Consider the following 57,671-nt stretch of genomic DNA (forward strand, 5'->3'; position numbering starts at 1 on the left):
TGGACATCGCGATCCTCGACGTCTCCAGGTCCTGTTCGATGAGCGAGTGCGCGTACGTCAACGGCCCGTGCCGACGCACCTGCTGCCAGGCGACGCCGGCCGCGGCGGCCGCGCTCAGCAGGCCCGCCAGGTCCCAGCCGCCGATGACTCCCGCGGCCCGTAGCACGGCGGCCGTCAGGGCGAGCAGGGTCAGCACGGCGGTGAGCGCGGACCAGCGCACGGAGGCCCGATGGGCGCGCACAGCCCGGTTCCGGTACCAGCTCGACTGCTCCATGACCGCGCACATTCGGGTGCCGGTGCTGCTCTGCCACGGCGCGAAGGACGTGTTCTCGCCCGCCTCCCACTTCGCCTGGCTGGCCGAGCGCATTCCCCGGGCCACGGCCGTCCTCGACCCGCAGGCGGCGCATTTCGCGGCGCTGCGTCGGTGAGCACCGGGCTGAGCTCCTCCAGCAACCGGGCCGGGTTGTCGCGGATGGCGGCCGAACGGGGGAAGAGCCCCGCCGCGTACCCCTCGGGATCGGTATGGGCCGTTCGGAACTCCCGCACGTTGGACGGAGCCATCCCCGCGAACCAGTCGAGCCCCTGCGCGTCCCGTGGCGCGAGCCCCACCAGCGCTGCCGCCCGGGTCACCCGACGGGGCAGGAGCGCGGCGCAGGCGAGAGCGTGCGGGGCTCCGCCGGAGCGGCCCGCCACCGCGAACCGGTCCAGGTCGAGCGCGTCCGCCACGGCGGCCACGTCCTCCACGGCGTCCACGACCCGGCGACCGGGGCTGCGGTCCGAACCTCCGTAGCCGGGACGGTCGAAGCTGATGAGCCGGGTGCCGCGCTGGTGGAGGAACATCGGGCGGGGGCGCGGCCCGACGCGGCTGCCGGGCATGCCGTGCAGCAGGAACACCGGGTGGCCTTCGGGGTCCCCCGAGGTCTCCACGCTCAACCGGCGACCGCTCGTCGTCCGTACCTGATCAGGCACCGCCGCGTTCCCCTCCCGTGTCCAAGACCGGGACCACGTGCCCAAAATCTGCCCGCGGCTCCCGGGGACGAAACGGATACACGGGCAAGCCGGACAGCCGTAGGGCACCCGGGCGCGGGGTCGTCCGCGGCCACGGCCGCCCTTCGCCGGACCGCCCGCCGCCCGCCGCCCGGGGCAGGGCGGCCTCGAGGTCACCCCGGTGGACCCCGCCGACCACCTCCAGGGTCGGGAGCGGACGCAACCCCGGCCGTCCGGGTCGAAGCGGCCTTGGCAGCTTCGCTGATTCAGCCGTCGTACTGAAAGCGCGCCGGCTCGCCGAGCACCGAGCGGGCGCCGTCGAAGTCGGCCAAGCGGGCCGCCACCGTGGCCACGGCGATACGTTCGGGGAGGGCAGCGGAGAACTTCAGGCCGCGTACGGCCCGGCGGTCCACGTCAGGCAGGACGAGGTTCTCGCCGACATTCTCGCGGGCCACTCGCCAGGCCTCCGGGGTGAGATCCTCGCGCAGGCGCAGCCAGCTGTCGGTGGGCCGTTGCAGGGGGTCGGTGACCGACTGGAGGGTGGCCGCCAGGGTGGCGTTGGCACGGTAGCCGGCCCAGGTCCACCAACGGACGTCGGAGCCGGCGCGCGTGATCAACGTGCCGCCCGGGTGGACGGTGTCAGGTGCGTCGGTTTCGCGTTGTTCGGCCAGACAGGCCTCCGCACGTCGAGTGAGGGAGACGGGCGGCGCCGTGCCCAGCAGCACCTCGCGCATGGCGCGCGTCAGGGCGTACGACAGTCCGGCGACGCCGCCGTTCATCCATTTGGCGATTCCGCCGCCGTCGGCCGGCTCGACGAAGACGCGTTTACGCAGCCAGTCGATGTACGTGACCTGCCAACTGCGTCCACCGAGCAGCAGCCGCCTGGGGCCGGGGCGTTCCTCGGTGAGCACGCTCGGGTCGGTTCGGCCGATCTCCGTGCGTCCGGACAGGACGGTGAACTGCGGAGGTGCGGTAAAGGAGGCGGTGAGTTCGATGAAGTGCCTTTTGCCGAAGCGGCGTTCCGCCTCGGGGCCGACGAACAGCATCCCACCGTCGCTGTCGAGGAAACCCTCCTCGGTGAGGAACCGCAGGATGGGGGCAGCCGACTTGTCGAAGGGGGCGAGACCGTTCCACTGCCGGTCCCACAACTGGTCGCCGAGCTTGTGCTGTTGCAGGGTGACAGCAAGCAGTTGCTGGGCCACCAGATGACGGGGCTCCGGTGGAGGGACGACCGGTTCCACCCAGCCCCGCGACCACAGCAGCAACAGGCCCGCCGCCTGCAGCAGCGTGTCCTTGCGGGTGGTGAGGAACAGACAGTTCCGCACAGTCCCGGGACGGCGGCCGGTGCGGCCGATGCGCTGCAGGAACGAGGCGACCGAGGCCGGTGAGTCGATCTGGATGACGCGGTCCAGGTCACCGACGTCAATGCCGAGTTCGAGGGTCGACGTGGAGACGATGACGCAGTCGCGTGCCTCGGCGAACGCCTGCTCGGAACGGGTGCGTTCATCGACGGAGAGCGAGGCGTGGGACAGGAAGACAGTCACCTCGCGTGCGCGGAGTGCCGCGCCCAACTCCTCCACCTGGCGGCGCGAGTCGCAGAAGACGAGCCGCTTCTCCCCTCTGTGCAGCGCCGCGATGAGTTTGGCCGCATTGTCGAGGGAGCCGACGTAGTCGAGTTCCACTTCGCCCGCGGGCCTGCTGGACGGCTCGGGACTCGCCCTGCCGCCGTGTCCGCTGCCGTCTGTGTCCGGCAGGTGCACTCCAGGGGCGACCACCTGACCGGTGCGGCTGCGGACGCCGGCTCCTTGCAGCCATTGCAGCAACTCGGCCGGGTTGCCGACGGTCGCCGAGAGCCCGACGCGCTGGATGGGCCGTCCGGTGACCCGCTCCAACCGTTCGAGCACGGCGAGCAGGTGCCATCCCCGGTCATCCCCTGCGAACGCGTGCACTTCGTCGATGACGACAGCCCGCACACTCCCCAACAGGCGGGCGTGGTCGGTCTTGACGCCGATCAGCATCGCTTCGAGCGACTCGGGCGTGGTCAGCAGGATGTCCGGCGCCTCGGCTCGGATGCGCTGCCGTTGCGATTCCTTGGTGTCGCCGTGCCAGAGTGCGGCCCGCCGCCCCAGCCACTGGGCGTACCCGTCGACGCGGCCGACCAGGTTGTTGAGGAGTGCCTTGAGCGGGCACAGGTACAGCACGGACGTGCCGGTCCACTTCTGTTCGGTCATCGCCGACAGCAGGGGGAAGCAGGCCGCCTCGGTCTTGCCCCCCGCCGTCGGAGCCAGCAGCACGGCGTCCTGTCCCTCCATGAGCGGCGTGATCGCCGCACGCTGCAGGGGACGCAGATCGGGCCAGCCGAGGGTGTTGACGATGTGATGCAGGACGACGGCGTCGAGTCGGTCCAGAACGTCGGCATGCTCGTCACCCGTCCTCCCGGCCGGGAGTCCCGCGTCCGCCATCACAGCTCCAGGTCGATGTCATCGGCCGACGCAGGGTTTCCGGAGACCGTGGCGGCCAGGTTCCGCTCGACATCGGTGAGTTCGCTGCCGGAAACGGTGAGCCGGTAGTGCTGCCGGGGGTCGAAGTCGTCGAACTGGTCCACGCGGTCGAGGACGTCTCCGACGAGTTTCTTCAGGAACAGCCGGGGGGCCACGCCGACCTTCCCGCCCAACGCCCCGCCGACGGCCACCGCGAGGTCGGCGACGTACACGTCGTCGACCGCCTTCCGCACGCGCTCCGGCGCTTCTGCGGCATCGGCGTACAGGTCACGGATGGTGAGGCCGAGTCCGACCAGGGAATCCTGGTTGAAGCCGGGAAGCCTGATCTGCACGGCGCGAGGGTTGTCGAAGCGCGGGTCGGTGGTGAAGTCGGTGGCCAGCCGCTGGGCGAGCGGGGCCAGACGCTGCACGCCCTGCTGACCGTCGTAGAAGGCCGGGGTGCCCGTGATGACCAGGTAGAGGCCGGGGAAGCGGCCCGAGTGGACCTCGTCGATGAGCTGCCGCAGCGCGTTGAGTGCCTTGTCGCGGGCGTCCGACCGGACCCGCTGCAGCGTCTCCACCTCGTCGAGGACGACGAACAGCCCTGTGTGCCCGGAGTCGCGCAGCACGGTGAGGAGCCCCTGCAGGAACCCGAGGGCGCCGAAGTGGTCGAGGTCGCCGCGTACCCCGGCGGTCCGGCGGGCGGAGGCCGCGACGTGCGGCTGGCCGCCGAGCCACGCCAGGACGGCCGCGGCGGTCGCCTCGTCGCCGTCCGCGAGGGCGGCCCGGTAGCCGCGCAGAGCGGTGGCGAAGGACGGAGCGTGCCGGGAGACCTCGGCGAGCCGGGCGGCAAGCAATTTCTCCACCTCGGCCGGAAGCTCGTCCTCGGTCGCGCCGGCCGCGAGGGCGTCCTCCTCCAGTGCGTAGAACCAGGCATCGATCACGGGCCGCAGCGCGCTGGGCGGAAAACTGGAGGTGGTGAGCCGTTCGGTGAGCCGCCGGTAGACCGTCTCCAGCCGGTGCAGCGGGGTCTCGTTCTCCGAGACCTGGATCTCGGCCACGGCGAAGTTGCGGCGCTTGGCCCGCTCTCCCAGCCAGCGGGTGAAGAACGTCTTGCCGGACCCGTACTCACCCCGCACGGCCTTGAACACGGAGCTTCCGGACGCCACGGCGTCCAATTCCGCGTCCAGGGCCGCTTCGAACCGGTCGAGTCCGGTGGCCAGCAGGTCGAGTCCGCTGTCGGGTACGGCACCGCGCCGCAACGCGTCGATGACGGTGCGGCGGCGGGCGGCGCTCACCTGTGCGGGGCGCTGGGATCCGGTGGTGCTCACGGCAGCCAGTCTTCCATTTCCACCGGCACGCCCGTACGGGGACCGAAAGGCGGCCATCGATCGGTCCGCGCCGTACGCGGCGCCGTGGCAGGGCGCCTACTTCGTTGAATCGGTTGACGGTCACCCATAGACGCTGCTGGAATCACTCTCCGTACATACACCGGGGTGGGAGTGGGACGAACGTGGCGGCACTCGACAATGTGAAACTGAAGGACGTACTCGCGGATGTGGCGTCGGGCTCCTTACAGTTGCCCGACTTCCAGCGGAACTGGAAGTGGGACGACGACCGGATTCGCGCGATCATCGCGACGGTGACGCTGGACTATCCGCTCGGCGTGGTGATGACGTTGCAGACCGGCGGCGCCACCCGATTCCGCTCCCGGACGCTCACCGGAGCACGCCCGGACGGGGATCCGGCCGCGGACCTCCTGCTGCTGGACGGGCAGCAGCGCCTCACCTCCCTCTTCCAGGCCCTGTGGCTGGACGCCCCGGTGGAGACCGCGGACGCCCGCAACAAGCCCATCGAGCGGTGGTACTACGTCGACATCGCGAAGGCGGTCGGCCCGGCCGCGGACCGCGACGAGGCCATCCTGTCCGTCCCGGCGGACAAGGTGCTCCGCACCGACTTCAACCGCACGGTGGTGCTGGATCTGAGCACTACGGAGAACGAGTGCGCGGCCGGTGCCTTCCCTCTGCATCTCGTCTTCGACGCCCAGCGTGTGAACCAGTGGATGATGTCGTACGTCAAGGCGGACGAGGACCGGAACTGGAACTTGTGGGGGCAGTTCGACGAGTTGGTCCTCCAGCAGATCCGCGCTTTCCAGGTCCCGATGATCCGGCTTGCCGCCACCACCTCCATGGACGCCGTGTGCGCGGTGTTCGAGCGCGTCAATACGGGCGGCGTACCTCTGAACGTCTTCGAACTGCTCACCGCGACCTATGCCGGGGACCCCGAGTACGTGGACCGGACCGGGGACTACTACCAGCTCCCCGAGGTGTGGCGGGAGATCAAGCAGGCGCTGGCGGCCAAGTACCCGGTCTTCGGCCGTCTGGACGGCGGCATCGAGAACGGGCTGAGCAGCATCGACTTCCTGCAGGCCATCGCCCTGGTACGCACCTGGGAGCGGAAGCAGTCGGGCACGGGGGCGACGGTGTCGTGCAAGCGCCGGGATCTGCTGGACCTCCCGCTGGCCGACTTCGTCCGGCTGGCGCCGAAACTCGCGGAAGCCTTCGTCTGGGTGGGCGACTTCCTGGAACGGCAGTGCATCGTCCGCCCGAGCGACCTGCCGTACAAGACGCAGCTCGTCCCGCTCGCGGCCGTCCGTGCCATCCTCGACACGGCGCTGGACGGCCTGGGAGCGGAGGAGAAGACCGAGCAGTGGTACTGGTGCGGAGTCCTCGGCGAGATGTACGGCGGCTCCACCGAGACCCGCTTCACCCGTGACGTCGAGCAGCTGGTCCCCTGGATCGCGCAGGACGACCGAGCGCCCGACACCGTCACGGACGCGTTCTTCTTCGCCGACCGCCTCGACAGCCTCACCACCCGCAACAGCGCCGCGTACAAGGGCATCTACGCCCTGCTGGTCAAGCAGGGGGCGGTGGACTGGCACTACACGGACAGCCCGCTCAAGCCCGGCAGGCTGGACGAGTACAGCGTGGACGTCCGGCAGATCTTCCCCAAGACCTGGTTCCGGAGGGGCAACAGCCAGGACCTGCCGACGAACTCCATCGTGAACAAGACCCCTCTGTCCTACCGCGCGGCGTTGGACATGACCGGGGCGCCGGCGTCCTACCTGTCCACGATGGTCGCCGCCTCCGACATGCGCCCCGAGTGGTTCGACGATGTGCTCGCCACCCACCTCATCGATGCGGAAGCACTCCGCGACAACGACTACGAACGGTTCTACAACGACCGCTCCAAGCAGTTGCAGGACCTCGTACACGCCGCCATGGGCAAGAGGACCATGCTCCGTGACCTCGCGGAGGGCGACGCCCGATGACGACCGCACCGAACGGGCACGACCTCGCCGCGCTCAAGGGCAGCACCGTGCCCGTGCAGGACATCCTCGACCTGTTCCAGGTCAGAGTCCGCGATCACCGGACGGTGCACCGCATCTCTCAGGCGCTCACGGACGCCGGGCTGACGACACTGCCGGACTTCGCTGTCTGCGGCCTGCGCAGCAACGTCGACGTGGTGCCGCTCGCGTCCATTCCGGCGCAGGCCGCCCCCGCCGACGCGGAGGAGGACGAGACGGAGGAGGCCCTGCCCTCGGCCGCCCTTCCACAGCGTCTGCTGCTCGGGGACATCCCGTCGGCACGGCGCGGCCTGGTGTCCGTCGGTCCCGGAACGCCCCTGGCGCAGACCACATTCCTGATGCGCACGAAGGGCCTCGCGCAGGTCCCGGTGACCACCGGCATGGCGCAGATCCACGGGGTGGTCACCTGGGGGTCTGTCGCCAAGATGTACGAGGCGGGCAAGCAGCCGACGCTGGACAACGCGATGGAGAAGGACTCCCTCCCGGTCGCCGACACCCGCCAGGAGTTCTTCTCAGCCCTGCCGGTCATCCGCGAACACGGTTACGTCCTGGTCCGCGGCGACGACGGCTGCCTCTCGGGCGTCGTCACCGCCGCCGACGTCACGGATCGTTTCGAGGGCGCGGCACGGCCCTTCTTCATCGTGGGGGAGATCGAGTCCCTGCTGCGCCGTTGCCTGGGCGCGGCACTGGACGAGGAGACCATCAAAGCCGTTCAGACGAACAAGAAGGCCGAGCACCGCACCGGCCAGGTCTCCGACCTCATGTTCGGCGACTATCTGAGACTCCTTGACGGCGACCAGACGAAGACATCGCTGGCCCAGCGCGCCGATGCCAACTGGGAAGCCCTGAAGTGGCCCAACATGCCCAGGGAACGGTTCATCGGCCGCCTGGAACGAGTGAAGGACATCCGCAACCGGATCGCCCACTTCGACGAGAAGCCGCTTCCGCAGGAGCTGCTCGACGAGCTGACCACCTTCGCGAAGCTGCTGCGCGCGTTCGTAGCCTGAGGCGGTGGGTGGAAGTACCAGGAGAGGGGTGCCGCGTGGTGGGGCCGCAGACGTCTGGCACCTCGCAGCCCACCGCTCGGCCCAGGACGCCACCGGATACAGCTCCGGGGTGCCTCGCCGCGAACGCCGGAGGCACCCCGAACACTGTCAACCTGCTCTCAGGGCGAACTGCTCACGCAGCAGCGCGTCGTGGAGCCGTAGTGTGCGCCCGTCCGGCAAGGTCTCCAGCACCTGTAGGCCGTCGTAGTTGAGGAGCTGCCTCAGGACGGCGGCGAAGCCGTCGCCCCGGGCGGTGGGCATGCCCGCCCGCTGGGCGAGCGCGGTCACGGGCAATGTGCCACCCGCGTCGAGCAGGGCGGCGAGGGCCTTGTGGACCTGCTCCTGCTGCGGCTTGCGGGCCAGACCCTCGAGCTGGACCTGATACGTCTCCGAGTCGAGCAGCGCCGTGACGAGCGCCTCGGTCCGGGAGACGACGACCGGTGTGAGCAGGGCGTCGTCTCCTCCGGTGGTCAGCGCCACGTCGAAGAGCGCGTCGGGCAGTGTCCCGGGCTCGGGTTGCTTCTTCCGGGGTTTCGCCGCGCCCTTCTTCGGAGCCGCGCCGGCCGGCTGAGCCGAACGCTCGCCCGACACCGGCCTGCCCGTCTCCTTCGAAGCCCACCAGGGTGGCCGCTGGTCTCCCAACTCCCGCCACCCCTTGGGCGGTTCCGCCCCGAACGGCAGGAAGGCGAGCACCGGGATGGTGAACTCGGCGAGGGAGGCCCCGCCGTGGTAGCCGGCCTTGAGGGCGGTGTAGCGGGAGTCCGCGTCCCAGAGCGCGACGATGGACGCGCCGGGCTCGGGCCAGACCACACGCGGCCCGGACAGGGCGATCTCTCGTTCGCCGAGCGGGCCGCCGGGCAGGCGGTGGCGCGCGGACGCGGGCTCGGTGGCCGCGTCGGCCTTCGTTCCGTGCCGGTCGACGACGTGGCCGTGGTCGCTGGTGACGATGACGGCCATGCCCTGGGCCGCCGCGACCCGGAGCAGATCGCGCAGGCCTGGCACGTCGCCGACCCGCCAGGCCCCGTCACCGAGCTTCTGTTCCTTGGCGAGGCGGTCGTCGATGGCGTTGAGGACGACGGCGACGTGGGTCCTGCCGTCGGTGAGTGCTTCCGTGAGGGCGGGGCCGAAGGTGTCGCCCGCTGTCTCGGTGCGCAGGTCGTCCTTGTGGAAGACGGCGGCCGGTGACCCGCTCCACAGCTTCAGCGCGGGGAAGATCCTCTTCTCGTCGGCCTGGGCGCCCTTCATCAGGGTGCCCGTGAAGAGCGATGTCCGGGACACGGCCGTCACGGTGGGGAGGGCGGCGGCCATCGCCCGCCGACGCGGGGTGTCCTCGGCCAGCGGGTCGAACTCCGCCCAGGAGCGGCGCAGTTCCTCGCCGAGTTCGTTCGCTATGGCCGCGCTCATGCCGTCGAGCACGAGCAGCAGCACCCGCCGCTCCTCCCCGCGCCGGACGACGGGTCCGACCACCCGGTCGAGGAAGGTCTCGACGGTGAGCATGCCGCCGGGCCGGGTGCCGTCCCGTGTCCAGCCGGCCAGCGAGCGCGCGAAGGACGCGTCGATCTGCCGCCGCCGGTCCCTGACGCGCGTGCCGAGCGTGTCGTAGGCGACCTTGAGGACGGGGTCCGGGTCGCCACCGGCCTCGATGTGTTCCAGGGCGAGGTCGGCCCAGCCGGTCTCGGCGATGTGCCGCTGTATGGCGTCGGCGACGGTCGGTGCGTCGGCGGACGGGTCGGTGGCCAGCCAGAGAGCAAGACGCTGCCCCATGCGGGCGCGTTCGATGCGGGCGGACTCCTCCGGGTCGGCGGCGAGCCGGTGGTCCGCGAGCAGTCGGACGGCCTCCGTGAGCGCGGCCTCGTCGCCCGCCGCGAGTGCCTGGCCGACGGCGGTGAACCGGGCCTCCAGTCCGCCGCGCAGGACGGGGCTCGTCGCGACGGCCGCCTCCGCGCCGAACTGGCGGGCCAGGACGGCGGCCCGGTCGAGCACGATGCCGCTGGTGCGGCGCGCCTCGCGGGCCTGGTCGGCGTCGCCGCCGCCCCGGTGGCCGGCCGTCAGCAGCGTGCTCACGTACTCCTCGGCGGCCCGGCCGAAGACGCCCACCAGGGTGTCGAGTTGTTCGCCGACGGCCGGGGGCTGATCGCCGAGGTAGCGTTCGGCACGACCCCGTGCCTGGTACGTCTCGGGGGCGGGCTCCGCGTGCTGCCACAGGACCGCGCATACGAGGCCGAAGGCGGCGGCGTCCGCGCCGCGCTCGGCGTCGACGAGAGCGAGCAGGGCGCGTCCGGCGAGACCGGCCTGGTCCTCCTCGCCGAGGAAGTCGGTCAGCCCGGCGCGCTCGGGACCCCGCAGGCCCGGCAGCCGCTCGGGGGCTCCGGGCCGGGTCGACCAGTGCAGCAGGGTCTGCGCGTCGAGCCGGTCCTCGCCGGGGCGTCGGGTGCCGCCCTCGGTGTCGTAGCGGCCGAGGCGCAGGCGGCGCTGGGCGAGTGCGGTGAGGGCGTACTGCCGGGACAGCCAGCCGCCGGGCACCGGCGGCCAGCCGCCGGGCGGGGTGGCGTCGAGCAGGGCTTCGGCGGCCCAGTTGACGTCCTTCAGGCGCGGGTCGATCTGCCGGGCGCCGAACGCCTCCCGCACGACGTCCCAGCTGTCGACCATGTCGATGCGCTGCTTGTGGACGCGGGCGGTGATCGCCGGGTCGAGTTCGTTCTGCTCGCGGTCGGTGAGGACGACCAGGACGGCGGGGCCGGGGCGCCGGCCCGTCAGGTGGTCGAGGACGAGTTCGTGGACGGCGAGCGGTGAGGGAGCCACCGCGACGCCGGCCGTCCGGCCCTCGCCCCAGGCGGGTTCGGCGGGCCCGTCCCACTGGGGCGCGGACCGCAGCAGCACGACCCGGCGCCTGCCCCCGCCGTCTCCGGTGAGGGAGGTGGCGAGGGAGGACTGCGAGGACAGGTACTGGGTGACGGTCGCGGTGTTCAGCCGGACGGCGCCCGGGACGGCGGCGACGGTGTCCGTCATTCGACGACCTTCCAGGTGATCTCGATGGTCGCGTCGGGGTGGCGGGCGGCCAGTTCGGACAGTTCGGCCTGGAGGTCGGCGGCGGCGCGTGCCGCGGTCGTACGGCGGCCACCGGCCGTTCGCGCGGAGCCGCCGGAGGAAGCCGGTGTGGGGCTCTCCTGGGGGGCGTAGGGGATGCGCGGGTCGCTGGTCGGTGTGTTCAGGGACAGGTCGTCGGCCGTGCGCCGGGGCGCGACGGGCGCGGGCGGCGGGGTGGCGGCGGCCTGGCTGCGCTTCACCAGGGCGACGACCTCGCGCTGGGTGCGGGCCAGGGCGTCGCGCAGGTCCGCGGTGCGCTGGTCGTCGCGGGCCACGTTGCGCAGCGAGTCGAGCAGTGCCGCGCCCTCGGGGCCGAGTCCGGCCGCGAGTTCGAGGGTGCTCCAGGGCGCGGAGGCGACGGCCTCCGCGACGCCGCGGGCCTGCTTGACGGAGGTGCCGTACCGGTCGGCGCTGGTCTCGCCCAGGTCGAAGGAGGCGAGGGCCTCCACGGTCTTCTTCGCCCCGGCCGCGCCCTTGCCGGCCTCCGCCGTGAGCGCGTCCAGCAGTTGCAGGGAGCGGCGGGCGAGGGCGAGCCGTCCGGTGTCGGCGGTCTGGTCGAGGCCGAGGAAGGAGGCGTGGGCCTCCAGCTGGTGCACCAGGTCCGCCGCGTGGTCCCGGTGGGCGCGGGCGGCCTCGATGATCTGGCGGGCGAACTGGTTGACCATGCGGCCGCGCCGCAGGGCGGGAGCCTTCTGCCCGAAGATCGTCTCGAAGCGCTGCCGTGCCGTGTCCCAGTCGGACTCGGCGGGCAGCGGCTGGCTGCGCAGCGCGTCATGGTCCTTGATCGCGGACAGTTCGGGCGCGGGGTCGAGTACGGTGCCGCCGCGCACCCACACCCGGTCGTCCATCTCGGCGAAGGAGGCGACGACGAGCCGGGCGAGGAAGTCGGGCAGACCGCGCGGGTCGGGCTTGTCCGTCCAGTCGGTGAGGGTGATCAGGGACAGGTCCCCGGTGACCCCCTGGGCGCTGGCGAGCTGGCGGAAGTGGTCGGCCCAGTAGCGGGACAGCTCGAAGTACGCCTCCTTCTGCTGCCCGAGGCGCAGGGGTCCGGCGATCCGCTGCATGAGCTTGCGGTCGGCGGCCGGGACCTCCACCCGGCCGTCACGGGCTTCCGCGGCGGACCGGACGTGGGTGAACACCTTCTTGGTGTCGATCGACTTGACGGCGGTGCCGGTGCCGTCGGGGTCGAGGTCGGGGTGCGCCGGGTACTGGTGGGCGAGCAGCTTGCCCGCGACATGCCGGATGCCGTCGTGCAGGCTCTGCCCGAAGGACAGGGTGAGGCCGTCCACGTCGGGCAGTGGGACGAGGTGGTCGTCGAAGTCGGGTACGACGTCGGCGGCCTGCTTCTGGGCGAGCCCGTACGCCTGCTTGAAGGCGCCCTTGACCTGCTTGAGCAGAGCCTCGCGCTGGGTTTCGAGGAGGCCCTTGGCGCGGCTGCGGTTGTCGGCGTTGAGGTGGCCCGCGTACTGGGTGTCGAAGCGGTGCTCGTCGGCGAGGGCCTTGTCGATGACGACGAGACGCCGGAAGTCGGCGAAGCGCTGCGCGGACAGATGGGCGGGCAGCCAGGCGACGATACGGGACCGCTCGCCCTGCTGGCGCTCGCGCAGCCGCCGGATGCGGTTGACGTCCTCGACCGGGCCCCACTCACCCTCGTCGAAGGGGAGGTCTATGGCGATACGCCAGCGACCGTCCTCCTGGGGCATCAGGTCGTGGTCGGGCAGCTCGTCCTCGTCGGCGACGTTGCCGAACACGATCTCGGCGGTGCGGGAGGTACCGCGCCAGGTGAAGCCGAGCTGGTCGCTCAACTGCCCGTGCTCGACGCCCAGTTCCTCGGACAGCAGACGCCGGGCGAGGGCGACCCGGTTGCCGGGGTTGTCGTTGACCTGGGCGTTGGCGATGACGGAGTCCACGTCGACGCCGGACAGTTCCAGCCGTACGCCGGGGTTGGCGTCGGTGCCGGTCTCCTTGATCTCGGGGAACCGGGCCGCCCACTCGGCGACCTTGTTCTTGATGATGCCGACCTCGGCGCCCGGGATCGGCGCGAGGACCGACCCGTGGTTGAGCGCGCCGAGCCGCCGGATGGTCAGCTCGGCCAGGGAGGGCACGCTGGGCGCGAGCGCCGACAGCAGCAGGGTGCACACGAGCCGGTTGTCGCCGACGAACATGCGGCAGCGGTTGAGGCGCTGCGGGTCGGTGATGGCGTCGGGCCGGTTGACGTACTGCTCGACGTCGTCCTCGGTGATGTCGTACGAACTGAGCAGGTAGGGTCGCAGCTTGGTCTTGTAGAGCTTGTCGGCGGCCTCGAAGACGACCTTCAGGCTGTCGGTGAACGGCTTGTCGCCGCCCTTGGCGATCACCGGGTAGAGGTCGCCGACGGGGATGAGCTGCCCGAGCCGGATCTCGCCCCGGTGGTCGGCGAGGAGTTCGCCCATCAGCTTCAGACCGGTACGTGAGCGCTGCAGCGCGGACGAGATGTGGACGAGGGTGTCCATGAACGCCGGCGAGAACGGGTACGTCAGCCGGAACGACTCCGCGTCCGCGCCGGTCGTGCCCTTCTCCGAGCCGAGGAGGGTGTCCCAGACCTGGGTGCCGACCCGCTTGGTCTGCTCGAAGGCCGCGTCGATGAGCCGTTCCGACTCGGCGTCCTTCGGCTTGAGGATGCGCGCGTGGGCGATCTGTGGGAGGTTGCGGTCCTCCAGGGTGATCTTGTCGAACCGGCCGGAGGCCAGGTTCAGGGTGTCCTGGATGGAGGCCTCCGCCGCGCCGGACACCTCTTCACCGACGAGCTCACGCAGGTCGCGCTGGCGGGCGATGAACGACACGACGGGGATGGCGCGGCGGGCGTCGCCGCCCTCCACGAAGTTCGTGATCTTGCTCGCCTCGCGGGCCACGAACTTCTGCTCGTGGATGAGGGTCGCGAGCCAGAGGATCAGCTCGTCCAGGAACAGGATCAGGCCGTCGTAGCCGAGCGACTTGGCGTGCTCGGCGATGACGGACAGACCGGCGTCCAGGGAGATGAAGCCGTGCTCGTTCTCGACGGCGTTCTTGGCGAAGCCGGGGAAAAGGTTGGTGCCGGCGTCGTTGACCAGTTTCGCGCGCAACTCGGCCGGGGTGGAGGGATTGCGGAGGTTGAGCGGGGTGCCCCCCTCGTGGTTCTCCTCGGCGGCGAGGGCGGTGTCGAGGAGCCGCGGGGTCCAGGCGAAGCCCTCACCCCACTCGTCCGTTTCGCCGTCGCCCGCGTCGCCGCCGCCCAGGCCGCGGATGACAGCCTCGTCGCCGTAGGTGGCACGGTTGGCGCGGATGTCGGCGAAGAGGGAGTCGGTCCGGTACACCTGCGGGGTCGGGGCGTCCGGGTGCAGCTTCTTGACGTGCGTGACGTACCCGCCGAGCACCCGCTGTTCGAGGGCCTTCGCGCCGAGCATGTGGTACGGCACGAGCAGGAACCTCTTGCCGTCCGTGGTCAGCCACTCGTGCTTGGTCAGCACCGGGTCGAACTCGGTGCGGGCACGGGCTGCCGGGTCGGCGCTGAGCAGCGCGTACAGCACGGCCATGAAGTGCGACTTACCGGAACCGAACGAACCGTGCAGGTAGGCCGCCTTGGACCGGTGCCCGTCGAGCGAGGACTTGATGAGCGCCAGCGCCTCGTCGAAGTTCTCCAGCAGTCTCTCGGTGACGACGTAGTCCTTGAGCGCGTTCTGGGCGCCTTCGGGTGTCGTCGCCTCGGCGAGGGACAGCACGAAGTCCGAGGTGGAGATGTTCTCCTTGATGTCGATGACATCGCGGAGGAGGGGCGGCTGCTGGGCCATTACCGGTCACGCTCTCCATCTGGTGGTCTCCGCCACCGCTCGTCCTCGATCGTGCGGGATGTCCGCTGCCTGTTCGGCCGACCGACGGGGACAGCGAAGCCGACCGACCACAGCGAAGGCGGGCTGCTACCCACCCGCACCGGAAGCTTCCGGCCGCCGGGCAGGCGCTTACTCCCCCTTGCGCTGTATACCCGCCTTCATACCGATCGATCAACCGGCGGCCCTCGCGCCCCCGGCCACCGGAATCGGATCGGGGCTGCCGAAGACGTCTCGCTCCGCGACCCGTACCAAAAACTCGTACCATTGCAGTACCGTTTTCCAGTACCACCAGGAGAGGGTGCCGCAGATGACCATAAGCGCCAGCGAGGCCCGCAAGGATCTCTTTCCGCTCATCAAGCGCGTCAACGACGACCACACCCCCGTGCGTATCAGCTCCAAGAACGGCGACGCGGTGCTGATGTCCGCCCAGGACTACGACTCCTGGCAGGAGACCGTCTACCTGCTGCGCTCTCCCGCCAACGCCCGCAGCCTCATGGAAGCCATCGCACGGGACCGGTCCGGCGAGACCGTGATCACCAGGACCATGGCCGAGCTGGAAGAGCTGGCGGGTGACGGGTGAGAAGCGTCCACTTCGACCCGGCCGGATGGGAGGACTTCCTGTTCTGGCTCAGCTCGGACCGCGCCATGGCCCGCAGGATCACCCGGCTGATCGCCGAGATCCAGCGCACCCCCTTCACCGGCATCGGCAAGCCGGAGCCTCTGAAGGGCGACCTGTCCGGCTACTGGTCACGCCGGATCGACGACGAGCACCGGCTCGTCTACCGGGTGGACGAGAAGGAAGTCAAGATCCTCAAGGCCCGCTACCACTACTGAGGTCACCGCTCGCCCTTGCGGCACGCGCCGTCACGTCATCGGCCCGATCGGTACGTGTCCAGGAGCCGCCGGCCCGCGACCGTGAAGGGGTGATCGGGGCCCAGGCCGCGTTCCCGTCGTGCGACGACGTCGGTCATCAGCTCGATCGCCTCCTCCACATGGCCGAGCGCGGCCCGGGTCCGGGAGAGGAGCTGCCGGGCGGCGAGCACGATCGGGTACTCGGGCCCGAAGCGCCGCACATACGTCTCGGCGACCCGCCGGATCTCACGGTCGGACTCGTCGAAGCGGCCCAGGAGGTAGAGCGCCCACGCGTGGTTGTGCCGGGCGCCCAGTGTCACGGTGTGGTCGGGGCCGAGGGACCGCTCGCATTCCGACGGCAGCGTCAGCAGTGTGCCGCCTTCCTCGGTGACCACGTCGGCGGCGGGCAGCATCTCCAGCAGGCCGGCGCGGGCCCGCAGGGTCAGCGGATGCGTGGGGCCCAGCGCCGAGCGCCGCCCGGCGACGGTGTCGCGGAGCAGCGCGACGGATTCCTCGCGTCTGCCGAGGTTCGCCAGCACGAGCTGGAGGCCGTAGCCGCTGTCCGTGGTGTCGGGGTCCTCGGCGCCGAACAGGCGCTCCTGGGCCTCCCGGACCGCGCGGAGCGCCGCTTCGGCTTCGGCGTACCTGCCCAGCCGGAACAGTGCCCGCCCCGCCCTGGAGCGGGCGGCGAGGACCGTACGGTGGTCCGCGCCGAGGAGTCGCTGTGCGAGTTCCGCCGCGCTTCGGGCGGTCTCCCAGGCGGAGAGGTAGTCACCGGTCCGGTGCAGGGCGACCGACAGCCGGGTCGCGACGGCCAGGGCGTCGGCGGCGAACGGCCCGCCGATGTGCCCCAGCAGGGCCAGCGCGTGCGGTACCAGCAGGCGCAGTCGCGGATCGTGCGGCCCCGCGTCGGGTACGGCGGGCACGGCCGCGTCGAGCAGCCGGACGGCTGTCGTGTCGAGGGCGGGCACCAGGTCCGCGGGGGTCGCCGCCGAGACGCTGTCGAGAAGGATGCCGTGACTCTGTACGCAGCGCGCGCCGGCGGCGTCGACCAGTTCGGACAGCGACTGGTCGAGGAGGGCTCTGAGCGCTGTCTCGGTTCGGGCACGAGGCAGTACGGCGCCGATGTCGGCGTGGTTGAGCAGGGTCAGCGGCAGCGGCTCGGCGGCGAACCTGGCCAGCAGTCTGAGCAGGGCCGCCGCTTCGGGCAGCCCGCGCGCCTCGAACGCGTCGAGGGTCAGCTGCCAGGTCAGGCCGACCAGATGCCGGGGGTCCGCTTCGGACAGCGCGTCGGCACCCCGGTCGATCAGCTGGACCCGTTCGTCTCCGTCGAGCTGGTCCCCGTAGACGTCCAGCGTCCAGGGGTCGATGACCTGGTGGGAGAGGAATCCGCCCGCCAGGGTGAGGGCGAGGGGCAGCCGCCCGAGCCGGTCCGCGACCCGCGCCGCCTGCTCCGCCGTACCGCTGTGCGGGGCGAGATCGCGCAGCACGAGCGCGGCGTCCTCCCGTGGCAGTACGCCGATGTACTGCAGCTCGGCGCCCGGCCACCACCGGGCCGCCGCTCGCCGTGTGGTCACCAGCACGGTGCCGCGCGGGCTGGTGCGCAACCAGTTGCCGTCCCGCAGGATCTCCGGCTCGTCGGTGTTGTCCAGGACCAGTAACCAGGGTTCGGCGGAACGGTCGAGATACGTCCAGGCGAGATCGGCGGCAGGTCTGAGGCCGTTGCGTGCGGCGAGCAGTTCGCCGTCACCCGCCCCTCGGTCCGCGGCGACGGCGAGCATGCCGGCGCGCAGGCTCGCACGGTCGGAGGCGTTGACCCACAGGCCCACCCGACCCTGTTCTCCGGTGACCTCCTGGAACAGGGCGCAGGCGACGGCCGTCTTGCCCGAGCCGCCCATGCCGTACAGCACGTAGACCTGCCCGCCGCGCTCCGCCTCGACGCTCGCCCGCAGGCGCTCCATCACCTCGCTGCGGTCGCGCAGCGCGACGGGGAGCCGGCCGACCGCCGGGCGACGCACCGAGTCCGGCCCGCCGAGCTCCGGCCCGTCCCCGCCGTAGTAGTGGTGCTCGCTGATGTGCTGGTCGCCCCGCGACTGGTAGACACGTCCCTGGTCCTCGGCGTGGCCGTCCGTCCCGCCCGTCCCGCCCGTCATCGCTCTGCGATGTGCTGGTCACGTCCGGCTTGGTAGACCCTGGCCTGACCGGACGCGGTGGCGTGCTGGGTGATCTGCCGGGCGGCCGAGCCACCTGGATCGAGTTGGTCCAGCAGCGCGCGCATCTCCTCGACGGCGGCAGGCCGGGCCACGAGCAGCCGCCGCACCAACCCCTGCCACTGAAGGCGTAGTTCGTCCAGGGTCTCCTGGTCGTCGGCCGCCACGGCGGTCAGCACGTCCTCGCGGCCGGCCTCCAACTCGGCGGCGACGATCTCGGCGCGCTCGGGTTGTGTCCGGCGCCAGAGCTGTGTGATCCCGTCCCGCACACGGTGCCAGGCATCGGTCGCCATCAACGTGACCAAGGTGGCCCCCGCGCTCTGCGCGAGCAGGGTCACTTCTGAGTCCACAGCCGCCCCTCCGTTCACCCGATTTTCCGACAGCACAGATGGAAAGTGCCACCTGTCAGGCGTTGACATGATTTTCTTTCCGATCAATATCATTCCAGCCCTGAGCGACATGAGACGAGGAGGAGCCAATCCTCGCCATTACCCCAGTGGGCTGGTTCCAACACATCGTCAGACAGGCAAGTTGCACGCTACAGTGAGGCATCCCGACAGATCGAGGGGGCGATGGGAAATGGCCAGGCCATGGGAAGCGGATCCGGACACAGGTTTTAAACAGCGACTGGGAAAAACACCCCAGGAACTCGGAAACACCACCGGAACTCCTGACTGCCCGGACATCTGGGAACTCACCAACGGCGACATCGCCGTCATCGGCCGGGACCTCACCCGGTCACTCGGCAGGAACCTGCCCGACGGGGTCTCGATCGGGTCGGACGAACGCCTCGTGGTCATCCCCAGGAACATGCTCATCGCGGCGAAGCCGGACATCCCCAGTGTTTGACTCCTTCCCCGGCGGCACCTCCGAACGCCTTGACCGCCCCACGTACCACGCGGACTTGGGCCGGCTCTACACCAACGGGATCGGCTTCCTCAACAAGCTCGAGCGCGGCCAGCACTTCAAGGAGCGCGGCTTCCCGAGCTGGGAGGCCTTCGCCGACGGCGACTGGGAGAGGGCCCTGTCCCTGGCCGACGAGAGGCGTGAGGACTACGCCCGGGAAATCCGGCGGGCGTCGGAACTGGGCGTCACACACCGCCGCCTCCGGGTCGTGGAATTCCCGGTCACGCCGTATGTGCAATGGGAGTTGTTCGTCCTGCGTGTGCGTGTGGACGTGGGCGACGACATCAGGGTTCTCGACGCTCGCGATATTTCGGACATCGAGCGGAGTCGCCCGGTTCCAGAAGTAGTGATTCTCGGCGATGCGGTCATGTATGAGGTCGTTTACGACGAGGACGGAAATGCGGCCGGAGCCAACCGCTACACCGACCGCTCACTGATCCGGGAAACGAACGCCGGATTCGATGCGCTTTATGAGCGTGGTGAGGGATTCCACGATTTCTTCGACCGGGAGATCGTCACCCTGGCCCCGCCTCAGGTGTCCGGCGCTCAGACTTGTTTTCGCGGTTCGCGGTGATCAGGGAGGCGGGGTGCCGAGCGAGCCCTCATACCAACAGATCACCGCCCCCGGCGGCGATGACGAGAACGCACGCCGCCTCGGGCCACCCCTTCGGCATTCAGGAGAGCGCTCGCCCTGTCATGACTGAGGTTCCTCCAGCTTGATGGCAGTGGTGTCCGCGCCGTGCTGGTCAGCGTGTGCTGGGGCGAAAGGTCCGTGGTCTTCCACGACTTCGCCCTCCACGACTTCCCCATCCATCACTCGGCGCGACGGCTCCGCCAGCGGCAGGCCGGCGAGGTGCTTCTTGAGCCTCTTGGCCATCGGAAGGAAGGTCGCAAGAGTGAGCCCGCCGGAGACAACGGCCCCGACGAGAGGGATGGCCTTCGAGACGGCCTTCGCGAAGGACTGCTTCGTCATCTGGACGCCGAGGTAAGCCGCGACCTTTTTCACTATCGGGTAGATGACACCCTGGGTGAGTGCCTTCTGGGGCAGTTTCTTGGCTACTTGCTTCGACATCATCCCCGCGACCTTCCCCACGGCGGTGTTCGCCGACTGGGTGCCGAACATCACGCCGAAGAACAGCGTCAGCACCCCCATGGTCGCGTCATCGACGTCATCGCCGTCGTCGGAGAACAGGTCGGGCCAGCTGTAGAGGTAGGCGAGTTTCTGCGCGATACGCACCATGTGGCCGAAGTACTGGGCCAGGTCGGCGGGCACTGTGGCGGGAAGGGCGAGGACGCCGGGGATCCCGGCAGCGGCGGAGAGAGCGCTGACCTTGCCGGTCTCGAAGCGGATGGAGTCGTTGGCCACCTTGTCGAGAACCTCGACAGGGATGCCTGCCGCAGCGGGGGTCTCTTCTATCGCTCTCCGGATGTCGTCCTCGGAGCAGTGCCGAGCCAGCGCACTTCGGAGGTACGTCTCCCTGTTGATACGCACGCCGGGAAGCTTCGCTGCCGCCAGCAGCACCGCGGAGAAGCGCGACTCGGGGTTCTCGATGTCTTTGCCCTGTTTCATAGCAGGAACTTACAGTAGCTCCGTGCCCCAAGGGCCCTACTGTGTCAGCTCCGTTCGGGCCTCGTTATGTGAGTGGCAGTGGCGTGCGGGCTGGGTGCATCACGATGTCGATCGTCACTTGGGACAGCGACCGCCGTTGTGAATCGAGCGTCTCTGGGCGGACGTTGATCGCCGTGGCAGCCAGCGCCTGCGCGGCACCCGGCGAGCAAGGCGCGAGGGCTGCTAAAAGTGCTGCGGAGGCGGACATGCACTGGGCCCTCGGCACATGCCACAGCGTCCCGCACTCGAAAGGGAGTTCACCATGCCCTTCATCTCAACCCCACACGGGGCCCGCCTCGCCCGCCGACTCCTCGGACGAGCCGTCGCGGATCGAAGCACGAAGACGCGCTCGCCCGTTGTCCGTCACGGAGCGACCGCGCGGACGAGGAGCGTCCCGATGTGCCCGGGGTGAGGCGCGTCGAGGACCCGCGCGTCGGCCGTGGCGAACCCGGCCCGGGTGAGTAGGCGCTCCCAGACGGCCGGGCGGTAGCTGTAGCGGTAGGTGAACATCGCCTTCCCGGCGAAACCTCCCTTGTACATGCCCTGCGGCCCGTACGCGCCGGGGATGGCCGGCGGCTGCGAGAACACGAAGACGCCGCCGGGCCTGAGCCGTTGGCGGACAAGGGGGAAGAGACGGCACGGGTCTGTGAACCAGGCGGCTCCGAAGATCGAGTAGACCGCGTCGTACACCTCCTCGTGCTCGCTCAGGTACTCCAGCACCTCGGAGCACACGAACTCCGCGCCGGTGCCGTCCCACTTCGTGGTGGTCTTCTCGACCATGACGGGAGACAGATCGACACCCCGAGCGGCGATGCCGCGCTCAGCAAGGTGGGCGAGGGTGCGGCCTGTGCCACAGCCGATCTCCAGTACGGAGCGCGGGTCGCCCAGCAGCTCCGGGCCGGGTCCGTGACCGGCGTACTGGGTCCAGCAGAAGCCCGGCTCCGCGTCTTCCTTGAAGGCGGAAGCGGCGAAGGTGTCCCACAGCTCCGTCTCGGCGGCGATGTCGTGTTGTGCGGGCAAGTCGATTCCTCTTCGCAAGGGCTGGCCCCTGTCCTCCTGGGGACCGAGGACAGGGGCCAGCGTAGGACTGTTCAGTGGCTGTCGGGGACCTTGTTGTCACACGGCGAGCAGTCCGTGCCGTCGATCGCCCACAGCTCCTCGTCGATGTCGAAGCCGATGGACTTCAGGAAGTCCGCCGTGCGCAGGCACAGACCGTCGCGACGGCGCTCGATGAACGGGGCGTGGTGCTTGTAGCGGCCCGCGTTGTACGCCTCGCAGAGGGCCCACCACACGGGTGTGTCAAGGATGAGCTGGTGAACGCCGATGTCGACGAGCTTGCCGACCCCGAGATGGACCTCCGGGTGCTCCATGCAGCCGATGGTGTACATGACGGCGTTGCCGAGGACGCGTTCGGCCATGTCGCGGACCATCGTGTGGTCGCGCAGCAGCAGGGCCACTTCGCGGTCCCAGAGGGTCATGCCGCCGTCCAGCACGTTGATGGTCAGGTGCTTGATGCGGGGCTGGACGGCGTTGAGGAGTTCCTTCGGGTCCCGCGTGCGGGTGCTCACGGGCCGGTCGAGCGTGACGGTCATGGACTGCTCCTTCGGACAAAGGTCGTGCTTGTTCGGATGCGAGCCCGTGCCGCCTGTCGGCCTCTCCTGGGCTGGAAGCGCGACACGGGCGCCTTGCATCCCGCTCCGACGAGGGCTACTGGCTGTCCTGGCCGGAACGGGCGACTTGGTTGGAGCCCTGGCGGTTGCAGCTGGCACAGGCAGGCGCAACGGCACACGAGCCGACATCGATCGCGAGCGAGGGCAGTACGAGGCCTGCCTGAGAAAGTCCCGCCTCCAAAGCCTCTACGGCCGCGAAGGGATCGGCGTCCTGAACCTGTTGCGCTGTAGCCATGAACGAGACCGTAAGGAAAGGCAGGGACTGGGAGACAGAGAAGTTCCTCGAAGTTGCTTGACTTCGCGGGTGAGTTCCCCGAAGTTCCTCATATGGCCCGTCTGAACAGCTCGCATGAGGCACCGCCCTTGGGGAGGCTTGACCCATCGATCCCCCGCGAAAGGAACTACTCATGGTGCGACGGCTGCGCTTCAACGGGACGGGTAGCGGCGTCAATGGGTGTCCGTCTGTCCATGAGGACCTCGACACGGGCGAGGTCATCGTGCACGGCCCGCCGCTCACCGACCCCGAGGACATCGCCCGACTCCGGCACCTGGGCGAGGGCGAGGTGCCGGTCGTGGTGCCACGCGAACTCCTCGTGGATTGGGGGCCCAAGGACATGACCCGCAAAGCGAAGTTCATCGACCTGGACGAGTTCGACCGGCTCTTCACCCAGTTCGAGCACACAGCCTGGCGGCTGGAAACTCGGCGTCGCTACGCGTCGGACGAGGTCACCGAGACCTACGCCCAGTTCACCCGAGGTGAGCCGGTGAACTGGGACGACCAGGACTCGGAATGGTGTGCCAACCGGCGCGCACAAGCCGCGCTCGGCAAGCGGGTGGGACGGGTACGCATCGTCGACAACCCGCCCACGACAGGTCAGCTGTACTTGCTCGACAACGCACGCCGCAACAGCGCTGTCGGCGAGCGGATCATGAATCTCCGGCGCGTCGACGCCGACCGGCTGAACCTCCCCTTCGAAGACTTCTGGATCTTCGACTCGCGGATGGTCGCGTTGCTCAAGTTCGACGATGCCGACGACCTGGTAGGTGTCGAACTGATCACGGAGCCCGCCAAGGTGGTGCGGTACTCCATGGTGCGCGACGCGGCCATGCACCACGCCGTCCCGTACGAGGAGTTCGCGGCCGGCCCGGCCGTGAAGGAGTGACAGAAACAGGTGTGTACCGGTGAGCACGGACTACCAGAAGGCACGCGAAGCTCTCGGGATACGCCTCCGGGAGCTTCGGCTGTCAGCCCCCGGCGGTCGTCTCACCGGTACCGAGCTGGCCGACAGGTGCGGATGGCACAAGTCGAAGGTCAGCAAGCTGGAAAACGGCCGGACAACACCAACGCCCGACTGCCTGCGCAGGTGGGCGGAGGCAACCGGCCAACCGGGGGCGTACGACGAACTGCTCGGGCGGCTGCGGGGCTTCGAGTCCCACATCCGGTCGTGGCGGCGACAGCTGGCCTCTGGGCACAAGGCGGTCCAGGACACTCATCTACGCGCCCATGCCGACGCCTCTGTATTCCGTGGCTGGGAGTCGTCCATGATTTTCGGGATTCTCCAGACGCCGGACTACGCGCAGTCGATCTTCACGAGATACGCGGAGCTACAGAGATCACCGCGCGACACCGAGCAGGCAGTACGCTCCCGGATGCAACGGCAAGAAACGCTCTACGACTCGTCGAAGCGCTTTCACCTCATCCTGTGGGAAGCCGCTCTGTACGCCCAGATCTGCCCTCCGTCGGTGCTCGGCGCCCAGCTCGACCGCCTCGCCGGAGTCATCGGCCTCACCACGGTCGAACTGGGGATCATCCCGCTCTCCGCCGCCCTCAAGATCCCTCCGGCCACCACCTTCTGGATCTACGACGACCGCAAGGTGATCGTCGAGAACTGGCACGCGGAGTTGTGGATCGACGACGAGGCCAGTGTGGACACCTATCTGCGCACCTGGCGGACGCTCCGGGAGTCCGCGGTGTACGGCGGTGACGCGCACCGTCTCATCAGTGCGGCGCGACGTGCGTTGCACTGACCGATCCGGACGACAGGCCATGCTTCAGAGGAACGACGCTCATCAACTCGCACACCGGCGCCCCGACGGGGCAGCCGCTCATCCCCATGGCGACCATGGCGAGCAAGGGCCCGTAGCCCTGACGCCGAACGCGGAAGGATCCGACCCCTGCTGAGACAAGCGCAGGGCCCTTGGCACGTGCACACCCGCCGAGGGCCCTGCGCCTGTCAGAGTGCCGCGAACTCGATGAACGCGGTCCAGGCCGTGGGGGCCACGGCGAGTGCGGCACGGGTTGTGTCCTTCGAGTCGCGGACGTGGACCCTGGCGGGGCGGGTGGCGACCTCGACGCATTCGCCGCCATTGCCAGCGCTGTAACTGCTCTTGTACCAGGCCAGTCCGTCCAGGCCGAGCCTCGCGATATCCCCGCTCATCTCTCTCCCAACAGCTTCTCGATCAATGCACGTGATTCTGCCGGAGTGTGGGCCTGCGCGCGCAGGGTCCCGTAGGTACGTTCAAGTTCCCGGACCCTCTGGCGCTCCGTGTGTACACGGCTGTCGCCTTGCACCTCCGCGTAGGCGATCCTGCGCCCATCCTTCATCTCCATCAAGGTGAACGGACCGGCCAATCCAGCATGCTCCTGACGGGAATGCGGCAACACCTGGATCTCCACGTTCCGCTTCTCGGCGAGGAGCATGAGGTGCTCCAACTGGCTTCGCCAAATAGCCTCTCCGCCGAGCGGACGCAGAAGTACGGCCTCCTCAATCACGAAGCTCAGATGCGGTGCCGGGCGCCGGGAGAAGATCTCCTGCCGTGCCAGTCGAGCGGTCAACCTCTGCTCAACCACCTCTTCGTCCAACTCCGGTCGCCACATGGCGAAGACCGCCCGCGCATACTCCTTGGTCTGCAAGAGACCTGGCACCGCCTGGGTGGCATACACGTGCAGTACAAGGGCCTCGGCCTCCAACTTGGCCGCGTCCCGGAAGAACGCCGGATACTGAGCCCGAGCCACCTCCTCCTTGCTCGCGCACAACACCCCACCAGCCTGCAACACTTCATCGGCCTGGTCGATGAACTTCGGCGGCGGAATACGTCTTGCCTGCTCGAACGACGCGATCGTCGAGGCCGAGTACCCGGTCAGCGACCCGAGCCTCGCGCGGTCCATCCCCGCCCGCTCCCGGAACAGCTTCAACTGCCGCCCGAACACGAACAGCATGCCCGTCCCGACCTCGTACTCCGGCTGCTGAACCTCGTCGTCCACGCCGCAGCTCCTCTCGTACAACCGCCCCAGTCAGCCAACTCGGGGCCCGGGAACCGGTCACGCCCACCACCAGGTACAAGCGCACCGCCCGCGTGTACAGCCCGTACCCGTCAGCGCAGCGCTCCTGGTCAACGCTACGCAGAGTTCGTGATCGTTGACCCTATGAAGTCAGCAACTCCCCCGAACGGGCATATGCCACAGCACCCCGCACCCGAACGCGAGTTCACCATGCGCTTCACATCAACCCCGCGCGGTGCCCGCCTCGCCCGCCGACTCGTCTCGCACCGCCTGAACGACTGGGGCCACCCCTACACAACCCAAGTCAACGAGACGCTCACGCTGATCACGGCCGAGCTCACCGCCAACGCCGTACGCCACGGCCACATCCCCGGCCGGGACTTCCACCTACAACTCACCCTGACCGAGGACACCTTCCGCATCGAGGTGACCGACACCCGGGCGGAGAAACAGCCCCCGGCAAGTCCGCCGGCGACCGACTCGCTTTCCGAGTCAGGCCGGGGCCTGCTGCTCGTAGCCGCCCTCGCTGACGACTGGGGTGTCAGCCCTCGTTGGGCCCCTCCGGGCAAGACAGTGTGGGCGGAGCTGCACGTGCGGCCCCAGGGCCACCCGCTCACGCACCGGGTGGCCCATGAACCGACGGACCTCGATCTACTACTGGCTACTGCTTCACTGCTGCGCGACGACCTCGGGTCGCGGCCTGAGGACGCCAGCCCCGGAGGTCGTCGTCCGTGAGTCCGTGTTCTCCCTGCTTCTGCTGGCGGTAACCGGCGAAGAAGTCCGCCGGGGAGCCGCTGTAGAGCATGTCGAACTCGTTGTGCCACTGGGACAGCCAGGGCTGAAGTTCCAGCAGGCCGGCGAGGAACGGCGTGATCTCCTCGGTGGACAGCGCGGTGTTGGTGAAGTATGTGGCGAGGGCCTGCGCCTGCTCGCGCTGGTCCCAGCCGGCCCACCCGTACAGCTCGGGGGTGGCGGCGTTGGTCTGCCCGTAGGAGACGAACCGCTCCTTGGGCACGTCGAGCTTGCCGCGCGCCTTCCAGTAGGAGGCGCGGAGGAAATCGGCCGAGGTGTACTTCGGCGGCACGGGGATGGAGTCCCGGATCTTCCGCTTGGCTGGCTCATCGGGCGCGGCGTCCTCCTTGCGCTGGAGGTCCCACACCTCTTCCCAGTCGGCGCGCTTCTTGAGCCCGGAGGGCTTGTAACGCAGGGAAGAGAGGAACGGCACATGCTCGTCTGTGATCAGCTCGGCGACGACCTTCGCTAGCTCCTTACGGGGCGCGTAGAGCTTGGCGACGGAGACGAAGTCCTCATCACGGGAGAGCGCGTCCGTGAGGCGGGCCAGGGTGAGAATGGTGGGCTGGCCGTTCTCGTCGAACCAGTGGTCCCGGTTCTCCATCCGGTCGAGCAGCCAGGAGCGGAGGGCCTTCTCCTGAAGCGCGTCCCAGCCTTCGGTGGCCCAACGGCGCTTGTACTCGGGGCGCTCGACCATGCCAATGGCACGGTTCGACTCGATGGCGTCGATGCGCTTCTGGACGATCTCGCGGTAGGGGGCGGGCCAGTCGGCGGGAGTGTCGATCGTAGGAATGTAATTGTGATTATGATGGCGGAACCAAGAAGTGGCAATCTCGCCATCTTCCAACTTGCGGGCCAGCACGATCGCGAAGGCACGTTCAGCAGAATCGATCGCAGGGATTTCGCCCTCAGAGACAACGAGCTCCTGGTCGATGAGCCCGTAAAGGGAGTAAACCTTCCAATCCAGCTCTTCCTGAAGAGCGATCATTCGGCCACGCATATCTTCCCAAGACTCGCGCGCGTCTCGGAGCCTCTGCGCCGTTGGAACCCCCGATGCTGCCACTACGGAAGGGCCGCATCCCAAAAACTGTTGCACTAGATCCGCAATTTCTCTTCCCAGAACAACTGGATAGGAAATCGGGAGGGGAATTCGCTCGACATTTGCCCCGTTGAACTGATAGCGATTCTCCCATGGCTCATCGGCACCTGCCTGCTCAGCACCAGGCCGCCCTTTATTATGGCAAGCCATCTTAAGCCAGAGAGCAGCTGTTGAGCTATTCAGAATTCCGAGCAGTTGTACGTATTCCTCCTCTACCGCGTCGGGGCTGAGCTTGATGACAGGAGCAGTCTGCTTGAATACCCTACCCCCTCGGTCCAACACGAAGTGATTATGCGTAGCCACTTCAGCAAACGATAGAGACAGTTCCGTCCGGTAAGCGGAAGGCGTGAACTGCATATAGTCCCACCATTGAAGACCCGCATCCTCCATATCCCCTTGAAAGGTCCGACGCACCTGAAGAAGCCGTCGCAGCGGCCACAGTTCTCTCGCCATGTCGCCGGGCGTCAGTTCGTCAGCATAAGGGAACCAAATCGCCTCTTCTGGAATGGCGTTCCAATCCCGAACGATTTCCCCCGCCATCAGGGGGCGCAACCCAACTCGGCTGGCAACTGTGCGGTAAGTACTACGCAAGGGGCGAATGTACGCCTCGTCAGCACCAGCCCGGATCGCACGGCCGATAGGCGGTTCAATTACCGCCCTCAAAGAGTGCTTACTTTCCTTTGCGATCTGCTCAACCAACTCAAGGCCGCCGTCTGCGAGGATCCAAGGCTGCCTGCCAAAGTACTTCTTACGGTCTAGGTCATCCACAGACACCCACTGGCTCACCGAGCCCGGCTTGTCGATCTGCTCGACGATGGCCCGCCAGACGAGACCGTCCTCTGCCCTCTCTGGAGCGGCAGGCTCTGCCTGCACACTGCGTACGGTCCGGATGACTCGCAACCGCGCGTCCCCACCCCGCTGCTTGCCAACCAGGATGACCGTTGGCGTCCCGTGGCCCGGAATGTACGCACCCGAAGTGTCGATGACTTCAGTCAATTCCACCGCATGCGCGAAGTAGCCCTCGATGAGTTTTACCCCAAACTCACGCTTCATGAAGGAGTTAGCAGTGATTTGCCCAACCAACCCATAGCCTCGCCCCTCAGCATCCCCCCGTTTAGCCAGTTCGAAGAAGCGCTGGGCAAATGGAACCGAGAGCGCGTATGTACCCGCGCACGCCGGATACAACTCTCTATACAGCTCGTTGAGTTTCTTATCCTTTACGGTGATGTAAGGCGGGTTTCCCACCACCACGTGATATCGACCCGGTCGCAAGATGTCCTGGTACTCGTGCACGTCCTCCGTGGCGTACTTGAACTCAGCCAGCTCGTCCCCGAGGTCTTCGTCGGCCTCGCCGAACAAGTTGCCCTGTTGAGAGCGGGACTTGATCAGGGAGTCCCCTACGGCCATGTAAATGGGCCACTGGTATTTCGCCGCCTCCGCTAGCGTCCGCACCCCACCCGCCGCCATAGCCGCAACCAGCAACCGGAATCGAGCAATAGCCACCGCGAACGGGTTGATGTCCACCCCGTGTACAGAGTGCAGCGCAGCCCGCACCCGCTCATGCACGTTCTTCCCCGGCTGCCCCTCCCCCCAAAGCCGCACCAACCGCCGAAACGCCCCCAACACAAAGTGCCCCGACCCACACGTAGGGTCGATCATCTTCAGTTCCTCGTACCCGAACTCCCGCACAGCCGGATTCATCGTCCGGTCGAGGATGAACTCCTCCACGAACTCTGGCGTCTGGAGCAGCGCGTACGTCTTCCGTGCGAGCTCGCTCAGGTCCTGGTACAGGTCCCCCAGGAACCGTGTGTCCCATCCCTCCGTGCCGTCCTCGTTCAGCGGGTCGGTGAAGTCGTGGACGAGGACGCCCGCCTCATCCCTCCCCCGCCAGAACTCGACCAGGTCCCGCGCACCGTCATGCGAAAGCGGAACCTGGTACAGCGGGTTGTGCCGCTTGTCGAAAAGCAGCCGACCCGCCTGCCCCTGCCCCAGTTCCTCGAACGCCTTCTCCAGCCACCCCCGGTACGTCGGATCCTCGTCCGACTCCACATACGCGTCGTACCGCGACTCCGCCAGCTCCCGCCGGTCACCGTCCGGCCCCGTCAGGTAAGGCTCCGGGATCAGCCGGTTGTCCTCGCAGAACCGTACGAAGACAGTACCCAGCACCCACGCCACCGCGACCTGCGTGACCCGCTCGTCCAGCCACGAGGTCCATGTCGCCGCCGTACGCCCGAGCTTGCGTGCCTGGTCGTACTCGGCCCTCAAGCGCGCACCGACATCCCCCAGCGCCTTCACCTGGCGCCCGAGGTCGGTCTCGACCGCCTTGACCTGCTGCTTCAGGTCGTTCAACAGAGCCTTGCGGTCGATCACTTCGCGTCTCCCTCGACACCACTGGCGCTAGCCACAATCTCGCCGGACCCGCGATGGGCGTTGCCCACCCACGTGTCCGGAAGCTGAATCCACTCCCCCAGGCCGGCCTGGTACGGCACGGCCACCTGCCCGAGCCGAGGCTCGCGTGAGGGGTCGCTCTGCGGGACCAGGAGCCACAGCCCCCGCCCGCCCCGCCGGGCCGCCGACGCCAGTCGGTCCAGGACGCCCATCGCGTCGTACCGCGCGAACACCCCGGCCTCCGTCAGCAGCACAGGACCGGCAGGGCCAACAGGAACAGCCCCACTCCCGCCACCGTTGCCCAGCAGCTCCGTGATCCGGGGTTCCACCGCGCCCCATGCCGTCCGCGCGTACTCCGCGAACCGGACCGCGCCCTTCGAACCCGGCTCGGCGGCGTCCGCCTTGAGCAGGGTCTCCCAGGTGGGCTTGGTGCCCGGCGTGACCTGCGCGTGCAGGGCCTCCAGGAACAGCTCCGTCACCGACACCGCATCCGTGCCGAGCCGCCCGGCGCCCAGTTCCCGCACCGCGTCCCGCACCAGCTGCTGCCGTACGGTCAGCACCCGGTACCCGTCCCGGCGGGCCGACGCGAGCAGCCGTTCCTCCGCGCGTACCGCGCCCGCGAGCTGCGGGTCGTCGGCGTACCGCGTCACCGCACCCGTACGCGTCGACTGCCGCCAGGCACCCGTCGTCAGGTAGCTCGACGCGTCGTCCACCCGCGTGGGCAGGTAGCGCAGCACGCCCTCGCGTTCGTGCATGCTGAGCGACAGTTCGAAGCCGGCGTCGCGCAACGCCTTGGTGAGCGGGCCGCCGGTCGGCAGTTCGTGGTGCGTGCCGCCACGTCCGTCGGGGACGACCATCTCCGGGAAGCGAGCCCGGACCCTCTCGTGCACGGCCTCGCCGGTCAGGCCCGGCTGCTGCCCCTCCGGCATACCCGGGATCCAGCGGACGAGCCCGGCCTGGGTGAGGCGCAACGCCCTGACCAGCGACAGGTCACGCGGGTAGATCTCCAGGCGTGGCGTGGCGGCGGCGTTCACGGAGGCCGCGGCCGCCAGCTCCACCATGCGCCGCTCGTCCCAGTCCACCGTGCCCGGCGGCACCGTCAACGCGCCCAGCTCGGCCAGCACGGTCGCCGCCGTCGGCAGGGTGTCCAGCCTGGCGAGCCGGTCGGCCGTCTTGCCGAGGCGGGTCGCGTACTCCAGCAGGCCCGGCGCGGTCGGGGTGTCCGGGCCGTCGTTCTCCCGCACGTCGAGGGCGAGCAGGCCGGCGCCCAGGGACTCGTCCGTCGCCTTGCGGTTCGGCTGGTGCTGGAACTCGGCTTCCTGCGGCAGCAGTTGCTCGACCTCGACCACGGCTCGTACGGCCGCCAGCGCCATGGCCCGCCGCTGCTCGCGCCCCGCGAGGTGCGTGCCGCGCCGGACGGCCAAGGCATCCGCGATCTCCACCGCCGAGGCGACGCGCCCCATGCTCACCAGGAGGTCGATGATCTCCTCGCGCAGTGCCCGGACGGCGGGCTCCGCCTTCCAGCGCTTGCGCTCGTCCTTGAGCATCTGCGGGATACGGCCGTGGCTCAGCCCAAGACCCTCCGCGACATCCTTCTGCTTGGGCCAGACGCCGATGTCCGGCAGGACCCCGTGCTCGTCGGGCAGGCGCAGCAGCAGCCGCACCATCTCCGCCTTGTTGCGGTTGGAGCCGTTGTTGTTGACGGCCGGCACGAAGACCGTGGCGAGGGTGTCGAGGCTGACCGAGCGCAGCGTGCGGGCGGGCAGCGCGCCCGCCGACTCACCCGTCGCGAGGCGGCCCGCCAACGCGGACTCGGCGGCGGTGAGCTGCTCCAGCTCCTCCTTGGCCTCCGCCCGGCCCTTCGGCGTGAGCGGCGAGACGGGGATCTCGCGCAGCCGCTCGCCCCATTCGCGCTGCCGCTGCTGGACCTCGTTGCGGGTCTTGGCGCCCAGGCCGGGGGCGTTGACGAGCTTGCGGCGGCTGTAGTCGAGCAGTTCACCGACAGTTGCAATTCCCAGGCCGTACAGGAACGACTGGGCGGCGGGCGTAAGCCCGGAGACCGTCAGCGGAGTATCCCGCGTGACCTCGGCGGCGAGGCGGTCGCGCTGCTGCTCGGCGGTCTCCGGCTCGGCGTCCGCGATCGCCACCGCGGCGGCGCCCCCGGCGGGGGTCCCCTCCCCCGTGGTCGCGGGGGCCGGGTGGCGGGAACGGTGGCTGGACGGGACGGTCTGGGAGGCGTCGAGGAAGACCTTGCGCCAGGCGTCCCGCATCGGCTTCAGCTCGGGGAACCGTCGGCCGGCGTCGCGGTGCAGGGCCTTCTGGAAGAAGTCGACGAGACCGTCCCGTACGGCCGGGTCGAAGGCCTCGGCAGCGATGGTCGGGTACGGCCACTCCTTGGCGTCGGTCATGCGGGGCAGGACGCTGCCGTCGCCCCACTTGGGCAGCTCGCCGGAGGCCATCTGGTGCAGGGTGACGGCGACGGCGTACCGCTCGGCGTGCGAGTCGTAGGAGCCGCGGGTGATGACGTCGACGAAGGGGTCGAGGTAGCCGTCGGTGCCCGCGTTGGTGCTCTTCGCCGGGTAGCCGGCGAGGGAGAAGTCGATGAGGACGAGTTCGCGGGTGCGGTTGGGGCGGATGCGGATCGCGATGTTGTCGGGCTTGATGTCGCGGTGCCAGACGCCCTCGCCCTCCAGGAAGTCGACGGCTCCGAAGAGGTAGTCGCCGTACGCCTCCAGCTGGTCGACCTGAAGGCGGCCGTTCTCGCGGAGCTGGCGGGAGACGGTCTCCTCACGGCGGCGCGGGCGTGCGCCGCCCTCGGTGCCCTGTCCGCTGTCGTCGCGCTCGTCGCCGACGTACTCCAGGGCCAGGACGGTACGGCCGCCGATGTGCAGCGGCTCGGGTTCGACGAGGCGGATGATGCCGGAGTGGGGGCGCAGGCGTCCCATGGCCTCGGCCTCGCGGGCGAGGATCTCGCTGCGGCTGTCGGAGAGGGCGACCTTCAGCACGGCCAGCGGGCGGGTCCTGCGGGCTTCGGCCTGAAGATCGCGGACGAGGAAGGCGCGGCTGGTGGAGCCGGTGCCGAGGCGGCGGCGGATCTCCCACCGGTCGGCGAAGACGTCACCGGCGACGGCCTCCAGCGGGTCCTTGTCGGCGGCGGTCTCGTCGTCCTCGTCGGCCGGCCCCTCCGTGGCGGTGGCCGCCTGGGCCGGGGCGGTGAGGGAGTCCTCGACGACCTCCAGCAGCTCCAGGAACTCGTCCACGCTGGACAGGCGCTGGCCCGGCCGGTAGGCGGTGGCGGCCTGGACCAGCTCGTCCACGTCCTCCGACAGGCCGTCCACCAGGGAACTGGGACGCAGGCCCTCCCCCGCCTCCAGGCGGGCCAGCAGCTCGGCCTGGCTGGCGGCCGGGGCCTTGCCGGTGACCAGCAGGTAGGTGAGGACACCGAGCCCGTACACGTCGAGGTGGACCGGGTCGGGGTTGAGGGCGGTCAGCTCGGGGGCGAGGTAGGCGTCGGCGTCGTCGGCCAGGTGCATCGCGGACAGGGCGGTCGGCGCGAAACGGGTCATGCCCTGGCCCTGGGAGGAGTCGCCGCTGCGCTGGGTGGCGATCTGCCAGTCGGAGATCTGGAGGTGCGGGGTGAGCCAGGCGGCTTCCTCCCCCACGGCCCGGCCCTTCCTGCCGCGCGGCCGGGGGACGACGAGCACGGAGCGGGCGGCGAGTGCCCGGTGGTGGATGCGGCTGGAGTGCGCGGAGCGCATGGTCTCGGCGAGTTGGCGGACCAGCGCCATCCGGCCGAGGATGTCCAGCTTCTCGCCGTACTGGACCAGGTACTCGTCCAGCTTCAGGGTGTCCGGGTGGTAGTCGAAGATCAGCGCGGGGCCGGCGGCGTGCCCGGAGGGGAAGTACTGCTTGAGTTCGACCGCGCCCGGGTGCTTGAAACGGCCCAGCACCGCGGCCTCGCGCCGGGCGGCGTTCTCGACGGACTGGCGCAGGGAGGCGTCCGAGCCGCGCTCGCTGAGGTAGATGCGGACGCGGGCGGCCTCGGGCAGGTCGCTGTGCCGGGCGAGGTAGTCCGCCCAGGTGGGACCGGAGTCGAAGGACTTCCGCTCCAACTCGTAGGGGCCGACCTTGTACTGCGCGTCGCTCTTGCGGATGCCGATGTTCTTGAGGGCCGCCTCGATCTCGCGCGAGCCGATCGCGGTGATGCGGCGCCGCTCGTCGCGTGGGGGCTGCTTGAGCGTCTCGACCAGCTGGTGGACGGTGTAGACGCCGTTCTGGTCATGGGCGGGCAGGCGCACACGAAGGCCGTTGTCCGTGAAGCAGACGGCCTCGGCGACCCAGACCCGCTTGTTGCCGGGCAGCGCGAGCAGGCCGGCCAGTTCCTTGGCCTTGCGGTTGACCAGGTGCAGCGGGTTGCCGTGCGTACGGCGGCGGCCACCGGGCGTGGTCTGCACCCAGGTGCCGTTCTCGGAGGTGACCGAGCCGTGCCAGTCCTTCAGCTCGATCATGCAGACGCCGCCGGGAGTGACGACCAGGAGGTCGACTTCCCGGACGTGACCGGTGTTCGCGGTGAAGGTGAAGTTCGACCAGGCACGCCAGGGGTCGGAGTCCGGCAGCTTCTCCCGGATCGCGTCCAGGCCACGGCGTTCATGATCGAACTCGGACTCGGTGACCGTGACCCACCGGCCTTCCCGCATGCCTGTTCCCCGCTCCTCGTTCCGTCCAGGGCCCGCCGTTCCCCATGGTCAGACCCTGCATGCAGATCCTAGTGGCTGGCTACGACATGAGAAGAGGCCGTGAAGAACGGGGCCAAAGGGCATTCGCAGAAGAATATCCCGCCCTGCCACACGCTTGCCCGATAGGGCGGTGATCGGATGAAGGTCTGCGGTCCCAGCGGCGTCGGTAGGGTCGCAGAGTGACGTACATAGTGACCCTCACCTCGCCCCAGATGGCCGAGAACGAATCCGACTGGCTCATCACCGAACGCTTCACGAAAGGACTGCCCACCGGGCTGGAAACGTCCGAGCCCGGTACTCGGTTAGCGCTCCTGGTGTGCGACAACCGAAAGCATCCCGCGAACAACAGCCGTAGGGAGTTCTCCGAACACGGCCGCTTCATCACCTGGGTCGGGTCGGTCCAGCGCTTCAACACCGTGGGGCCGGTCGACAGAAGCATCACCATCGAGCCCATGCGCAGATGTCCGAGGCCGGTGCCTCTGGACGGTCCGGACGGTATCCTCGCTTCCCTTTCCTCGACGCACCGAGCCCATGTGGAGCAGGCCCTTTCCGGAAGTGCGGGGCACTGCGGCACGGCTGCCTGGGAGGCTCTCCGCAAAGCGCTCCTGAAGGCTCACCCCGAGTTGGCCCCGTACATCGAATGGCTGCTCGCCAATCTCACACCGGTCGTCTTCGACGTCGAGGACGCGGCGGACCGTGCGTGGCAGGAACAGAGGGACGCCGCTCAGTCCCTCACCAGGGTGACCGACTTCCCTCCCTCCGCGCTGTCGGCCTGGGGACGCCCTGCGTCACGGGACGAGCCGTACCTCGCGGGCCTCATCCCGGACCCGGTGGAGAACAGCCTGATCGACCACGACGTAAGAGCCGGTCTCGGCAGCGAGGCTCCCCGTTTCGACGACTGGCGAGGGCTCGGTGATGTGCGATGTGACATCCACGTGCTGGAGGACTCCACCGGGCGCCGTCTCGAGATCGTCAACGTCAATGCCACTCCGGTCGAGAGCCGACTGGGCACGGACATGATCTACTACCACCACCCCACCCACAGCTTCGTCCTCGTCCAGTACAAACGCCTGGCATCCCGGGGCAAGGAATACCGGGTGAACAAGCAACTCCTGGACCAGATGGACCGCTTGGAGCAGGTTGCGGAGCTCAGCGCGAAGCCTGCGCGCTCCCACGAATGGCGCCTCTCCCAGGACTCGTGCTTCCTGAAGTTCGCGCACTGGCGGGACGGGGCGGCTCCCACCTCCGAGCTGGCCCACGGAATGTACATCCCCCTCTCGTACGCCCGCGTTCTCCTGGACGACGACTGCACACTCGGGAAGAAGGGCGGGCGCATCTTCAGCTATGAACGGGTAGGCCGCTACCTCGTCGGCTCAGAGTTCGCGGAACTGGTCAAGCACGGCATGGTCGGGACCGTGGGAACCAGCGTCGAGCAGTTGCGGGACTTCGGGCTGCAGCGCGCCCGCGAGGGGTACAGCGTCATGCTGGGGTTCGAAACGAGCGAGGAGACGCCCCGTGCACGGGCCACACGCGCCCGCAGCCGCAGTGCGAAGAACAGGCCGAAGGTCAACTCATACTCCCCGCCCGCCTCGCCGCAGCGGAAATCCGACGCTCCGGGCTCCTGATCCAGACGGTATGGACCGAGTGCGTTTCGTGAAGAGGCTCTCCTCCCGCCGGAGCAGCACCGACCGGAAACACGTTTTGCCCCACCTCGGCGTACATCAGCTCGCTCTTCCGCACGTGCCTCGGTCCGGCACATCATGACGATGAGCCGATCACCTCGAGGGTGGAGATGGCGCGGGAGAACGCGTCTGCGACCTTCTCTCCGCGGAGACCTGCTTCCCCGACGGAATCGTGCACCGCGCCAGAGACATCACGGTTCCGTCGCTGCGGGACAGGTACGGCGAGCAGGTGGATCCCGACCGGCTCGCCGCGCGGCTCTCCGCGACGCTGGACGCCGCACTCACCGAACGCGCCGCCGCGCTGCGCACCGCTCAGGCCGGCATCGCCGCGCACGACAAGGTGGGCGTCGTCCGTGCCGATCTCGCGACGGCCCGGCAGCAGTACACGCAGAGCCGCGACGCGGCGAACTCAGCCCGGGCCAACGCCCGCAGGGAGATCGCCTATCTCGGCAGCCATGAAGCCTCGGTGGGTCCAGCCAGCAGCCCCTTCAGGAACAGCGAATGGAGCACATCCCAGTCCGTCTCAAGGTCCACGACCTCGATGGTCCGCCCGTCCAACGCGGTTGTCTCCTCGGGTACTTGCGCGGCATGCCGCCAGCCCAGACGCGGCAAGCCCCTGAAAGATCGGAAAGGGCCTCCGGCGCAGGTCAGAGGCCCCTTCCCAGGCAAAGCCGCAGGTGGCGGCAGACGAGTCGGGCTGTACGCCGGGTTCTGTCGCCCGGTCGCCTCGCGGCGGCCGGGGAGACGGCCATCCATCTAGGGCCGGCGTTGCCGCCGGCCTCGTGCGGTCTACCCGCGGACTCGGGCGGGCAGCCCTCGAACGTCCGCGCAGAGCGCTTGTTACGGCACTCCTTTTGACCTTGCTCCAGGTGGGGTTTACCTAGCTGCCCAGGTCACCCTGGGCACTGGTGGTCTCTTACACCACCGTTTCACCCTTACCGAGGACCGAGGTCCCCGGCGGTCTGTTTTCTGTGGCACTGTCCCGCGGGTCACCCCGGGTGGCCGTTAGCCACCACCTTGCCCTGTGGAGCCCGGACGTTCCTCGGGAAGTCCCGTGAGGGACTCCACGCGGCCGTCCGCCCGGCTCGTCTGCCGTGTCGACCATGCTACCGGGCGCGCGCCGCGTCCCGGTCCGGCCGGGGGTCCGGGTCCGGGGGTTGCTCCCCGGGATCCCCGGGAGCAGTCGATACCGGGAGCGCGTCGCGGCGCGGTCCCGCCGTCGCGAGGACCGAGCCCGCCAGGATCAGGGTGAAGGCGGCCACGACCGTCGCCGTCAGGGGCTCGTCGAGGAACAGGGCGCCCGCCGCCACCGCGACGGCCGGGTTGACGTAGGTGATGACCGTGGCGCGGGTGGGCCCCGCCTCCTTGATCAGCTCCATGAAGGCGACGAAGGCGACCGCCGTGCAGATGACGCCCAGGCCCGCGAGGGCCGCCAGCACGGACGGGGCGGGCAGCTCCGCGGGCCGGGTGACTGCCGCGGCCGGTGCGTAGACCAGGGCGGCCAGGGCCAGGCAGGGAGCCGTGAGGTGGAGGGACGGGACGTGCTTGAGGTGGCGGGCGGCTATCAGCGGGGCCGTCGCGTAGCCGAGGACCGTCAGCAGGACCTCGGCCAGGGAACGGGCGTCGCCGCCCGTGAGGTGCGGGACGGTGAGGACCCCGACCCCGGCGAGGCCCAGCGCCAGGCCCGCGACGCGCCGTACGCCCAGCGTCTCCGTGTCGCCGAAGAACCGGGAGAGGGTCACTCCGACGATGGGCACGCCCGCGATCAGCAGTCCCGCCGTGGAGCTCGACAGGTGGCGTTCCGCGTCGGTGAGGGTGAACCAGGGGCCGATGATCTCGATGACCGCGAAGGCCAGCATGGGCTTCCAGTGCGCCCGTACCGTCCGCGTCAGGCCCGGTTGCCGTAGCGCGAAGGGGAGCAGGAGGGCTGCGCCCAGCGCGCATCGGGTGAACACGACCATGGACGGGGAGAGGTCCTCGACCGCCACTTTGATCATCAGGTAGGGGATGCCCCACACCACTCCCATCAGGGAGAACAGGAACCAGCCGCGTGCAGTCATACGGGGAGTGTCGGCCGGGCCCGGTCAGGTGTCTTGAACGCTGTTGCGGTACGCGGCCGGGGTCACGCCCAGCACGCGGCGGAACCAGCGGGTCAGATGGGCCTGGTCCGCGAAGCCGACGAGGGCGGCGACCTCCGCGGGACGCATCCCGGACTCCAGCAGGCCGCGGGCCCGGGTCACCCGGTACTGGGCGAGCCAGGCGTAAGGCGGCATGCCGGTCGTCGTACGGAACGCGCGCAGGAGCTGGTAGCGGGACAGGCCGAGGTCCGCCGCGAGGTCGGCAAGCGAGGGCGGGGCGAGGAGTTCGTCGGCGAGGCGGGTGCGGACGGCGTGCGTGAGGTGTTCGGCGCCGGGGATCGTGTCGCACACCGGCCGGGCCGTGGAGTGGCGTCGGGCGAGGGCCGTCAGCAGCCAGGGGAAGCGGGACTCGGCCTCCAGCGGGTCGGGGCAGGCGGCCAGTTCGGTGTGCGTCCGGCGCAGGGCGGCGGCCAGTTCCGGGTCGTCGAGGAGGGGCTCACGGAAGTGCGGCACTCCGCCGAGGGTGCCTTCGGCGAGGAGGGAGGGGCCGGCGTACAGGGCGCGGTAGGCGTAGCCGTCGGTGTCGTTGCCCGGGCCGCCGGTGTGCGTCTCGCCGGGGGCCAGGACGACGATGGAGCCGGGACCGGTACGGATGTGGCCGCCGCGGTAGGCGATGATCTCCGATCCGCCCACGCAGACGCCGACGGTGAACTCCTCGTGGGCGTGCGGGGCGTAGACGTGCCGGTCGAAGCGCGCGGTGAGGAGGTCCAGGGGCGGGCCGCAGCGCCCCAGCCGGGCTCTGGTCCACAACGCCTGCTCACGACTCACTCGCCACCCCCGTGTGACCCCGCCATGTGACCCTGTCCGTGCCTCTATGGCTGCAACTCCTTCGGCCCCGGTTTCATGCCGTCGGGCGGGTGCCGGGCGAGCCGGCGGTCGAGCGGGGCGGGCAGGCGGCGGGCCGGCGGACGGGCGGTGTGGGGCAGGCGGCGGGCCGGCGGACGGGCGGTGCGGGGCAGGCGGCGGGCCGGCGGACGGGCGGTGCGGGGCAGGCGGCGGGCCGGCGGACGGGCCGTGCCGGGCAGGTACGGACCCCGGCAGGGGGACTCGTGGCACGTCGTACGCTGTCGCAGCAGAGCTCTATTGAAGGAGACTTCCCGTGCTTGTCCTGCTGCCGCCCTCCGAAGGCAAGGCGTCCTTTGGGCGTGGCGCCCCGCTCAAGCCGGAGGCGCTCTCCCTGCCGGGGCTCGGCGCCGCGCGCGAGGCCGTCCTCGACGAGCTGGTCGAGCTGTGCGCGGCCGACGAGGACAAGGCGCGCGAGGTGCTCGGGCTGAGCGAGGGGCTGCGCGGCGAGGTCGCGAAGAACACGGAGCTGCGCACGGCGGGCGCCCGGCCCGCCGGGGAGATCTACACGGGCGTCCTGTACGACGCCCTCGACCTGGCCTCCCTCGACGCGGCCGCCAAGAGGCGCGCCGCCAGGTCGCTGCTCGTCTTCTCGGGGCTGTGGGGCGCCGTCCGGGTGACGGACCGGATCCCGTCCTACCGCTGCTCGATGGGGGTGAAGCTGCCCGGGCTGGGGGCGCTGGGCGCGTACTGGCGTGCGCCGATGGCGTCCGTGCTGCCCGAGGCGGCCGGGCACGGGCTGGTGCTGGACCTGCGGTCGGCGGCGTACGCGGCGCCCTGGAAGCCGAAGGGTGAGGTGGCGGGGCGGACGGCGAGCGTGCGGGTGCTGCACGCGCCGACCCGGAAGGTGGTCAGCCACTTCAACAAGGCGACCAAGGGCCGGATCGTACGGAGTCTGCTGACGGCGGGGATCGACCCCGCGGGTCCCGCCGAGTTGGTGGAGGCGCTGCGGGACCTCGGATACGTGGTCGAGGAGAAGGCGCCGGCCAGGGCGAAGGCCGGGGCAGCCGCCTGGACCCTGGATGTGCTGGTGGACGAGGTGCACTGACGCAGCACCCTGACCGACCACCCTGACCGCCCCCTGACGCACCGCCCAGGCGCACCGCCCTGACCGCCCCCCTGACCGACCCCCCTGACGCACCGCCCTGACATCGTTGCAGCATATGCAATGCCCTTTGCGCAGCTTGCGCACCGGGGGCAGGATGAGGCACATGACCTCACCCCTGCCCTCCTCTCCGGCTGCCTCGGTACTGGATCTGGCCCCGGTCGTACCCGTGGTGGTCGTCGAGGACGCCGCCGACGCCGTACCGCTGGCGCGGGCGCTGGTGGCGGGCGGGCTGCCCGCGATCGAGGTGACCCTGCGGACACCGGCCGCGCTCGACGCGATCCGGGAGATCTCCGGGTCGGTCCCGGCGGCGGTCGTCGGGGCCGGGACCGTGATCACGCCGGATCAGGTGACGGCGTGCGGGGAGGCCGGCGCGCGGTTCCTGGTGAGTCCCGGCTGGACGGACGCCCTGCTGACGGCGATGCGGGCATCCGGGCTGCCCTTCCTGCCCGGGGTGTCGACCACGTCGGAGGTCGTGGCACTGCTGGAACGCGGGGTACGGGAGATGAAGTTCTTCCCGGCGCAGGCCGCGGGCGGTACGGCCTACCTCAGGTCACTGGCCGGACCGCTCCCGCAGGCCCGGTTCTGCCCGACCGGCGGGATCGGGCCGGACAATGCGCCGGAGTACCTTTCCCTGCCCAACGTCGTTTGCGTGGGCGGGAGTTGGATGGTCCCGGCGGACGCGGTCGCGGCGCGGGACTGGCCGCGCGTCGAAGGGCTCGCGCGGGCCGCCTCGCTGCTCAGGACCGCAGGTGGGACGTGTCGTTGAACAGCCGGACGCTGGCGTTGCCGTCCGCGTAGTAGGCCACCGCCGACAGTGAGGCCGCCGACAGTTCCATGCGGAACAGCGACTCGGACGGGGCGCCCAGGGCGAGCCGTACGAACGTCTTGATCGGCGTCACATGGGTGACCAGCAGCACCGTGCGGCCGGCGTACTGCGCGACCAGTCTGTCCCGGGTGGCCGCGATCCGGGTGGCCGTCGCCGCGAAACTCTCGCCGCCGCCGGTCGGCTCGGCCTCCGGGTCGGCCAGCCACGCGTTCAGGTCGTCGGGGTGACGCTCGCGGACCTCGCCGAAGGTCAGCCCCTCCCAGGCCCCGAAGTCGGTCTCGATCAGTCCGTCCTCGACGGTGACCTCGAGGCCGAGGCGGGCGGCCACGGCCGCGGCCGTCTCGCGGGTGCGGGCGAGCGGGGAGGCGAGGATGTGCTGGACGGTCCCGCGCCGGGCGAGGGCGGCGGCGACCCGCTCGGCCTGCTCCCGGCCGACGTCCGAGAGGGAGGGATCGGTGCCGCCGCTGCCGGAGAACCGCTTCTGCGGGGTGAGCGGCGTCTCGCCGTGCCGCAGCAGTACGAAGGTGGCGGGCGCCCCGAGATCGGGCGCCGCCCCCCAGCCGACGGAGGGGGTGGCTGCCGGGGTGACCGCGGGTGTGACCGCGGTCGGGTCGGCGGCGGAGTCAACGGGAGAGGCGGACGACGCCCGATCCGAAGCAGGAGGAGGAGCAGGAGCAGGAGCCGAAGGCGGGGCCGGGGCCGGAGCCGGGGCCGAAGGCGGCATCGGAGCCGGGGTGGCGACCGTGCGGGCGGCGCGGAGATCGGCGTCGGTCGTCGTCTCCCTCTCCTGGACGGTGTCCGCGGCCGGATCGGCGGGCGGGCGGGAGCGGGCCAGGGCCTCGCGGGCCTTCGCCGCGCCCGCCGTGGCGTCGCCGGGCGGGCCGGACGGCTCGGGTGCGGCCGGGGTCACGGGGACCCGGGCGCCGAGCTCGGCCCGCGACGCCCCGGCGTCCCACTGCTCGCCCCGCTTGCCCGCGTCCATCGCCTCGTTCGCCAGACGGTCCGCGTGCTTGTTCCGCTCGCGCGGCATCCACTCGTAGGTGACCTGCCCGGGCGGGAGGATCCGGGCCGCCTCGGCGGCCAGCGGCTTCATGTCGGGGTGCTTGATCTTCCAGCGGCCCGACATCTGCTCGACGACCAGCTTGGAGTCCATGCGCACCCGCACCGTGGCCGACGGGTCGAGCTCACGGGCGGCGCGCAGACCGGCCACCAGCCCGCGGTACTCGGCCACGTTGTTGGTGGCGACGCCGATGTACTCGGCGCGCTCGACCAGCGTCTCCCCCGTCGCCGCGTCGATCACCACACTGCCGTAGCCCGCGGGCCCCGGGTTGCCCCGCGACCCGCCGTCGGCCTCGACGATGAACTCCCGCACGACGCACGCCCCTTACCGACTCCGGCTCCGACTACTGACTACCGTCGGCCGACTGCCGACTGCCGACTGCCGACTGCCGACTGCCGACTGCCGACTGCCGACTGCCGACTGCCGACGAACGACGAACAACGGCCGACTGCTGCGCCGACGACCGACTGCCGGCTACGGACTGCCGACTGCGCCGACGGCCGATTCACCGACGGACCGACTACAGGCCCGACTCGGACGTACGCACGAGGATGCGACGGCAGTTCTCGCACCGTACGACCGTGTCGGACGGGGCCTTGCGGATCTCGGCCAGCTCGGTGATGGCGAGCTCCTGGCGGCAGCCCTGGCAGGTCCGCTGGTAGAGCTTGGCCGCGCCGACACCACCCTGCTGCTCGCGCAGCTTCTCGTAGAGCTTGAGCAGATCGGCGGGCACGGAGGCCGCGATGACCTCGCGCTCCTTGGCGACTCCGGCGGCCTCGTTGTCGAAACCCTCCAGGGCCGTGTCCCGGCGCGCGAGGGCGTCGTCGATCTTCCCCTGGACGGAGCCGACCCGCTCGGTCAGCTCGGCGGCGCGCTCCTGCGCGCTCTCTCGGCGCTCCATGACCTCCAGGACGATGTCCTCGAGGTCGCCCTGGCGTTTGGCGAGGGAGACGATCTCCCTCTGGAGGTTCTCCAGGTCCTTGGACGAGGTGACGGCCCCGGAGTCGAGCCGCTGCTGGTCACGGGCGGCGCGCTGACGGACCTGGTCGACGTCCTGCTCGGCCTTGGTCTGCTCGCGGGCGGTGTCGCTCTCCTCGGTCTGCGCCGCGACGAGGAGGTCGCGCAGCTGCGTGAGGTCCTTGTTCAGCGACTCGATCTCGGCGTGCTCGGGCAGGGACCTCCGCAGGTGGGCGAGCTGCTGGAGACGGGCGTCGAGGGCTTGGACGTCGAGGAGTCGGATCTGGTCGGCGGGCGCGGCGTTCAGTTGGGGGCTCCCATTGAGCTAGAGGTGGTGTTGGACGCCGCGTGGGCCGTCCAGGGGTCGGTGACCGTACGGGAGACATGGACCCGCAGGCCCCACCCCCGCCGGTCGGAGATCTCGTCGAGCTGGGTGGCGGCCAGCTCGCACCAGGGCCACTCGGTGGCCCAGTGCGCCGCGTCGAGCAGCGCGAGAGGCGGGTGGGCGCCGTGGGCGCGGTCCGCGATGAACTCCGACACCGGGTGGTGGCGCAGGTCCGCGGTGAGGAAGGCGTCGACGCCGGCCGCACGAACGTGGTCGAACAGGCTGTCGCCGGAGCCGCCGCTGACGGCGACGGTCCGCACCAGCGCCTCCGGGTCGCCCGCCGCCCGGATGCCCTGCGTGGTGGCGGGCAGTCGCTCGGCGGCACGGGCGGCGAACTCACGGACGGTGAGCGGGTGGTCGAGCTCGCAGACGCGGCCGAGGCCGCGCCGCCCCTCGGGGTCGCTCGGGTCCGGCACGAGAGGGCGGACGACCCGCAGGTCGAGCGCACCGGCGAGGGCGTCGCTCACGCCGGGATCGGCGGTGTCCGCGTTGGTGTGCGCGACGTGCAGGGCGATGTCGTTCTTGATGAGGGTGTGCACGACACGGCCCTTGAAGGTGGAGGCCGCGACGGTCGTCGTCCCGCGCAGATACAGCGGATGGTGGGTGACGAGCAGACCGGCGCCGAGCTTGACGGCTTCCTCGACGATCTCCTGGACGGGATCGACGGCGAACAGAACCCGGGTGACCTCCTGCTCGGGGTCACCCACGACCGTGCCGACCGCGTCCCAGGACTCGGCCCGCTCGGCGGGCCACAGGTTCTCCAGCGCGGCGATGACTTCAGACAGACGGGGCACGGGGAAAGGCTACCTGGCCGTCTCACCGGCCCGTACCGGTGCCGCCGATGCCGTCGCGGCCACCTCGGTCGCCGACCGGGAGTGAGCGGATGGTCGATGCACACGCCTTCCACCACCCTCAGGCGAATCGCTTCTGCACCACTCTTATGAGGGAAGAAGGCCGCCTGGCGGTCCCACCTCCGTGCGTACGAAAACTAGCTTCGTCGCCGGAGGTGACCGAACGATGACGATGCCGGCCTGTGCGATCGAGCCCACCGCTGCGGACGGGAGTGACCCCGAGGACGGCGCCGCCGAGCCCACGCCATACGCGGAGGAGCACGCGGAGGAGTACGCGAGCCCGGCGATCACGGCCGCTCACGCGATCGCGGCGGATCACATGATCACATCGGATCACGTGATCCCTGAGGACCGTGGGATCACGGAGGACCGTGGCGGCGACACGCCCCACCCGTTCACGGATGATCGCGGCAGCCACACGCCCCACCCGTTCACGGATGACCGTGGCAGCCACACGCCCCACCCGTTCACGGATGACCGTGGCAGCCACACGCCCCACCCGTTCACGGTCGACCGTGGGCGGGCAGCGGACTGTGTGATCACGGCCGGTGGTGCCTACGCCGCGCGGCTCACGCGGGCCGGCGACTCCTGGTTCCCCGAGCGATGGACCCTGGACGGCCCCGAGCCGTACGCCGTACCGCTGCCCGGCAATCAACCGGAGGAGCCAGGCACCGAGGTGCAGCCGATGGCGGACGGCCGGGTCCTGATCCGGCGGCCGATCGAGGGGCGGCACGCGTTCTCGCTGCTGTATCCGACCGGGCCCGGCACGGGCGAGCTGCCGCTGGGCGCCGTCGAGTGCCCGGACGAGGGCACCCGGCTGCACCTGCTCCCACCGGCCCCGTGCGGTGAACGCGCGTACGCCCTCGCCGTCGGCCGCCGCACGACGACCGTGTGGCTGGTCGCGGGCGGCACCTTCGGCCCCGAGTACCTCGCCGAGATCCCCGGCCGCTGCTCGGGCGGCGTCTGGCTGGACCGTACGGGCCGCATGCTCGCGCTGGACCGGGAGGTCGGCGGTCGCACCAAGACGATCGTCGTGGACCTGGAGCGCGGCGGCGAGGTGTCGCCCCTGCTGCAGATCGCCGCCGACAGCGACGACCGTCTGCTGCTCGCCGACCCCGACAGCGGCCTGCTGCTCATCCGCTCGGACGCGCCCTCGCCGGGCGAGGCACGGCTGGGCTGGGGAGTCCTCGGCAGCACGCTGCCGGTCCGCTTCCCGGAGTCGCTGCACCCGCCGGACCTCGCTCTCACCCCCTTCGCGAGCCAGCCGGGCCAGGCGCTCGTCCCCGAGGCCTGCGCGGTGGCGCTCCGCATCGACAGCTCCTTCGGCACCTGGGTGGGCGTATGGCGTCCGGCCGACCGTCGACTGCATCAACTCCGCGCACCCGAAGGGTGGTTGGCCGGCAGTGGAGTGTGGACACCGGAGGGCGTTCTCCGGCTGCCGTACGCCACGGAGGCGGAGCCGTGCGGGGTGGCGCCGCTGACGGCGCCGCTCACCGAACCGCCTTCGTCGGGGCCGTCACCGTCGCCGTCCGAAGGCGCCTCGCCATGCGAGGAACCGCCGCGGCCGGCACCCGCCGTGGCGCGTCCGGTCCCCCTTCAACAGGCCCCCCTCGGCCGACTTGTAACGAAGTAGCAGCGGTTGGCGTGGCCGCCTGGATCAGCCCCTCGGTGTGCCGGATAAAATCGCCCGGCTGTAAAGAAAGATCATGTTGACGGGGTGAATTCTTCCGATGAGCGACACAAGCACCAGGCAGCCGCTGTCCGCCGACTCCCAGGAGGCGGCCGGCCACGGCCGGCACCGGGGCCCGGTCTCGTCCCAGGACGGTGACTCGGCCCCACACGGCCGGCACCGCAAGCCGGCCGAGAACAGGGCCGACAGCTGGGCCGACGGTTGGGCCCAGGACAGGGCCGAGGCAACTGTCTGACGTTACGCCGTACACCGAAGGGGCTCCGATCGTCCACGGACGACCGGAGCCCCTTTACGCATCTCCGCTCCTGCCTCCTGTCTCTTCCCTCGCCCTCGCCCCTGCCCCCGCCCCCGCCCACACCCCTGCCCCTGCCCCTGCCCCTGCCCCTGCCCATACTCCTGCGCTACTCCTGCGTCACTCGTGCCCTCGCCGTAGTCCCAGCACCTCCGCTGCGGCGAACGTCTCCTCCCGGGGCCGGTCCGCGAAGTGTGCGCCGAGGACGGCGTCCAGCTCCTCGTAGCCGAACACGTCCTCCTTGCTGTCGAACTTCGCCCTTACCCGGGGCCGTTCGACGACGGCGACCATGCCGCCGTGCGCGACGAGCAGCTGTCCGTTGATCCGAGCGGCGGCCGGCGAGGCCAAGTAGCCGACCAGCGGGGCCACATGCTCGGGTGCGAGCGGGTCGAGGCCGCCCTCGTCGGGCTGTGCGAACCCGGCGAAGACATCCTCCGTCATCCTGGTGCGGGCGCGCGGGCAGATCGCGTTGGCCGTCACCCCGTACTTGGCGAGCGCGAGCGCCGTGGACGTCGTCAGCCCGACGACTCCCCCTTTGGCCGCCGCGTAGTTGGGCTGTCCGGCCGATCCCGCGAGAAACGCCTCCGAGGAGGTGTTCACGATCCGCCCGTACACCGGACCGCCCGCCGCCTTGGACCGGTCGCGCCAGTGGGCGGCGGCGAAACGGGTCGTGTTGAAGTGCCCTTTGAGGTGGACGCGGACGACCGCGTCCCACTCTTCCTCGGCCATCGAGAAGACCATGCGGTCGCGCAGGATACCCGCGTTGTTGACCAGTATGTCCAGCTTGCCGAACTCGCCGATCGCCAACTCGACCAGCGCACGCGCCTGTTCGAAGTCGGAGACGTCCCCGGTGTGGACGAGCGCGGTGCCGCCGGCCGACCGGATCTCCCGCGCGACCTCCTCGGCGGGACCGGCCGACGCCTCGCCCGACCCGTCCCGGCCGGGCTGGCCGTAGTCGTTGACGACGACGGCCGCGCCCAGCCGCGCCAGCTCCAGCGCCTCGGCCCGGCCGAGACCGCGCCCGGCACCGGTGACGATCGCGGCCAGCCCCTCAAGTGGCATTGCCATCCGGACGGTCACCCCTCAGATCTCTATGCACGTACGGAGCGCCGCCCCGGTACGCATCTGGTCCAGCGCCTCGTTGATCTCGGTGAGCGCCACGCGGTGGGTGATCAGGCTCGACAGGTCGATCCGGCCGGCCCGCCACAGGGCTATCGTCCGCTCGTAGGAGCGCAGGACGTCCCCGCCGCCGTACATCGAGGGCAGGATCCGCTTCTCGTCGAAGAACAGCTCGAACATGTTGAGCTGGAGGAAGTCGTCCAGGGCGCCCGCGCCGACGACGACGAGGGTGCCGCCGCGCCGGGTGTTGTCGTACGCGGTGCGGGCGGTGGCGGAGCGGCCGACGACCTCGAAGACGTAGTCGAACCCCTCGCCTCCGGTGACCAGTTGCTTCGCTCCGGGCAGCTCGTCCGGCGAGACGGCCTTCGTGGCGCCGAACTCGAGGGCGGCCTCCCGGCGCGAGGCGACCGGGTCGACGGCGACGATCTCGGCGGCGCCCTTGAGCCGTGCGCCCTGGATCGCGGAGATGCCGACGCCGCCGCAGCCGATGACGGCGACCGACGAACCGGCTTCCACATCAGCGGTGTTGAGGGCGGCGCCCAGGCCCGTGGTCACTCCGCAGCCGATGAGCGCGGCGATGTCGAAGGGGACGTCGTCGGGGATCGGGACCGCGCAGCCCGCGTCGACCACGACCTCCTCGGCGAAGGTTCCGGTGCCGGCGAAACCGAAGACGTCTCCGCCGGGGCGACGGAAGTTGGGCGTGCCCGCGTTCATGAACCCGGCCAGGCACAGTTCGGTCTGGCCGCGCTTGCACGCGGGACACGCCCCGCAGGCCGGCAGCCAGCAGACGACGACCCGGTCACCGGGCTTCACCCGGGTGACGCCCTCCCCCACCTCCAGGACCTCGCCCGCACCCTCGTGACCGGGCACGAAGGGCGCGGGCTGCGGGAGCACCCCGCCCATCGCGGACAGGTCCGAGTGGCACAGGCCCGTGGCCCGCACCCGGATCCTGACCCGTCCGGGGCCGAAGCCCACCGCCTCGACGTCGTCGAGGACCTCCAGCTTGTCCTGGCCGATCTCGTGCAGTACGGCTGCGCGCATGGTGCGGCTCCCCTCGGGTCCCCTCGGATGCTGGGCGGTTGTGGAGGTGAATTCAGCTGTTGCTGGACCGGAGGTGGTTCCGGCGGTCCGGATGGTTCCGGCAGTCCCGGTGGTCCCGGTGGTTCAGGTGGTTCGGATGGTCCCGGTGGTTCGGATGGTCCCGGTGGTTCAGGTGGTTCGGATGGTCCCGGTAATCCGGGTGGTTCAGGAGTGTTCGACGAGCGTGTCGGCGAGGACGGGCGCGTCGTCCCGTTGTACGGCGCTCACGGCCACCCGGACGGCGCCTTCCCCGCGCCACATGCGGATCCGCAGGGTCTCGCCCGGGAACACCACACCGGCGAAGCGCGTGGCGTAGCCGCGCACCCGGCCGACGTCGCCGTCGAGCAGCGTGTCGACGACCGCCTTGAGCGTGATGCCGTAGGTGCACAGGCCGTGCAGGATGGGCCGGTCGAATCCGGCGAGTTTCGCGAACTCCGGGTCGGCGTGCAGCGGGTTGTAGTCGCCGGAGAGGCGGTAGAGCAGGGCCTGGTCCTCGCGGACGGTCCGTTCGACCACCTTGTCGGGCTCACCGGAGGGCGGCTCGAGCCGGGCGGAGGGGCCCCGGTCGCCGCCCCAGCCGCCTTCTCCCCGGACGAAGATCTGGGCGTCGTTGGTCCACAGCGGCCCGTCCGCGTCGGCGACCTCGGTGCGCATGACGAGGACGGCGGCCTTGCCCTTGTCGTACACGGCGGCGATGCGTCCGGTGGCGGTCGCCCGGCCGGTCACCGGAATGGGACGGTGGATCTCCAGGCGCTGGCCGCCGTGCAGGACACGGGCGAGATCGACCTCGACGCCGGGCATGGACAGTCCGCTGATCACGCCGGGCGAGCCGGAACCGGCGACGGTGGCGAAGCTCGGCAGGACGTGCAGCCGGGACTCCAGCGTGTAGCGCAGTTCGTCGGGGTCGGTGGCCGGGACGCCCGCGCCGATGCCGAGGTGGTACAGCTGGACGTCCCGGCGGTCCCAGGTGATCTCGCCGGTCCGGGGTTCGGCGGCGAGTGCCTTGGCTGCGTCGATGGGCATGGAGCTCCTGATCGCTCGGATCGATCGGATCGATCGCATCGTTCCAAGACCTCGGCACGGCCGTCCGCACCGATCGGCCGCACCGAGGCCGTCACGGGGCCGCGGAACCCGCCCTACCCAGAACGGATCTAGAACGCGTTCCAGTGCGGCGACCCCCTGTATAGCCCAGGCCCCGGAAGTTGTGAAGACACCTGACGGCATGTCAGAAACGGGTGCCGATGACATTTGTCCTGCCCGACCGCGTACATCCGGCACTGCCGCGAGCGGGCCCGGAAACGTAGCGTCGAAGACAGGCACACGACCGTGGAAGACGCGGAAACGGGGGACGGACATATGACCAGGTCATTCGAGGACCGGCACCACGCGGCGGCCTGCCGCCGGGACGCCTGGCGCTCGGTGTTCCGTACGGCACGGGAGCACCGGCGGCACTGGAGAGCGGACAAGGAGCCCTTCAAGGCCGACCACCGCAACGCCCGCGGGGCCGGGCGGATTCCCGAGGAGCCGGGTCCGCCGGCCAGCGGCTTCACGCTGCTGCCGTGGCTGCTGATGGGGATGGGCGCGTTCTCCAACCTCTTCCAGGGCGACGCCAACCCGTGGATCGGCAGTCTGGGCCTGCTGGCGTTCAACTCGCTCTACATCTACGTCGCTTTCCGCGCTTTCGTGAAGGAGGCCCGCGAGGCGACCTCCACGCGGGTGGCACTGGTGCTGCTGGGCTTCGTGACCTGCGGACTCGCCCTCGGCTACGGCGGCAGCTGGCTGCTCTTCCTTCCGCTGTTCGGCCTCGCGACGGGCGCAGTGCTGCGCGGCCCCCAACTGCGGAGCATCGGTACCGCCGTCGCCGTCCTGGCGGGCGCGGTCGCCTGTGTGCGCGACGGCTGGGACGGCCTCACCATCGCCTACGCCACCTGGATCTCGACGATGGTGACGGCCGCGATCCTCTCCCTCTCCGAGGCCGTACGGGAGCTGCGCGCCGCCCGTGAGGAACTCGCCCGGCGGGCGGTGGAGGAGGAGCGGCTGCGCTTCTCCCGCGACCTGCACGACCTGCTCGGCCACACCCTGTCGGTGATCGTGGTGAAGTCGGAGGCGGCCCGGCGGCTGGCACCGCGCGACATGGACGCGGCGCTCTCCCAGGTCACCGACATCGAGGCGGTGGGCCGCCAGGCGCTGACCGAGATCCGCGAGGCGGTCACCGGCTACCGCGAGGGCAGCCTGGCCGGCGAGCTGGACCGGGCCCGCTCGGCTCTGACGGCGGCGGGCGTCGAACCGTCGGTGAGCCGGTCGGGGCCGCCGCCGGATCCGAGGACCGCGGCCCTGCTCGGCTGGGTGGTCCGCGAGGCGGTCACCAACGTCGTCCGGCACAGTGACGCGAGCCACTGCGGGATCACCGTCTCGGGCACCCCGGAGCGGGTCCGGCTGACGGTGACGGACGACGGCGGCGGCAGTGGAGGAGGAGGCGACTGCGACCACGGTGACACGGGCGGCGACAGCTGCTGCGCGCCGGGCGGCGGCACCGGACTCACCGGCCTGCGCGAACGCCTGGCGGCGGCGGGCGGCACCCTGACGGCGGGCCCGGGACCACGCGGCGGCTTCACGGTCACGGCGGAACTGCCGGTCGAACTCCCGATGTCACACCCGGGCACCGCCACCGTCGCCGGGCCGGTGGACACCAGCACCAGCACCGAGACCGGTGCCGCCACCGGCGAGGGCACCAGCGACACCACCGGCCACGCCGCCGAAGGCGAAGGGATGCGGTCCCCGGCGGCCGCGCAGCCCACCACGGCCGCGCCTCCCGCGGACATCGTGCCGTCCGTGGCCGCCGGCCCTAACCTGGGCCCGTGACCGAGATGCCGGGTTGGCCCGTGAACGAGATGCCCCGCGACAACCGCCCCACCAAGTCCATCAGGGTGCTGCTCGCGGAGGACCAGGGGATGATGCGCGGGGCGCTGGCCCTGCTGCTGGGGCTGGAGGCCGACATCGAGGTCGTCGCGCAGGTGGGCACCGGGGACGCGATCGTGGACGCCGCCCTCCTCCATCGGCCGGACGTCGCGCTCCTCGACATCGAACTCCCCGGCATCAGCGGTCTCGATGCGGCCGTCGAGCTGCGCGACCAGGCGCCCGGCTGCCGGGTGCTGATCCTGACCACGTTCGGCCGGCCCGGCTATCTGCGCCGGGCCATGGAGGCCGGGGCCTCGGGGTTCCTGGTCAAGGACGGCCCGGTGGAGGAGCTGGCGGCGGCGATCCGCCGGGTGCTGGCCGGCGAGACGGTCGTGGACCCGGCGCTGGCCGCCGCCGCGCTGAGCGCCGGCCCGAACCCGCTCACCGCCCGCGAGTGCGACGTCCTGAAGGCCTCCGTGGACGGCGCGACCGTCTCCGACATCGCGGCCAGGCTGCACCTGTCGGAGTCCACGGTCCGCAACTACCTGTCCTCCGCGATCGGGAAGACGGGCACCCGCAACCGCATGGAGGCGATGCGGGAGGCTCGGCAGCAGGGCTGGCTGTAGAGGTCCGGACCGCCGCTGGCATAGTGCCCGCATGTCCTTACCGATACGGGTCCTCAGGCGTCCGGCCGCGCTGGCGGCGAGTGTCGCGGCACTGTTCGCCACCGCGGTGGCGCCCGCCGCGGCCGACGGCTCCAAGCAGGTCGTGATGCGGTTCGAGACCGCCGAGAGCTTCGTCATGTACAACGCCGACCAGGGGGCCGGGGCGGCCCCGAACGGCAGCTTCGCCGTCCCGGTCCACGTCGAGCCGAGCAAGGGCGGCGAACCGGCCCGCAACGTCCGGGTGGTCGTGGACGCGTCGGGGCTGAAGGGCGTCGCCCGGCTCGCGCACAGCGACACGTGCCCGGCGGAGGGCGCCGTCTACACATGCGAATACGGCACCTTGCAGAACGGCGACGGCGAGAGCTACACACCCCTCTCCCTCCTCGGGGTGGACGGTGTCGAACCGGGCGACAGCGGGACGGTGACCTACACCGCGACCGCCGACAACGCGCCCACCATCACCGGCACCACCCGGATGACCGTGGGCGGTCCGACGCTGACCGCGCCGGGGCAGGAGGAGGGCGTGAGCGGGCTGGCACCGGGAAAGTCCGCGAACGTGACGGCACGGTTGGCCAACAACACCCGTTTCCCCACGAAGGCGGGCGTCGCCCTCCAGGTCGACGTGTCGGAGGGGGTGACGCTGACCGCCCTGCACAGCAACTGCTTCTACGCGGGCCGCGCGCCCACCTCCGCCTGGTGCGCCTTCCCCACGAAGGCCGCGGCGGGCGCCGCCTACCGGACCAGCGCGCCGCTGGTCTACACGGTCACGCCGCCCGGGAGGCTGACCGGTGAGGTGACCTACACCTGGTCGTCGCCTGCGGCCCGCCCCGCCGATCACACCGTGCGCGGGACCGGCTCCCCGCTCACCCTGGTCCGCACGGCGGCCCAGAACTTCGACGACAGTCACGGCAGACTCGGGATCACCACCACCGTGCAGGCCGACTACCGTCCGGTCACCGCGACCGTGCGGGGGCGGGTGGGCGACACGGTGAGGGTGCGGCTCGGACTGGAGGACCTCGGTCCCGGCCGGGTGCGGGACGACGAGGAGCTGGGCCGTTTCGAGGTGGTCCCGCCGGAGGGCACCACGGTCACCTCGATCCCGTACACCTTCGAGGAGGACGGCGGGAAGTGGGCCTGCGAGCGACCACAGAAGCCGGGGGGCGCGTTCGTCTGCGAGATCGGCTACGACCGGTTCTACGAAGTACGGCACGAGGGGGGCACGACCGCGATCGACTTCCACATCCGTATCGACCGTCAGGTGCCGGGCGCGCAGGGCACCGTCCGCACGTACAACCCGTTCGACCGCACCCCGGCCAACGACATCGCCGTCATCCCGCTCGACGCCTCGCCCGCTCCGCCCTACCGCGTCCTCTTCGGTCACCCCTGGGCGTGGACCGCGGGTGTCCTGGCCGTCGCCCTCCTGGCAGCGGTGTACCGCCGTCGCCGCCGCAACGCCACAGCGTCGTGAACGCTGCCCCGGTCCTGAGCGCCACCCGCCACCGTCGCCCCCGGCCCTGAGCACTCCCCCGATCCTGAGCACTCCCCCGGCCCTGAGCGCGCCCCCCGCCCGGCGGTATGACCTCCGACGGGGTATGACCTGCGGCGGTACGGACTCCGGCGGTACGGACTGCCCGCGTCCTAGATGCCCGCGCCCGTCCGTCGCAGCACCCGCAGCGAGCCGGTGTCCGAGACCTCGGTGAAGGCGCCGGAGTCCAGGGCCCGGAGGTAGACGCGGTAGGGGGCCTGGCCGGTGAACTCGTCGACCGGGTGGGGGAACACGTCGTGGATGACGAGGAGCCCGCCCTCGGCGACATGCGGCGCCCAGCCCTCGTAGTCGGAGGTGGCGTGCTCGTCGGTGTGGCCGCCGTCGACGAAGACGAGGCCGAGGGGCGAGTTCCAGAACGCGGCGATGCGCGGCGAACGTCCGACCAGGGCGACCACATGCTCCTCCAGACCCGCGCGGTGCAGGGTCCGGCGGAACGTGGGCAGGGTGTCCATCAGGCCGACCTCGGGGTCGACGGTCTCCGGGTCGTGGTACTCCCAGCCCGGCTGCTGCTCCTCGCTGCCCCGGTGGTGGTCGAGCGTGAGCGCGCTGACCCCGGTCTGCCGGGCGGCGTCCGCGAGCAGGATCGTGGAGCGCCCGCAGTAGGTGCCGACCTCGAGCAGCGGCAGCCCGAGCGCACCGGCCTCGACGGCGGCCGCGTACAGGGCGAGGCCCTCGTCGACCGGCATGAACCCCTTCGCCGCCTCGAACGCGGCCAGGATCTCGGGCTTGGGTGCCGCGGGCATAGGGGGTCCTCCGGGGTCCGTGCGTGGTGGTACATGCGCTGGTGGTACACGCCGTGGTGCCGCATGCGTGCGGGTGCTCGGTGCGTATGGCCGCCCATGCTGCCGCACCCCCCGCCGCCGAGGCGACAGGGGGTGCGGAAACGACGGGCCGAGGAGCGCGCGGGGTGCGCCGGGCCGGCCCGGCGGGTCAGGCGCTGACCGTCTCGCCGGGCAGGGCCAGGTCCAGGTCGACCGGACGCTCGTCGCCCGCGTGGGTCGCGGCGCTGGCCAGCGGGCCGTGACCGGTGGCCTTGGCGGCGAGGACGTAGGCGCCCTGGGCCGGGACGGCGAGGGCGTAGCTGCCGTCCTCCTGCGACAGGGTGGCGCCGGCCTGACGACCGCGGCGGTCGATGAGCGTGACCTTGGCGCGGGCGACCGGGACGCCGTCGGCGTCCAGGACCCGGCCGCGGAAGCCCCGCAGGACCTCCTCGGCGTGCTTCAGGTTGGCTTCCTCCTCGCTGCTGGCGCGCAGCTGCGGCACGGCCGACGGACGCTGCTGCCGGGGCAGGAAGAGAGCGAGGAGCAGGCCGACCGCGACGGCGGCGGTGGCGATCAGGAAGGAGACGCGGAAGCCGTGCATGGTCGGCACGGCGACGCCGCCGACGTTGTTCGCGGTGTTGGCCAGCACCATGCCGATGACGGCGCTGGACACCGAGGTGCCGATGGACCGCATCAGGGTGTTGAGGCCGTTGGCCGCGCCGGTCTCCGAGGCCGGGACCGCGCCGACGATCAGCGCGGGCAGGGAGGAGTACGCGAGGCCGATGCCGGCGCCGAGGACGACGGCGATGACGAGGCTCTGCCAGGCGGCGCTCATCAGCCCGAGGCCGGCGCCGTAGCCGATCGCGATGATCAGCATGCCGAGGATCAGGGTGAACTTGGGGCCGTACCTGGCGGACAGCTTGGCGTAGACGGGCGCGGTGAACATCATCGTCAGGCCGAGCGGCGCGACGAGCAGACCCGCGGTGACCATCGACTGGCCGAGGCCGTAGCCGGTGGCCTTCGGCAGCTGGAGCAGCTGCGGCAGGACCAGGGAGACGACGTAGAACGAGACGCCGACCATGATCGAGGCCAGGTTGGTGAAGAGGACGGCCGGTCGGGCCGTGGTGCGCAGGTCGACGAGCGGGGCCTTCAGCCGCAGCTCCATCACGCCCCACAGGACGAGGACGACGGCCGCGGCGGCGAAGAGGCCGAGGGTGGTGCCGGAGGTCCAGCCCCAGTCGCTGCCCTTGGTGATCGGCAGCAGGAAGAGCACCAGACCGGTGGAGAGGCCGATCGCGCCGGCGACGTCGAAGGTGCCCTCGGCGCGCGCCGGGGACTCGGGGACGACGAGGAGGGTGAGGGCGATGGCGAGGGCGCCGAGGCCGGCGGCGCCGTAGAACAGGGCGTGCCAGTCGGCGTGCTGGGCGATCAGGGCCGCGAGCGGCAGGGCGAGGCCGCCGCCGACGCCGATCGAGGAGCTCATCAGGGCCATCGCCGAGCCGAGCTTCTCGCGCGGCAGCATGTCGCGCATCAGGCCGATGCCCAGCGGGATCGCGCCCATCGCGAAGCCCTGGAGGGTGCGGCCGGCGATCATCGTGATCAGGTCGCTGGTGAGGGCGCTGACCAGCGCGCCGACGACCATCACCGCGAGGCTGGCTATCAGCATGCGCCGCTTGCCGTACAGGTCGCCGAGGCGGCCCATGATCGGAGTGGCCACGGCGCCCGACAGCAGCGTCGAGGTCAGGACCCAGGTGGCGTTGCTGGGCGCGGTGCCCAGCAGCTGGGGCAAGTCCTTGATGACCGGGACGAGCAGGGTCTGCATCACCGCGACCACGATGCCCGCGAAGGCGAGTACCGGGACCACGGCTCCGCTCGCTTCACGGGTGGGCCGACCGGTCGTCGTGTGCGTCATGAGGTGGGGCCTCCGGGGGCGGTGCGTCAGGGATACATGGAGACCGAACCTGTATGCACGGGCAACTATTCCGATGCTTCGGCGTACTAACGATTTCTTTATCTTCTCTTGAAGGTTCCCCCCGAGATCCTCCCGATGCCCCCTGGCGATCCCCCGAGATCCTCCCGATGCCCCCCTGGCGATCCCCCGAGGTCCCCTGACGTCCCTTACGTCCCAGGAAGGTTCTCCTGCGGAAGTGACGGCCGGAAGTCGACCCAGGGAGGGCGCCGCGGCTCAGCGGGCGGGGGTCTGGAGGATGCCGCTCAGCAGCACGTCCAGGCCCCAGGCGTCCCGGTCACCGGGCGAGAACAGAGCCGGTCGCAGCGCGGTGATCATCGGGTAGCGGTCGGCGGGCAGGGCCGCGTAGTGACGGTCGGCGTCCGCCACGACGGTCTCCTCCTTGCCCCCCTTGGTGAGGTAGGCGCTCTGTTCGGCGGCGGCCGCGGCGCTGTGGAGGTGGAGCAGGTCGACGGCCCAGGCGGCGGTGACGTCGTCGAGGCCACCCTGTTTGAGCAGCGCGAGCATGCGGTCGATGACGAGCAGGGCGTTGGCGCCGGTGGGGATCGCGCCCAGGGCGACGGCGGCCAGCCCCTCGTGCCGGCTCATGGCCTCGACTGTCGCCGCGACCAGCGCGTGCAGCTGCTCCCGCCAGGTGCCGTCCGCGGTGAGCGGGACCCGGGCGAGCGCCTCGTCCAGCATCGCGGCCATCAGGTCGTCGCGGTTGGCGACATAGACGTAGAGCGAGGCCGGCCCGGTGTCGAGCTCCTTGGCGACGCGGCGCATGGTCAGCGCGTCCAGTCCGTCGCGGTCGAGGATGGCCAGCCCGGCACGCACGATCGCCTCGCGGCTGAGGGGGGCCTTGGCGGGCCGCGCACGGCGGCTGATCGGCTCGGGGGTCACGTGGAGAGGGTAACGGGGAGGGGCGACGGGCACGAACGCCGGTCGCCACGAACGGCGACCGTGACGAACACTGTTTGACACGAACATCGTTCGCTCCCTAGTGTCGAGGCGGGATGAACGAACATTGTTCGCCACGAACGACGTTCGCGGTACGCCGCACGACGCGCGCCGCACGCCGGAACTCGCGGCACCCAGACCTCGCAGTACCGCACCCCAGACCTCGCAGTACCGGAAAAGGAGAACCGTCATGATCCTCATCACCGGAGGCCGCGGTGCGGTCGCCACTCGGCTGCTCGCCCTCCTGCACGCCGACGGCATACCCGTGCGGGTCGGCTCGGCCGCCCGCGCCGGCCTCACCCCGCCTCCCGGCGTCGAGACGGTCACCCTCGACCTCACCGACCCGGCGACCTTCCCCGCCGCCCTGGCCGGCGTCACCTCCGTCTTCCTCTACGCGACCCCCGACCACGTCACCGAGTTCGCCGACCAGGCCCACCGGGCCGGCGTCGGCCACGTCGTGGTGCTGTCCAGCTCGAGCGTCCTGGGCGTGCTCGACTCCGAGCCG

Annotated in this window: 43 protein-coding genes, 1 other RNA gene and 2 pseudogenes (2 of these 46 running past the window's edge); 19 read left to right on the forward strand and 27 right to left on the reverse strand. The window is 70.4% G+C overall.

Annotation, left to right across the window (positions count from 1 at the left end):
- Positions 1-277: pseudogene (locus QQM72_RS30705) on the reverse strand (SLATT domain-containing protein); its annotated part reaches 98 nt to the left of the window's first position; the annotation flags it as partial.
- Here QQM72_RS30705 and QQM72_RS30710 point away from each other — a divergent pair.
- Positions 273-428 (forward strand): alpha/beta fold hydrolase, encoded by a 156-nt coding sequence (locus tag QQM72_RS30710; protein WP_399079283.1) that lies wholly within the window; start codon positions 273-275, stop codon positions 426-428. The pseudogene QQM72_RS30705 and the gene QQM72_RS30710 overlap by 5 nt on opposite strands.
- On the opposite strand, the pseudogene QQM72_RS30715 reads toward QQM72_RS30710, so the two are convergent.
- From QQM72_RS30715 to brxD, 3 genes and pseudogenes are all read right to left on the reverse strand, one after another.
- Positions 421-969, reverse strand: a pseudogene (locus tag QQM72_RS30715) (alpha/beta fold hydrolase); the annotation flags it as partial. The gene QQM72_RS30710 and the pseudogene QQM72_RS30715 overlap by 8 nt on opposite strands.
- Positions 970-1,253: 284 nt before the next feature.
- Complete coding sequence (locus QQM72_RS30720; protein ID WP_314224096.1) at positions 1,254-3,449, reverse strand: DEAD/DEAH box helicase; 2,196 nt, start codon at positions 3,447-3,449, stop codon at positions 1,254-1,256.
- On the reverse strand, positions 3,449-4,798 hold the full coding sequence (gene brxD / locus QQM72_RS30725; protein ID WP_314224097.1) for a BREX system ATP-binding protein BrxD: 1,350 nt from the start codon (positions 4,796-4,798) through the stop codon (positions 3,449-3,451). The genes QQM72_RS30720 and brxD overlap by 1 nt, the downstream gene beginning before the upstream one ends.
- A 182-nt stretch (positions 4,799-4,980) precedes the next feature.
- On the opposite strand from brxD, the gene QQM72_RS30730 reads away from it, so the two are divergent.
- Both QQM72_RS30730 and QQM72_RS30735 read left to right on the forward strand, forming a co-directional pair.
- On the forward strand, positions 4,981-6,798 hold the full coding sequence (locus tag QQM72_RS30730; protein WP_314224098.1) for a GmrSD restriction endonuclease domain-containing protein: 1,818 nt from the start codon (positions 4,981-4,983) through the stop codon (positions 6,796-6,798).
- Positions 6,795-7,841, forward strand: a complete 1,047-nt coding sequence (locus QQM72_RS30735) for a CBS domain-containing protein (RefSeq protein ID WP_314224099.1) — start codon at positions 6,795-6,797, stop codon at positions 7,839-7,841. Before QQM72_RS30730 ends, QQM72_RS30735 begins: the two co-directional genes overlap by 4 nt.
- Before the next feature lie 147 nt (positions 7,842-7,988).
- Here the strand turns inward: QQM72_RS30735 and pglZ are convergent, their stop codons facing one another.
- Together pglZ and pglY are read right to left on the reverse strand one after the other, a co-directional pair.
- Complete coding sequence (gene pglZ, locus QQM72_RS30740) at positions 7,989-10,889, reverse strand: BREX-2 system phosphatase PglZ (protein ID WP_314224100.1); 2,901 nt, start codon at positions 10,887-10,889, stop codon at positions 7,989-7,991.
- Positions 10,886-14,773, reverse strand: a complete 3,888-nt coding sequence (pglY, locus tag QQM72_RS30745; protein ID WP_314224101.1) for a BREX-2 system ATPase PglY — start codon at positions 14,771-14,773, stop codon at positions 10,886-10,888. Before pglY ends, pglZ begins: the two co-directional genes overlap by 4 nt.
- A 346-nt stretch (positions 14,774-15,119) precedes the next feature.
- Here pglY and QQM72_RS30750 point away from each other — a divergent pair, with 346 nt between their 5' ends.
- Both QQM72_RS30750 and QQM72_RS30755 read left to right on the forward strand, forming a co-directional pair.
- Entirely contained in the window at positions 15,120-15,392 is a 273-nt protein-coding gene (locus tag QQM72_RS30750; RefSeq protein ID WP_093774788.1) for a type II toxin-antitoxin system Phd/YefM family antitoxin, read from the forward strand.
- Positions 15,389-15,646 carry a Txe/YoeB family addiction module toxin gene (locus QQM72_RS30755; RefSeq protein ID WP_093774786.1) on the forward strand — a complete coding sequence of 86 codons (258 nt, stop codon included), beginning with the start codon at positions 15,389-15,391 and terminating at the stop codon, positions 15,644-15,646. The genes QQM72_RS30750 and QQM72_RS30755 overlap by 4 nt, the downstream gene beginning before the upstream one ends.
- Before the next feature lie 35 nt (positions 15,647-15,681).
- Here the strand turns inward: QQM72_RS30755 and QQM72_RS30760 are convergent, their stop codons facing one another.
- On the reverse strand, positions 15,682-17,817 hold the full coding sequence (locus QQM72_RS30760; protein ID WP_314224103.1) for a tetratricopeptide repeat protein: 2,136 nt from the start codon (positions 17,815-17,817) through the stop codon (positions 15,682-15,684).
- Positions 17,814-18,224: a hypothetical protein gene (locus QQM72_RS30765; protein WP_314224104.1), complete on the reverse strand. Its 411-nt coding sequence runs from the start codon at positions 18,222-18,224 to the stop codon at positions 17,814-17,816. Before QQM72_RS30765 ends, QQM72_RS30760 begins: the two co-directional genes overlap by 4 nt.
- Positions 18,225-18,453: 229 nt before the next feature.
- Here QQM72_RS30765 and QQM72_RS30770 point away from each other — a divergent pair, with 229 nt between their 5' ends.
- Both QQM72_RS30770 and QQM72_RS30775 read left to right on the forward strand, forming a co-directional pair.
- Complete coding sequence (locus tag QQM72_RS30770; protein WP_314224105.1) at positions 18,454-18,723, forward strand: hypothetical protein; 270 nt, start codon at positions 18,454-18,456, stop codon at positions 18,721-18,723.
- A complete protein-coding gene (locus QQM72_RS30775) occupies positions 18,716-19,354 on the forward strand; it encodes a DUF6879 family protein (protein WP_314224106.1) in 639 nt (212 codons plus the stop codon). Before QQM72_RS30770 ends, QQM72_RS30775 begins: the two co-directional genes overlap by 8 nt.
- Before the next feature lie 120 nt (positions 19,355-19,474).
- Here the strand turns inward: QQM72_RS30775 and QQM72_RS30780 are convergent, their stop codons facing one another.
- The 3 genes from QQM72_RS30780 to QQM72_RS30790 form a co-directional block, all read right to left on the reverse strand.
- On the reverse strand, positions 19,475-20,350 hold the full coding sequence (locus QQM72_RS30780) for a hypothetical protein (protein WP_314224107.1): 876 nt from the start codon (positions 20,348-20,350) through the stop codon (positions 19,475-19,477).
- 402 nt (positions 20,351-20,752) lie between these two features.
- Positions 20,753-21,409: a class I SAM-dependent methyltransferase gene (locus tag QQM72_RS30785; protein ID WP_314224108.1), complete on the reverse strand. Its 657-nt coding sequence runs from the start codon at positions 21,407-21,409 to the stop codon at positions 20,753-20,755.
- A 71-nt stretch (positions 21,410-21,480) separates the two neighbouring features.
- The gene (locus QQM72_RS30790) at positions 21,481-21,981 is read right to left on the reverse strand and encodes a hypothetical protein (protein WP_314224109.1); all 501 of its coding nucleotides are present in this window, start codon (positions 21,979-21,981) and stop codon (positions 21,481-21,483) included.
- A 485-nt stretch (positions 21,982-22,466) separates the two neighbouring features.
- On the opposite strand from QQM72_RS30790, the gene QQM72_RS30795 reads away from it, so the two are divergent.
- The gene (locus QQM72_RS30795; protein WP_314224110.1) at positions 22,467-23,222 is read left to right on the forward strand and encodes a DUF6879 family protein; all 756 of its coding nucleotides are present in this window, start codon (positions 22,467-22,469) and stop codon (positions 23,220-23,222) included.
- Between the two features lie 19 nt (positions 23,223-23,241).
- Positions 23,242-24,087, forward strand: a complete 846-nt coding sequence (locus QQM72_RS30800) for a helix-turn-helix domain-containing protein (RefSeq protein ID WP_314224111.1) — start codon at positions 23,242-23,244, stop codon at positions 24,085-24,087.
- Between the two features lie 206 nt (positions 24,088-24,293).
- Here QQM72_RS30800 and QQM72_RS30805 read toward each other — a convergent pair whose 3' ends face one another.
- Positions 24,294-24,497 (reverse strand): DUF397 domain-containing protein, encoded by a 204-nt coding sequence (locus QQM72_RS30805; protein WP_314224112.1) that lies wholly within the window; start codon positions 24,495-24,497, stop codon positions 24,294-24,296.
- Positions 24,494-25,324, reverse strand: coding sequence for a helix-turn-helix domain-containing protein (locus tag QQM72_RS30810; protein WP_314224113.1), 831 nt, complete (start codon positions 25,322-25,324; stop codon positions 24,494-24,496). The genes QQM72_RS30805 and QQM72_RS30810 overlap by 4 nt, the downstream gene beginning before the upstream one ends.
- Positions 25,325-25,552: 228 nt before the next feature.
- On the opposite strand from QQM72_RS30810, the gene QQM72_RS30815 reads away from it, so the two are divergent.
- The gene (locus QQM72_RS30815) at positions 25,553-26,077 is read left to right on the forward strand and encodes an ATP-binding protein (protein ID WP_314224114.1); all 525 of its coding nucleotides are present in this window, start codon (positions 25,553-25,555) and stop codon (positions 26,075-26,077) included.
- On the opposite strand, the gene pglX is transcribed toward QQM72_RS30815, so the two are convergent.
- A complete protein-coding gene (gene pglX, locus QQM72_RS30820) occupies positions 26,004-29,603 on the reverse strand; it encodes a BREX-2 system adenine-specific DNA-methyltransferase PglX (protein WP_314224115.1) in 3,600 nt (1,199 codons plus the stop codon). The genes QQM72_RS30815 and pglX overlap by 74 nt on opposite strands.
- A complete protein-coding gene (pglW, locus tag QQM72_RS30825; protein WP_314224116.1) occupies positions 29,600-34,318 on the reverse strand; it encodes a BREX system serine/threonine kinase PglW in 4,719 nt (1,572 codons plus the stop codon). The genes pglX and pglW overlap by 4 nt, the downstream gene beginning before the upstream one ends.
- A 218-nt stretch (positions 34,319-34,536) precedes the next feature.
- Between pglW and QQM72_RS30830 the strand changes: the two genes are divergently transcribed.
- Positions 34,537-35,982: a hypothetical protein gene (locus tag QQM72_RS30830; protein ID WP_314224117.1), complete on the forward strand. Its 1,446-nt coding sequence runs from the start codon at positions 34,537-34,539 to the stop codon at positions 35,980-35,982.
- A gap of 741 nt (positions 35,983-36,723) precedes the next feature.
- Here the strand turns inward: QQM72_RS30830 and rnpB are convergent.
- From rnpB to QQM72_RS30845, 3 genes are all read right to left on the reverse strand, one after another.
- Positions 36,724-37,127, reverse strand: an RNA gene (gene rnpB, locus QQM72_RS30835) — RNase P RNA component class A.
- An 18-nt stretch (positions 37,128-37,145) separates the two neighbouring features.
- Complete coding sequence (locus QQM72_RS30840) at positions 37,146-38,099, reverse strand: DMT family transporter (RefSeq protein WP_314224118.1); 954 nt, start codon at positions 38,097-38,099, stop codon at positions 37,146-37,148.
- Between the two features lie 24 nt (positions 38,100-38,123).
- A complete protein-coding gene (locus tag QQM72_RS30845) occupies positions 38,124-38,945 on the reverse strand; it encodes a helix-turn-helix domain-containing protein (protein WP_314224119.1) in 822 nt (273 codons plus the stop codon).
- Positions 38,946-39,276: 331 nt separating this feature from the next.
- On the opposite strand from QQM72_RS30845, the gene yaaA reads away from it, so the two are divergent.
- On the forward strand, positions 39,277-40,068 hold the full coding sequence (yaaA, locus tag QQM72_RS30850) for a peroxide stress protein YaaA (protein WP_314224120.1): 792 nt from the start codon (positions 39,277-39,279) through the stop codon (positions 40,066-40,068).
- Positions 40,069-40,231: 163 nt separating this feature from the next.
- Complete coding sequence (gene eda, locus QQM72_RS30855; protein ID WP_314224121.1) at positions 40,232-40,894, forward strand: bifunctional 4-hydroxy-2-oxoglutarate aldolase/2-dehydro-3-deoxy-phosphogluconate aldolase; 663 nt, start codon at positions 40,232-40,234, stop codon at positions 40,892-40,894.
- On the opposite strand, the gene QQM72_RS30860 is transcribed toward eda, so the two are convergent.
- The 3 genes from QQM72_RS30860 to QQM72_RS30870 form a co-directional block, all read right to left on the reverse strand.
- Positions 40,866-42,326, reverse strand: a complete 1,461-nt coding sequence (locus QQM72_RS30860) for a bifunctional RNase H/acid phosphatase (protein ID WP_314224122.1) — start codon at positions 42,324-42,326, stop codon at positions 40,866-40,868. The genes eda and QQM72_RS30860 overlap by 29 nt on opposite strands.
- Before the next feature lie 208 nt (positions 42,327-42,534).
- The gene (locus tag QQM72_RS30865; protein WP_314224149.1) at positions 42,535-43,278 is read right to left on the reverse strand and encodes a zinc ribbon domain-containing protein; all 744 of its coding nucleotides are present in this window, start codon (positions 43,276-43,278) and stop codon (positions 42,535-42,537) included.
- Positions 43,275-44,150: a Nif3-like dinuclear metal center hexameric protein gene (locus QQM72_RS30870; RefSeq protein ID WP_314224123.1), complete on the reverse strand. Its 876-nt coding sequence runs from the start codon at positions 44,148-44,150 to the stop codon at positions 43,275-43,277. The genes QQM72_RS30865 and QQM72_RS30870 overlap by 4 nt, the downstream gene beginning before the upstream one ends.
- A 223-nt stretch (positions 44,151-44,373) precedes the next feature.
- Between QQM72_RS30870 and QQM72_RS30875 the strand changes: the two genes are divergently transcribed.
- Together QQM72_RS30875 and QQM72_RS30880 are read left to right on the forward strand one after the other, a co-directional pair.
- Positions 44,374-45,840: a hypothetical protein gene (locus tag QQM72_RS30875; protein WP_314224124.1), complete on the forward strand. Its 1,467-nt coding sequence runs from the start codon at positions 44,374-44,376 to the stop codon at positions 45,838-45,840.
- Between the two features lie 97 nt (positions 45,841-45,937).
- Positions 45,938-46,132: a hypothetical protein gene (locus QQM72_RS30880; RefSeq protein WP_020126829.1), complete on the forward strand. Its 195-nt coding sequence runs from the start codon at positions 45,938-45,940 to the stop codon at positions 46,130-46,132.
- 177 nt (positions 46,133-46,309) lie between these two features.
- Here QQM72_RS30880 and QQM72_RS30885 read toward each other — a convergent pair whose 3' ends face one another.
- The 3 genes from QQM72_RS30885 to QQM72_RS30895 form a co-directional block, all read right to left on the reverse strand.
- Positions 46,310-47,257 carry a 3-oxoacyl-ACP reductase gene (locus QQM72_RS30885; RefSeq protein WP_314224125.1) on the reverse strand — a complete coding sequence of 316 codons (948 nt, stop codon included), beginning with the start codon at positions 47,255-47,257 and terminating at the stop codon, positions 46,310-46,312.
- A 15-nt stretch (positions 47,258-47,272) separates the two neighbouring features.
- Positions 47,273-48,349 carry a Zn-dependent alcohol dehydrogenase gene (locus QQM72_RS30890; RefSeq protein WP_314224126.1) on the reverse strand — a complete coding sequence of 359 codons (1,077 nt, stop codon included), beginning with the start codon at positions 48,347-48,349 and terminating at the stop codon, positions 47,273-47,275.
- A gap of 204 nt (positions 48,350-48,553) precedes the next feature.
- Entirely contained in the window at positions 48,554-49,411 is an 858-nt protein-coding gene (locus QQM72_RS30895; protein WP_314224127.1) for a MaoC/PaaZ C-terminal domain-containing protein, read from the reverse strand.
- 333 nt (positions 49,412-49,744) lie between these two features.
- Here QQM72_RS30895 and QQM72_RS30900 point away from each other — a divergent pair, with 333 nt between their 5' ends.
- From QQM72_RS30900 to QQM72_RS30910, 3 genes are read left to right on the forward strand one after another with little or no spacing between them, the layout of a single operon-like run.
- Entirely contained in the window at positions 49,745-51,250 is a 1,506-nt protein-coding gene (locus QQM72_RS30900; protein WP_314224128.1) for a sensor histidine kinase, read from the forward strand.
- Positions 51,251-51,279: 29 nt separating this feature from the next.
- Positions 51,280-51,912 (forward strand): response regulator transcription factor, encoded by a 633-nt coding sequence (locus tag QQM72_RS30905; protein WP_314224150.1) that lies wholly within the window; start codon positions 51,280-51,282, stop codon positions 51,910-51,912.
- Positions 51,913-51,943: 31 nt separating this feature from the next.
- On the forward strand, positions 51,944-53,419 hold the full coding sequence (locus tag QQM72_RS30910) for a hypothetical protein (RefSeq protein WP_314224129.1): 1,476 nt from the start codon (positions 51,944-51,946) through the stop codon (positions 53,417-53,419).
- A 170-nt stretch (positions 53,420-53,589) separates the two neighbouring features.
- On the opposite strand, the gene QQM72_RS30915 is transcribed toward QQM72_RS30910, so the two are convergent.
- The 3 genes from QQM72_RS30915 to QQM72_RS30925 all read right to left on the reverse strand — a co-directional run bounded on the left by QQM72_RS30915 (position 53,590) and on the right by QQM72_RS30925 (position 57,109).
- Positions 53,590-54,240, reverse strand: a complete 651-nt coding sequence (locus QQM72_RS30915) for a class I SAM-dependent methyltransferase (protein WP_314224130.1) — start codon at positions 54,238-54,240, stop codon at positions 53,590-53,592.
- A gap of 187 nt (positions 54,241-54,427) precedes the next feature.
- Positions 54,428-56,170 carry an MFS transporter gene (locus QQM72_RS30920; protein ID WP_314224131.1) on the reverse strand — a complete coding sequence of 581 codons (1,743 nt, stop codon included), beginning with the start codon at positions 56,168-56,170 and terminating at the stop codon, positions 54,428-54,430.
- A 273-nt stretch (positions 56,171-56,443) separates the two neighbouring features.
- The gene (locus QQM72_RS30925) at positions 56,444-57,109 is read right to left on the reverse strand and encodes a TetR/AcrR family transcriptional regulator (protein ID WP_314224132.1); all 666 of its coding nucleotides are present in this window, start codon (positions 57,107-57,109) and stop codon (positions 56,444-56,446) included.
- Positions 57,110-57,356: 247 nt separating this feature from the next.
- Between QQM72_RS30925 and QQM72_RS30930 the strand changes: the two genes are divergently transcribed.
- Positions 57,357-57,671: the 5' end (the start) of an NAD(P)H-binding protein gene (locus QQM72_RS30930; protein ID WP_314224133.1), read on the forward strand. It continues 534 nt past the right edge of the window; the window shows 315 of its 849 coding nt (coding positions 1-315); its start codon is at positions 57,357-57,359; its stop codon lies off the right edge, out of view.

The sequence above is a fragment of the Streptomyces zaehneri genome, assembly GCF_032248645.1.
Taxonomy (GTDB): domain Bacteria; phylum Actinomycetota; class Actinomycetes; order Streptomycetales; family Streptomycetaceae; genus Streptomyces; species Streptomyces coriariae.

Excerpts from the sequence above, each read along its gene's own strand:
- QQM72_RS30915 (WP_314224130.1), bottom strand. The coding sequence starts at position 54,240 with ATGCCCGCGGCACCCAAGCCCGAGATCCTGGCCGCGTTCGAGGCGGCG.
- pglY (WP_314224101.1), bottom strand. The coding sequence starts at position 14,773 with ATGGCCCAGCAGCCGCCCCTCCTCCGCGATGTCATCGACATCAAGGAG.
- QQM72_RS30720 (WP_314224096.1), bottom strand. The coding sequence starts at position 3,449 with ATGGCGGACGCGGGACTCCCGGCCGGGAGGACGGGTGACGAGCATGCC.
- QQM72_RS30735 (WP_314224099.1), top strand. The coding sequence starts at position 6,795 with ATGACGACCGCACCGAACGGGCACGACCTCGCCGCGCTCAAGGGCAGC.
- eda (WP_314224121.1), top strand. The coding sequence starts at position 40,232 with ATGACCTCACCCCTGCCCTCCTCTCCGGCTGCCTCGGTACTGGATCTG.
- QQM72_RS30895 (WP_314224127.1), bottom strand. The coding sequence starts at position 49,411 with ATGCCCATCGACGCAGCCAAGGCACTCGCCGCCGAACCCCGGACCGGC.
- QQM72_RS30910 (WP_314224129.1), top strand. The coding sequence starts at position 51,944 with ATGTCCTTACCGATACGGGTCCTCAGGCGTCCGGCCGCGCTGGCGGCG.
- QQM72_RS30890 (WP_314224126.1), bottom strand. The coding sequence starts at position 48,349 with ATGCGCGCAGCCGTACTGCACGAGATCGGCCAGGACAAGCTGGAGGTC.
- QQM72_RS30840 (WP_314224118.1), bottom strand. The coding sequence starts at position 38,099 with ATGACTGCACGCGGCTGGTTCCTGTTCTCCCTGATGGGAGTGGTGTGG.
- QQM72_RS30760 (WP_314224103.1), bottom strand. The coding sequence starts at position 17,817 with ATGACGGGCGGGACGGGCGGGACGGACGGCCACGCCGAGGACCAGGGA.
- QQM72_RS30885 (WP_314224125.1), bottom strand. The coding sequence starts at position 47,257 with ATGGCAATGCCACTTGAGGGGCTGGCCGCGATCGTCACCGGTGCCGGG.
- QQM72_RS30815 (WP_314224114.1), top strand. The coding sequence starts at position 25,553 with ATGCGCTTCACATCAACCCCGCGCGGTGCCCGCCTCGCCCGCCGACTC.
- QQM72_RS30875 (WP_314224124.1), top strand. The coding sequence starts at position 44,374 with ATGACGATGCCGGCCTGTGCGATCGAGCCCACCGCTGCGGACGGGAGT.
- pglW (WP_314224116.1), bottom strand. The coding sequence starts at position 34,318 with ATGCGGGAAGGCCGGTGGGTCACGGTCACCGAGTCCGAGTTCGATCAT.
- QQM72_RS30880 (WP_020126829.1), top strand. The coding sequence starts at position 45,938 with ATGAGCGACACAAGCACCAGGCAGCCGCTGTCCGCCGACTCCCAGGAG.
- QQM72_RS30710 (WP_399079283.1), top strand. The coding sequence starts at position 273 with ATGACCGCGCACATTCGGGTGCCGGTGCTGCTCTGCCACGGCGCGAAG.
- QQM72_RS30790 (WP_314224109.1), bottom strand. The coding sequence starts at position 21,981 with ATGACCGTCACGCTCGACCGGCCCGTGAGCACCCGCACGCGGGACCCG.
- QQM72_RS30770 (WP_314224105.1), top strand. The coding sequence starts at position 18,454 with ATGGCCAGGCCATGGGAAGCGGATCCGGACACAGGTTTTAAACAGCGA.
- QQM72_RS30900 (WP_314224128.1), top strand. The coding sequence starts at position 49,745 with ATGACCAGGTCATTCGAGGACCGGCACCACGCGGCGGCCTGCCGCCGG.
- QQM72_RS30905 (WP_314224150.1), top strand. The coding sequence starts at position 51,280 with ATGCCCCGCGACAACCGCCCCACCAAGTCCATCAGGGTGCTGCTCGCG.
- pglZ (WP_314224100.1), bottom strand. The coding sequence starts at position 10,889 with ATGACGGACACCGTCGCCGCCGTCCCGGGCGCCGTCCGGCTGAACACC.
- QQM72_RS30750 (WP_093774788.1), top strand. The coding sequence starts at position 15,120 with ATGACCATAAGCGCCAGCGAGGCCCGCAAGGATCTCTTTCCGCTCATC.
- QQM72_RS30780 (WP_314224107.1), bottom strand. The coding sequence starts at position 20,350 with ATGAAACAGGGCAAAGACATCGAGAACCCCGAGTCGCGCTTCTCCGCG.
- QQM72_RS30795 (WP_314224110.1), top strand. The coding sequence starts at position 22,467 with ATGGTGCGACGGCTGCGCTTCAACGGGACGGGTAGCGGCGTCAATGGG.
- QQM72_RS30805 (WP_314224112.1), bottom strand. The coding sequence starts at position 24,497 with ATGAGCGGGGATATCGCGAGGCTCGGCCTGGACGGACTGGCCTGGTAC.
- QQM72_RS30920 (WP_314224131.1), bottom strand. The coding sequence starts at position 56,170 with ATGACGCACACGACGACCGGTCGGCCCACCCGTGAAGCGAGCGGAGCC.